Source organism: Arcicella rosea (assembly GCF_014204325.1).
Classification (GTDB): domain Bacteria; phylum Bacteroidota; class Bacteroidia; order Cytophagales; family Spirosomataceae; genus Arcicella; species Arcicella rosea_A.
In genome coordinates this window covers 57,672-112,753 of the sequence record NZ_JACHKT010000017.1, presented here as the reverse complement: position 1 = coordinate 112,753, position 55,082 = coordinate 57,672, and the positions used below count along the sequence as shown (strand labels likewise).

The window sequence follows — 55,082 nt, the reverse complement described above, 5'->3', positions numbered from 1 at the left end:
CCATTAGTAGCATCATAGAAAAAAGTAGTAGTTTTTGTGTTATTCCCATTCGTGTCATAAGTCTCATTATCAACCTCACTAGGGAAATTATCTTGTCCTGAATAATAATATTCTCTTTTATTTACTCGTCCATTTTTATCACAATATACTTTAGAGTAATTCTGGCTATTTCTAAGAATGGTTACATAAGGCTTTGTGTTGGAGCCAAGGTTAGCCTTGTTTTCTTGATAAGAAAATTTTACATTAAATACAGTGCTATCTGATAATCGTAAGGTTTTAGTATTTAATTCTGCAAGCGTATTTTCATCGCTATAGGTATGAGTATATTCGTTTACAGTAGATTCGTTGATGTTGGTGTAGGTTTTAAGTAAACAATCAGGAGTACCATTTGTACTTAGAATATCCTGCAAAGATTTGTATTGTAAGGTTCGAAAGTATTTTGTGATTTTATCGGTTAGTAGCAAGGTGTTAAACGCATCAATGATTGTCTTTAAACCATTTTCGTCTTCAGTAATTTCTAAAATACCGTCTTTTAATGTAACGCTTACTTGTATATACTTTTGAGTGTTTTTGCTAATTGTGAGGGTTTTTCCAGCTACTACATAAGTAAAGTTTTCGCCATCCATTGTCCCCGTGCCACCTTCTCTAAAAATCCAAGTACTTGTTCTTGTGATATGATGAGTAGCGCCATTTGTACTAATTGATAAATCATCGGTTAAATCTATCGTTTTTCCACCAACAATTGCCGTGCCAGTAGCACTTTGGAATCTCCATGTTCCAGCGATATTCTGAGTAGGAGTAATTTCTTCAACAAGCTTTGTGGTACATGAGATGGAAATAAGTAAAACAATACATAAAGCGATTTGTACAGATTTAGTAAACATATAGATATTGATTTTAATTTTGGAATCTTTTTGGGGGAAGTAAGGACTTCTAAGCCTAAATAGATTGGAATACAGGATGTGTATTTTCCACCTATAAAAATTCTTATTTAGGTTTGTGAATAACTTAATGAGAATCTCCACGAAGGCAGGATTGGTTACTATTATCGTTGGATTTATTTTGAGATGGGAGGGAGTATTTCTTTGTAGAGATTTTAGGAGAATAAAAAAAGCCTTTCCGCATATTGCGAAAAGGCTTTTGGAAGTGGTCTCGTAGGGATTCGAACCCCAAACCTTCTCATCCGTAGTGAGATGCTCTATCCAATTGAGCTACGAAACCATATCGTTTTAATCTTTTTCCCGTTGTTTGGGACTGCAAAGGTAGTAGGTTATTTTTCTAATCCAAAACAAAAAAGTAGAAAAATTTAAACTTTTTTGTAAGTTTCTGATTTTTAATAATTTAAAAAGTGAAAAATATTTGTCTGCCTAAATATTAATAAAAATCAAATAAAAAAATACCTCACTTACTTTGGTAAGTGAGGTAAAAGCTGAAATCCGACGACCGAAATCCGACATCAATTAATATATTTTCGCTTTCTGCTCTTTTACTTTCGCATCAGTGATGTAATCATCGAAGGTCATTAATTTATCTAAATAACCTTTTGGTCCAAGTTCAAGGATGCGGTTGGCTACTGTTTGCGTAAGTTGGTGATCATGGCAAGTAAATAAAATTGTTCCTGTGAAATCAACCATTCCGTTGTTCAAAGCTGTAATCGATTCTAAGTCTAAGTGGTTGGTAGGTTCGTCAAAAATAGCAACGTTAGAACCTGAAAGCATCATTCTTGAAAACATACAACGTTGTTTTTCACCTCCAGAAATTACTGTACATTTTTTCAAGGCTTCGTCGCCAGAGAATAACATTCTACCCAAGAAACCACGAATAAATGATTCATCTTTTTCAGCAGAATATTGACGTAACCAATCTACTAAATTTAAAGAACCATCTTCAAAATATTTCGCATTGTCGTTTGGTAAATAAGACTGAGTTGTGGTTACTCCCCATTTATATGTTCCTTCGTCGGCAGTACGTTCGCCCATTAAAACATCAAACAAAGCACTAATCGCCAAAGAATCACGAGAAAGTACTGCAAGCTTATCGCCTTTTGTCAAAGTAAATGATACATCTTTGAATAAATAACCGCCTTCTGGGTTTTTCACTGATAAACCTTCTACAGAAAGTAATTGGTCACCTGCTTCACGTTCTGGTTTGAAGTTAATGAATGGATAACGTCTTGAAGAAGGTTTAATGTCGTCCACTTGTAATTTATCCAACATTTTCTGACGAGAAGTAGCTTGTTTTGATTTGGCTACGTTGGCAGAGAAACGACGAATAAATTCTTCTAATTCTTTACGTTTTTCGTCAGTTTTCTTGTTTTGGTCAGCACGCTGGCGAGCCGCTAATTGTGATGATTCATACCAGAAAGTATAAGTACCACCATATAATTGAATTTTACCGAAGTCTAAATCGGCGATATGCGTACAAATATTATCTAAGAAGTGACGGTCGTGAGAAACAACAATTACTGTATTTTTGAAGTTTGTCAAGAAGTTTTCTAACCAAAGAATAGACTCAATATCTAAGTTGTTGGTAGGTTCATCTAGTAACAAAATATCTGGCGAACCAAACAAAGCTTGTGCTAAAAGTACTTTTACTTTTTCTGAACCAGAGACATCTTTTAATAAAGTATAATGCAAATCTTCTTTGATGCCCAAACCACTTAGCAATTGTCCTGCTTCCGATTCTGCTTCCCAACCGTTCATTTCGGCAAATTCCGCTTCAAGGTCAGCGGCACGGTTTCCGTCTTCCTCTGTAAAATCTTCTTTTAAATAAATTGCATCTTTTTCAACCATGATGTCGTAAAGACGTTTATTTCCCATGATAACCGCTTGCAAAACAGGTACTTCTTCAAATTCGAAGTGATTCTGTTTTAAGAATGACATACGTTCACCTGGATTCATAGAAATTGAACCCGTTTGAGAGTCAATTTCACCAGATAGAATCTTTAAAAAAGTAGATTTTCCTGCTCCGTTTGCCCCGATGAGACCATAGCAGTTACCTTCTACAAATTTGATATTTACTTCTTCAAAAAGTACCCGTTTACCAAAACGGAGAGAAACATTTGATACGTTTAGCATTATTGTTATGTAAATTATTGCTGGATAAAGACATGAACAATCGAAAATTATTCTGTCATCTTATTTTTGTTGATTGACAAGCTTTTAATGAATTTTCCTGATTAAAATTTGAAGAATCAACGGTTTTGTATAAAAAATACATACAAAATTACGACAATGCACTGAATTGACACGATAAAAAGCTGAGATTAAGAAATTATTCTTTGAGGTTTTAGGATTGAGAAGGAGAGCAATATGAGAGGAGATTGATTTCGGAATTTATAAATCCTTCACCAAAGCAGATAAAGCCTTAACTGTTGGCGTTGCTTTACTTGCTTTATGACACATCGCTTGGGCTATGGCTACTTCTAAAAATGGCGAGCCATCGGCATTGACTAAAGCTTTGCAAACCACTCCTTGTACTCTGGAAGCATTATAAAAAGAAGGTATAAAAGCGATGCCAACGCCCAAACTTACCAAACCACCTAACAACTTAATCGACGTACTTCTTGTACAATAAACGACTCTCGACTAAAACCTGCTTTATTTCTACCACACGAGTACGAATCATCATGCGATAAATGCCCAAAGTGTTTTCTTTTTGCTGTTTGCCTACTCTTCGGTCGGTTGGCATTTACAGAACGAGAGAAAAATGATTAGGCTTAAAAAAACAGAAATAATTTTCATTAATTGATGAGGTTTTGAAATATCAAGAAGCCAACTAAATCTAAAATTACAAAATAATACGGCTTTGTTACTTTCCCTTTTTTCATGTCTTTCATTTGTTAATACTGCTATCCAAACTCTCCAAAACTTCAGTGTCTTGAATTTCTTTGACACTTATGAAATCGAATTAGGCAAGTAATTCTTTTAAAAATGCCGCTTCACTGTCTTTTACTCGAACGTGTAAATCCATAATATTATCTTTAAGTGATTAATGTATTAGTTTTTGCAATAGAGTGAATCTAGGAAACAGACTGATTTTGGAAATAAATGAACAAGTTTTCTATATTTTTCAAAGAATTATTGTTTTCCAAATGGATAAAATTCTGGCTGTTCTGGCTTTTGAACTTGATATTTCTAAGTTTGAAGAGATTTCTTCTTCTATGTAGGGACGCTTTAAAAGTGTTGAAAGCGACTTTTGAAGAAATAGTTTTACATCATTTTCTAAGTTTATGATTTCTTCTTTGATTTTTAAACGATTGTCAAAAATGTATATAATGTCTTCAAAATCACTGTTTAAGCGATAATCATTTCCATGTCTATTTGAATTGAGTGCTTCAAATTTGGAGGCAAGAAATAACTCAAGAGGAAAGATTTGAATATTTAGTCCATCGTCTAAATTGTAAGTTAAACTGTTTTGTAACCCCTCTTTGTACCAAATATTTGTGAATCCTAATATATTCTCATCGTCAGGCATAATATCAACAACAATATCGTGATAGATATAACGACAAATAACCCCAGAAAATACATCGTTTTTAAACCCCATTTTCCGTAGTTTTTCTTCTAAAATTGCATAAGAACCTTTGTTATGAAGTTCTACTACAACATCAACATCATTGGTAGGTCGTACTTCTGCTCTGGCAGGGTCGTCACAATAAAGTTCAACAACAGCTCCACCAACGAAAACGATTTTATTACTCAAACTGCTAAAAGCCTCTGCCAGTACTTTTATTCTAATAATATTGTTATGGTTATTTTTCATGTCTGTAAAATTCTTTTTTCTAACTCCTGAGAAGCTATATTGGTAATTCTGGCATTTCCGGTTCTAATAGCATCTACTAAAGATAGCAACTCATATAATTTTTTGTTTTGTCCTACAATGTCTGGAACTGTATGATATAGGGGGATAATAGCTTGTCCTCTTGCTTCTCCCTCTGAACTTTCCCACACGAATAATTCATCAGAAATGATACCTTTTGACAAAGGCATGGCAGAGTGAGCTGTAGGTACACCTCTTACCAATGCTCCTGGATGTGTTGGGAAAACGAACTTCAGCCCATTTAATAGAAATGCCAAGAAGGCTCTTTGATTCACTTTCTTTGTTTTTATGTCGGTAATAAGTCCTGCGTACTCAGACCTTCTTAACGATTCAGAAACCTCTGCTTCGCTCATTTTTAAACTGTATGCAATATTTTTATTTTGAATCGAAACGTTAGGCTGTTCAACAGAAGAAACTTCTTCATTATCAGATAGTTCCATTGATATTAAGTCCAAGATAATGACTATATCTTGTGGACGCATTCCATTATGTTTTTTCATACGAATTCATTTTATGTTTTCAAAACAAAGATACAATAATTCACGATTTGCAAATCGCAAATCGTGAATTATTTAATAAACAAAAAAGCTGTTCTAAATTTTCATTCGGAACAGCTTTTCTGGGTTACTTAGTTTTATAATGTACTTCTGACAAGGCTCGCAGTACTCCTGCACTTTTTTCTGCCGTGATGTCTCTTTGTGGATTGGCTAACATTTCGTAACCTACCATAAATTTCTTGACAGTCGCCGAGCGTAACAATGGCGGATAAAACACAAAATGCCAATGCCATTCGTCATGTGCTTCGCCATCGGTTGGTGCTTGGTGAACGCCAGCAGAGTAGGGGAAAGAGGTTTCAAAAAGATTGTCATAACGAACGGTCAATCTTTTATAAGCATTCGCAAAGGCGTCTTTTTCAGCATCGGTCATGTCCGAAATTCTTGCCATTTTTCGCTTAGGAACAATCATCGTTTCAAATGGCCAAACCGCCCAATAAGGTACTAAGGCTACAAAATGCTCATTTTCAAACAATACTCTTTCTTGCTTGAATAATTCTTTTTCGATATAGTCAGCCAATAAAGAGCGTTGATTTTTTTGCCAATACTTCAATTGAGCTATTTGTTTTTTCATCGGTTCGTCTGGGATTGACGACGATGCCCAAATTTGTCCATGTGGATGCGGATTCGAGCAACCCATTACAAAACCTTTGTTCTCGAAAATCTGAACGTAATTGATGAAGTCTTTTCCGCCAAGCGTCAAATACTCATCAACCCAAGCGTCCACCACTTTTCTGATTGCCGCTTCTTCCATTTCTGGAACGGTCAAATCGTGGCGAGGCGAAAAACAGATTACTCTTCCCAAACCTCTTTCTGTTTCCGCTTTGAAAAGTTCGTCTTCTTCAAAACTATGTGGAGGAGTATCTTCCAACAAGGCTGCAAAATCGTTATTAAAAATGTAAACGTCTTGGTAGTCAGGATTTACTTCTCCGTTCATCCGAGTATTGGTCGGACATAAATAACAAGTTTCGTCATAAGCTGGACGGTCATCGCCAGCTACTTTTTCTACTTGTCCTTGCCACGGACGTTTGGCACGATGTGGCGAAACTAATACCCAGCTGTCTGTCAGTGGGTTATATCTTCTGTGAGGATGTTCTTCAAAAATTGGATTCATTGTTTTTGGGATTTCGGATGTCGGATTTCAGCTTTCGGTTATCTAAAGTAAATTTTTATTATTTTACTCCGTTCTAATTTCTGAAATTGAGTTTTGAATATTTTGACTTGATGAAATTAAAAAGAACTCATTCACTAACTCACTCAATCACAACTAAATAAGCTCCGTTCCGTTTGTTAAGGCTACTTCGTAAGTCACTAATTCTTTATGATATTTTGCTTGATAGGCTTTTTTGATTCTGTTTAGAAAATCTTCTGCTTTGCTTTTTTCAACGATATTGATTGAACAACCACCGAAACCACCGCCCATCATTCTTGAGCCAACCACTGCGTCATCGTTACGAGTTTCATCCACTAAAAAGTCTAATTCTTCGCAAGAAACGGCATAATTATGTTGAAGTCCGTCGTGCGTTTCGTACATTTTTTGACCGAAGGTTTCCAAATCATTTTGTTCAAGTGCCTCGCAAGCTACAATTACTCTGTCGATTTCCCCCACTACATACACACAACGCTTGTAAACATTTGCTGAAAGGCTTGTTTTGGCTTCTTCCACCATCGTCAACGTTAAATCTCTAAAACTTTTTACGTTTGGATAGATTCCTGATAAGATGCTCAAACCTTCTTCACATTCTAATCTACGAGTATTGTATTCAGAATCTCCCAAAGAGTGTTTTACGCCCGAATTACAAAGAATTACGGTATGATTTGGCAATGATAATGGAAAATGCTGATACGCCAAACTTCTACAATCCAAACGAATTACAGCATCTTTTTTGCCAAACATTGAGGCAAACTGATCCATAATACCGCAGTTTACGCCAACGAAATTATTTTCAGCAGCTTTACCGATTTTTACCATTTGCATGGTTTCCAAACCTAAATCATAAAGTTGATTTAAGGCAAAAGCTAAACCTGTTTCTACAGCAGCAGATGAAGATACACCAGCACCCAAAGGAATGTCGCCACCAAAAACTAAATCAAAACCTTTAATTTTTTGTCCAGCTTTTTGAAGTTCATCCACCACTCCGATTAAGTAATTTGCCCAACTTTTATCTGATTTTTGAATGCTTGAAATACTAAAAGTATCGCTACTGTTTAAATCAAAAGCATAGACATTACAGATTTCGTCCTCACGTGGTGAAATGGCAAAATAAATTGCTTTGTTAATAGCCGCTGGCAACACAAAACCATCGTTGTAATCAGTATGTTCGCCGATAAGATTGATACGTCCTGGAGCACGAACGACTAAAGAAGCTTCTTTTGAAAATTGTTCTTGAAATTTGGCAATGATATTTTCTGGATACATTTATGAGCGTAAGATTAAATTAGAATTCAAAGGACGATATTTTTTAGAAATATTCATTTAGTGAATCTTGTCTTGATGATGAATTTTAACAGAAAATTACCAAAAAATAGGCTTGAAACATGATTACAAACATTTGCGCAAATTTTGCACAAACTCCCAAAATCTCCTTAATTTTACACATTCAACCTTTAAGATGATGCAGAAAAGTCAAGTAACGATAAAAGATATTGCTCAGGAATTAGGAATCGCCATTTCTACGGTGTCGAGGGCTTTGCAAAATCATCCTCGAATTGGTCTTAAAACCAAAGAACAGGTTTTTGAAGTAGCCAAACGCTTGAATTATGTGCCAAATCCCGCAGCGATTTTATTAAGAAAAAACAAAACTTATACTGTTGGTGTGGTTTTCCCACATCTACAAGAAGAGTTTTTTTCTCAGGCAATTACGGGCATTGAAGACGTAATTAGTGCTAAAGGTTATAATGTAGTCATCAGTCAGTCGAGAGATAAATTAGAGCGAGAAAATAGAGCGATTAAGTCTTTTATCAGTAGCCGTGTTGATGGCGTAATTGCCTCTATTTCTGCCGAAACTACACAATATTACTCTTTTAAAGAACTAGAAAACTATGGAATTCCGCTGGTGTTTTTTGATAGAGTTCCCAAAGATGTAGCTGTCAATAAAGTAAGAGGTAATATTGTAGAAGCTGCTTTTGAGGCGACTTCTTTTCTGGCAAAAAAAGGAATTACAAAAATCGCTATTTTGAATGGACCTTCTAATTTAGAGATTTCTAACGAACGTTTAGAAGGTTATTGGAAAGCCCTAAAGTCCTTGAATTTGCCCATTATTCAGCAATATATTAAATCGACAGATTTAACGAAGGAAGATACTTTTAAGAAAATGGAGGAGTTGATGGCTTTGTCTGAAAGACCACAAGCGGTACTCTGTTTTAATGATTATGTGGCATTATTTGCGATGCAAAGTTGTAGGCAAAAAGGAATTGTTCCCAATACAGATATTCATTTTGTAAGCTTTGCTAATTTGCCAATTACTGCTTATTTGGATAATCCGCCAATGGCTTCGGTAGAACAATTTGCCTACAAAATGGGCGAACAAGCCGCCCTTTTATTGTTGAAAATCATTGATGCAAAGCAATATAAAACGCTAATTCCTGAAGAAATTATTATTGATACGGAACTGGTAATACATTAGATTTAGGATATGTAATGTCGGCTTTCGGATTTCAGCTTTCGGATGTCTGTTTTTTTTTATAGTCTTTCAATTTTTGTAAGATTTTAAAATAAAATCCGATGTCCGACATCCGAAAGCTGAGAGCTGAAACCCGACAGCCACAAAATATCACCATTTCCGAAGTACAAATTGCGTTGGTTTTTGTCTCGACAGCATCAGCAAAATACTTGCATAAGTAAGTGCTTCTAATAATTTGGTAGCTCTGTAAGCAGAAATATTCACCAGTTTGGCATACTCCTTTGCGGTAATTTTGGTATTCTTTTTTAGATAAGTAATTAAATATTTTACATTTGGTTGCTCCAACATTTGTTTGTCGATGTCCTTTTCTGCTTTAATCATCACTTGCGACATTTCCTTCGTTACAGGTGTCGTTTCATCGTTAGCTCTTACATAAACGCTACGATTTTGTTGTTCATCCAATGTTTCATGAGGTTTACTTTCTGCTTCTTTGATGTTGATTATCAGAATGTTGTGCTTGCCTTCGACTTTTACGGATGAGTAAATAATATCAATAGGAGGGACGACTAACTCGTTAGCAGCATGAATAATTTTGGTCATTTCCTCTATTTCAGAACAACCTTTTATAGATTTATCGTCGTTTACTCCAACAATTAATTGTCCACCAGAAGTGTTGGCGAAGGCTGCCAATGTACGTGCAATTTTATAAGGACTATCAATTCTACTTTTATATTCTAGTGTGGTAGATTCTTTTTGTTTAAGGATTTCAAAGAGTTGTTTTTCTGTCATTCGGATTTTATGGAGTGATTATTTTTGGGTTAAAAACTCCTAGTTTTCTATTGTTAGTTGATTAAGAATCGCTACTTCTAAGTAAATAATAAACAATTTCGGTAATTTTGGAATATTCTTCATACGTTATCAACAATATTTTGAAAACTCAAAATTCCGAAATTCCACTTAAAGCTTATCTATATTTACTTTTGGGCGTTTTTTGCATCGCTTGGTCAGCAATTTTTGTAAAAATGGCAGATGCTCCAGCCCTTACTTCTGGTTTTTATCGTTACTTTTTTTGTTTTGTAGTTTTATTGCCTATTTGGGTTTTTAAAGGCATCAAAGTTCCTGATGGCAAAACATTATTACTGATTGTTTTCGCAGGATTTTTATTTGTGGCTGATATGAGCCTCTGGAATTTGTCTATTCTTCGTACTTCTGCTTCGGTTTCTACTTTATTAGCCAATAATGCTTCAGTTTTTGTGGGTTTAGGAACATTGATTTTCTTCAAACAAAAATTGCCTAAAATCTATTGGATTGGGCTTTCTGTGGCGATGGTTGGTGTTTTTTTAGTTGCAGGAAAAGATATTTTACAAAATTCAGGAGTAGGTTTTGGACATTTAATGGCGATAAGTGCTGCTGTTTTTTATGCTGGCTATATGCTGATAACGCAACGAATCAGAGGAAAAGTAGATACCGTCAATTTTATGGCTTGGTCTTTATTGGCTTGTTTGTTTTTCTCGATACTTACCTGTTGGCAGCAAGATTTAGAGATGATTCACTTCAATCAAAAAACTTGGATTGCCTTTATCGGTTCGGGTGTGATTTGCCATTTGGCTGGTTGGCTTTGTATCAATTATGCTTTGGGTTTTATTCCTGCTGCTATTGTTTCGCCCACATTATTAATTCAACCAGTACTTACTGCTATAATTTCTTTTTTTCTATTGAACGAAATACTAAGAACCGAACAGCTCATTGGCGGAATGATAGTGCTGTTCGGTATTTACTTAGTTAATAAAAGAAGTTGACTTTGTAATCTTTGAATCAATAAATGAATCATTCTTTTGGTTAGTTCTTCTTCGTTTTGTAAGAAAAGTTGATACTCTTCAAGGGTAAAATGTCCAGCAATAATTCCTTCTAAATAATGCTTAAATTTCATGTCTTTTCTGATAGATTGGTCGATGTATAATGACTTATCTTTTTCAGAAAGCTTAAAAAATAATCCCTTTCGCTGATGACAATATTGAATAAAAACCTGCATCAATAAATCATTTTGTAATTTCAGAATTGGTCTTAATACTTCATTTTGAAATTGCTCTACTTCGCTTTCAGCTTGTATTTCAAGATTGATGGTCGGTCTAATTTTTCGTAAATTTTCTTCTCTGTTCATATTGCCGAAACCATTAAATACTAAAATTGTTTCAAATACGAAAGTTTGGCAATTAAATGTAATTCATGCTGACGAGCCAATTGGTTCGTTCTGATTCTGGTTAAACCATCGTTTGATAATTGCGTTTGAAAATCATTAAAACCACGCTGATTAAACACCAAGTACAAAAAAGATAAAGGTTGATATTCCCAAGAAAAACGCACATTCCAAACATCAAAATCACTGATAGAATTATGCTGATAAAAGCCAATTAACTGCACTCTTGGATTCAGGGCGAAACGTCCTGAAATGGTGTATAATTGATTATTGCCAGCGGTTTTATCAACGCCTAAATTGCTATAACTATTATTGGTAAAACGTGCTTCCATCGAAATATGCGGAATAGGAGCAAACCTAAACGTACTTGAGAAAGTAGTTAAAGAACCATTATAATATTTCCCGAAATCAACGTTCATCGAAAGTGAAATTTTCTTTGAAGCATCCGTTTCAGCAACTATCATGTAGCGGTCGTATTTAAATTTTCCTCCTTGAATTGGCACATTAAAAAACGATAAAGTATCGCTTCCATCGGTATAATCAATCAATTGATAGAAGTGATTTGTCAGTACTCCAAAACCACCTCCATTTTGTAAGGTAAACCAAATTGGGTTGGTATTCCATTGTTGTTCAATGAGTTTGCCCGTAGTTGTGGAGTAATAATTCAAATAATAACCGCCTGGTTCAAAAGCTCTTACAAATTTTGGAAGCCATTTTCCACGGTTCAGCCAATAGAAGCCAGCTGAATTTTCAATTACGTCGGGGCGAGAAACAAAGCCCATTTCTGGATTAAAAGCTTTGTTATTGACATTTTGTGTCAGCCAGTACATCCAATCAATTCCTCTGTGCGATAACTGATAATGTGCCGCCAAACCCGTTGAATTTTCATTGGTAGATTTAGAAGTCATTGCCATCGTGTTGATACTTGTACTTTCATTAATACGGAAAAATCCATCTGCCGAAGCGGTGATATTGGCATGGTCACTATCGTTTTTCAAAGTAGCAATTCCACCAATTCGGTTTTGTTTTCCAATATTTTGAGAGTAACGACCAACTAAGAAATCCGTAGCACTATTAATTTCATTGCCTTTTTGACGGACATACATAAAACCAGTATTGCTTTTGGTAGAACGGTTTACAATTCTTGCTCCTAAAACAATTGGCACAGGATTTCCTTCGGCATCTAAGCCAATTCTTCTACTAAAAAAAGGTTGAATACGCTGCTGACCACCAAAATACTCTTCGATGGGACTCAATCCAGCAGCAAAAAGAGAGGCATTTTCCAAGAAAAACTGACGACGTTCAGGAAAGAAAACCGATAATCTTGAAAGATTATTTACTTGTCGGTCGGCATCAGCTTGGGCAAAGTCTGTATTGTAAGTTAAATCAAGAACAGTATTTGGTGTAATTGCCCATTTTATTTCTCCGCCCATTTTTACTTTAGAACCATTTTTTTGGTCGTAAAACTCAGAGCCATCGTATTTGTCTTCGGAAATTAACAAATAAGGCTGAAACCTAATATTTGCTTTTGGTGGTGGTGGCGAAATGTTGGATAATTTTCCAGCATATTGCATTCTGGCAGGCGTAAATGAACGTGGCAAAGCCGACCAAATCGTTTGTTCGTTGGTCATTCTTCTCATTCTGAAGAAATTGATTCCCCAAGTATTAAAATCAGAACTTCTTTGGTATCTCAGTGTTTGCCAAGGAATTGAAAACTCAGCTATCCAAGCAGTGTCAGTTCTGGAAGTACGCACACGCCAAAGTCCGTCCCAATCTTCATCAAAAACTTGGTCGTCGAAAGCCAGTAAATCTCTTTGTGAACCATAAGGATTAGTCATGAAAATCATGGCATTTCGTTCGTCGTTAAAACCATCTATCGAAATACCTATTTGGTCGCTTCTACCATATTCAAAATCTCGTTGAAGATTAGTAACACGCAATGCTTTTTTGCCCAAAGGTTCATGTAAAATGGCTGCTACATACAAATAATCTTTATTGTATAGTAATTTGAACACAGATTTTTGTGAAGCCATTTGTTTTTGAAAAGGCTCAACTTGCACGAAATCAGTGATAACTTTTGCTGTGTTCCATGCAGACTCATCTAATTTTCCATCAATTTTAATAGAATGGTCAATACGGACTGCCTGTGTTTGTTTTTTGATAGAATCTGGCAAGAAGATTTCTTGTCCTTGAATTAGGTGACTAAAACAAAAAAATAAACCCAGAACGTAAAAATATCGCATAATTAATAGTGTTAATAAAGAGGTTTTTTTTACTGAAAAGTGGTTTGAGGTCACAAAAATTAGGGACACAGCAAAGCTACGTCCCTAGACCCCTTAACCAAATTAATTATTATTTTCTTATTTTAAAAAGATCTTTTGAGAAGATTATTAAAAAAAAGCTCCGTAATAAACACAATTTTTTACGTTTACTTCGGAGCTTTTGAACTTTACTCTATAAAATTTTATGTTGATGAATTGTAATTCAAAAGATTACAGTTCGCAAATAAAGTATAAATAGTATATGGATTTAGATAAATTCGCCAAAAAACAATATACTTTCGACCAATAACGTAAATGCAGCAAAATTGTTTAGAGCCAATTTGTTTTACTGTTTATCGAAAAGAATATCTTTTTACTAATTTTTTGTATAAATTTGATATACTATCTTCTCAATAAAAAGCTATAAATCGTGCAATCAACTGCTTCATTTCCACATAGAACCGCATTTTTTACTGATCTCCCGGCTCAAGGAGTACTTAGTCAGCGATGGGCATATCATTCTCTTTTTTGGCTTGTGTTAAGTTTGTACAATATTTTGTACTTTGGTTTTTTGCTCAATAACTACACACAAGCAATATTTGAATATTCGGTAAAACTCCCATTTTACCTTATTTTGGTTTATGGAAATATTTATTATTTGATTCCCCGTTTTTTACTCACGGGCAAATACTTCCAATATTTTGTATTTTTAGTTTTATCGACTTTGCTTTCGGTGGCTATTATTCAAACACTTATCAACCATTTAATTCTAATCAGTTATTGTCCAGTAGGTTATCATCCTAATGTTTTATTCGACCCCAAACCTACAGCCAAAAGAATGTTTGATACTTTTTCGGTTTTAGGAGTAACCAGCGGGTTGAAACTTACGAAAGACTGGATTGATAATCAAGAAAAAATCAAAGAATTAGAAGGACAAAGTGTAAAAAACGAATTGGAGTTTTTGAAGTCTCAGATTCAGCCACATTTCTTTTTTAATACGTTGAATAATTTATATTCGTTGACCATCAAAAAATCGGATTTAGCACCAGAAGTAGTAGTAAAGCTTTCAGGATTAATGAGTTATATGTTGTATGAGTCAGACAGCCATGAAACGACTTTAAAAAAAGAAATAGAACACATTCAAAATTACTTAGATTTAGAGAGTTTGAGATTCGGTAAACGTTTAAATTTAGATTTTGAAATTGAAGGAAGTATCGAACAACGCAAACTTGCACCACTTCTTTTGTTACCATTTATTGAAAATGCGTTCAAACACGGAACTTCGCACGAAACAGGTATTTTAGATTTGAAAATTACATTAAAAATCTTAAAAGGAAAATTACTTTTTGTGGTTGTAAATCCTAGGTTCGATAACAGTTCAAATCGTAAAAAACACAAAGGTTTAGGGCTTAAAAATGTTCAGCGAAGATTGGCTTTACTTTATGGGAATAATTACGAATTGAATATAGAACCTACTGAAAAGCAATACGTTATTTCATTATTTATTCCTTTAAAATAGGCACATGAAATTGAAAACCCTTATAGTAGATGATGAGCCGTTGGCATTGGATGTATTAGAAACTTTTATTGAAAGAATCGATAGCCTTGAATTAGTAGGGCGTTGTGAAAACGGTATTCAAGCTTTTAATTATTTAAAAAAAGGAGACATAGATTTACTTTTTCTAGATATTGAAATGCCTACTTTAGATGGAATGGAGTTGTTGAAAAGCCTCCACAATCCTCCAAAAGTAATCATTACAACAGCCTATCGTGATTATGCCGTTGAAAGTTTTGAGTTGAGCGTAGTTGATTACTTATTAAAACCTATACCTTTTCAACGTTTTGTTAAAGCTGTAAACAAGGTTGTATCGAAAGAAAACGATGTAAATCAACCAATAACCATCAGTTCTTCTGTTCAATTAAATACAAACGAACGTCCAGAAGCAATGTTTATCAAAGTAGATAAACGTATCGTAAAAATAAATTTTTCAGATATTTTGTTCATCGAAAGTTTAAAAGATTACATCCGAATTCATACTTTGACGGGTACTTTTGTTACTTATCAAACCATGAATGGCATTGGTGATATTTTGCCAGCTGAACAATTTGCAAGAATTCATAAATCATTTATTGTTTCAATTGCCAAAGTAACTTCTATTGAAGCGGGAGATTTAATTGTTTCTGGGAAAAGCTTACCAGTAGGCAGAAGTTTCAGAGATGGAATTTTAGAAAAGATTTATAAAACAGGAGTATTAGCGGTAAAATAAATTTTGCTATTTATAAACATGAGTCATCCCGAATTTTAAAATCATAAAAAAGCGGTCGAAATTAGTTTTTCGACCGCTTTTTTATGATTGATGGACAACGAATTCCTACTGTTTGAGCGAAGCGAGTTTAGGAATTCTTGATTTTTTTGTTACTTTTTGCATCAAGGCAAAAAGTAAGGACGAGAATAAATACAAAAAACATTGAAATCTTTTAAAACTTGCTTTTTTGTGAGAAAATTCGTGATGACTCATATTATGAAAGTTTGAATCTTTTTACTCAAGATTATGCTCATTATGAATAACTTCCAAACGTCTTCCCTTAATAATTTTGCGGAATTTAGTTTGCGTCATTCTATGTTCTCTTTCAAAGCCTGCATGATAAAATGCTCTGATGATAAGAATTAAAACCAATAAAGTAATATCCCAAGAATATTGAACGGCATAAAACAAGCCCATTGCAAGTAACAAACCTATAAAAATATAATAATAGCCATACCAATAACTACCGTTACGTTCTTGCATAAACCACATCAACGGAAGGTGTAGTGGAAAAGCCCATAATAAATTTCTGTTGTAATTGGTTACGCCATGATCTGTTCCAAACCATAAGAAAAGCAATAACCAACCGATTAGACCAGCGATTGAAAAGAGTACTTTATCAAAAGAATATCCTTTTTGCCGCCTTTTCCAATGAAAATAGGTTTTATAACCTGTAAAGAGGAGTACGAGTAATAGCCAAAACCTCGGAGTAAATATAAAAAGAGGCTCTTCGTCGATGGGCGTAGTTGAATAAAGTTGATTTTCTGAACGAACTAAAAAGCGTAAAACGTGATGCGTCATTCTTTTAGCAGCACGCATACTTTTTTGCAAATTCTCAGGTAAATAACAAGCTTTGAATTGTAAAATTCTTTCATCAGCAGGAGCTCCTAAGGCAATGTTCATTCCCAAAGCTGACCAATAATGATGTTTTCTGATTAAACATTTGTTCATCCATTGCCGATAAGTACTATCATTCATTTCTACAATATTCTGTAAATGAACACTATCAGTACAAGCCAACATCATTGCATCTCTTACTCTTGTAGCACAATTATCGTAAAAGAATTTATACATGTAAACTCTTTTACTAGGGTCGTTATAAGTATTTTCAAGATGATTATAAACAATTTGCTTTTGACTAGCCGAAATATCAAGTACTTGCTCAGTCATATTGCGATGCTGTTGTTGATAATACTCTTGATAAGCCCTTAAAGGCGCATAAGACATTTTGTAAGGAAGTTGACCTTTAACAAATTTCCAATAGAAATTTTCCGTTTCAAAGTCATAAACACCAAAATTGTAAGCTTTATCTATTTGATTTTCAGGGTCATAAATCCATAAAAGAGTATGTCCGAAAGCATCGTTGAGCTCATTGCCTGGTTCAACAGTAATTAAACTTACTTTACTGTTTGCGGAAAGGTTTTGAGCTTCTGTCCTGATGTTTGTAGAAATCAGGAAGGCGAAAATCAGAATTAAATGTTTCAATGAAGAGAGGTATTTCATAGATTAGTTTGGATTTGGGATGAATTAACCCCCTAAAATAATAAAATTTTATGCTTTACCAGCAACAATAATCACAATTTCACCTTTAATTGTGTTTGGATTGCTTTGGTAGTGCAAAAGTATTTCAGATAATGTACCTCTGATATTTTCTTCAAAAATTTTCGTTAATTCACGAGAAACGCAAGCTTGGCGGTCTATTCCTAAAAATTCCGCTAATTGTTCAAGTGTTTTTAAAAGTCGATGGGGAGATTCATACAAGATAATTGTTCGTTCTTCTTCTACTAAACTTTTAAGTCTAGTTTGTCTGCCTTTTTTATGAGGAAGGAAACCTTCGAAGATAAAACGGTCGGCAGGTAAGCCAGAATTCACCAAAGCAGGAACAAAAGCTGTAGCACCAGGCAAGCATTCTACTTCAATGCCTTGTTTTAAACATTCACGCACTAATAAAAATCCAGGGTCAGAAATAGCAGGCGTACCCGCATCTGACACCAATGCCAATACTTTTCCTTCTTTCAATAATTTAATAATGCCATTTGTTCCATGATGCTCATTGTGTGCATGATGTGCATACAATGGTTTCGATATGTTTAAATGTTTTAGCAATATCCCAGAATTTCGAGTATCCTCAGCTAAAACAGCATCAACAGATTGTAAAACCTTTACAGCTCTGTAAGTAATATCATCCAAATTTCCGATGGGCGTGGGAACAAGGTATAATTTCATAATAATTGGGGAATTTAAGCCTGTGGAAATGAAATACAGACTGATTAAAGAATCAACAAATCTATCGCTTTAGCTAATTTGTAATCTTTTTCAGTAATGATATTTCCAGCATCATGCGTATTGAGTTCTATGTTTACTTTATTATAAACATTTGTCCAGAAAGGGTGATGATTTTGTTTTTCAGCCAAGAAAGCCACACGAGTCATAAAGGCAAAAGCCTCTGAAAAATCTTTGAAAAGAAATTCTCTTTTCAATTTATTGTCTTCTTCTATCCACATAGTTTTAATGTTTAACGTTAAGAAAACTCCATAAAACAAAAAAGGTTAGCTTAAGATAGAGATAAAATAAGAAAAGCCTGTCTTGTAGACAGGCTTTTGATGACTATGAGTATTGAACTAACCCTGTAGAGAGTGAGGCTCTACATAATTAACTAAATAATCCTACCTTAAGCCTAGTAATGAACAGGTTACATATTAATGTAACATCCTGCCTCCAGTAATGCCACCAAAAATTGAAAAAAAATAAAGCGGTTAGCTATGCTATTGCTTTTTCAACCTTTGGCAATAAAGAAATAATCTTTGCGGCACTATGTTCGTCTGGAGCAGGATTATGCTTTTTTAAACTACTCATAACTAAAGCATTGTTTGTTTGAAGTAGTTGACTTATTTGCTCATCTTTTCTCCTTAGTTGCTCTGATTGCTCTGACATTTGTTTTTCAATTCTCTCAAGAATTTGAATTAAATAATGATTTTCTTCACTTTCTTCCTTTTTGCCATCAATTTTTGATAGAATATTTTCCGATGTAGTTTCTAAGGCTTTAGCCCATTTTTCAATGTCTTCCTTATCCATCGTTTTTCGATTGAAACTTTGATAGACAGCTTGTCTTGAAATACCTAAAGTACTAGAGATGATGGAAATTGATAAATTTTTTTCAGCTATTAAATCCTTGATTATTAAGCCTATAGGATATTTTGACATATTAAGTATAAATATTTTAAACTAAATTAGTTGACAATGTAAAGTAAATTAGTTTACTTTGAATTATAATTTAATTAAGATTCATTTAAGATTCGTTTAAAATTCATGTAAATATAGTTTAATGACAATATAAATTTCATTTACCCCTATATTTTTTTTAAAGAATTTTACTTGTCATAAAAAAAGTATAACCATCATAAAAAAAATTATATATGAGTTATATAGACGTTAAAGAAAAAATTAAAAAACTTTCTCCTTCTGATAGGAGAAGAGTTGAAAAGGCTTTTAAGGCACTACTACCTGAGTCTGCTGAAACGAGATTCGTTAATGTAATCCGTAACTCAGAATACAACTTTGATTCAAAGGAGGAAGCAGTATTGGAGCAACTATTTGTGGAAGTTAATGGAAAATGGAAGCTCAACGGAACTTATGAGTTTTTCCAATTAATCGGTGAAGAACTCCCGATGAGTGTGTAAGATGAAAGCAGAGCTAATCCCAATTTCTAAAAATACGCAACTAATTGTAGGTAAAAGTTACCCTGTAAGATGTGCCAGAATGAAAGATGGTGCTATAATTCCAATAATAGGCAAAAAGCACGCTGACCCTGAGCTGGGTGTTGTAGGTGAGCATTATCATATTGATGGTAGATTCTTTTTGCCTAAAGCTGTGACCGAAAAATATCAGATTGATGAAGATGGTAGAACGAATGTCATTCTATGTGCTAATGAAGAAGACATTGATTGGAATTGCATCGTTGAGCTGGTAGTTAAACAAAAGAAATGTGTTAGGCTAACTACTGGTGTGAATCCTCCTAGTCGAGATTCAACAAGTATTTGGGGGTCACTTAAAGGGTTTGAAATACTACAAGTGGTATGACAAATTTTTAGGTCGAGAAGTCAAAGACAATATTTGCCCACATTTGGGTACAAAAATGGTTGAGCAAGATGGGGTTTTAGTTTGCCCTTTACACAATCTGAAAGCGTGCCAAACGTCTAAAATTATCATCAAATGAAATACCTCTTTGGATTGGTCTCTATAGTTTGCTTTTTGATAGCACTTTTCAAGCTATCCATAGCCTTTTTTCTTTTTGGATTTGCATTAATGATATACTCAACCATCAAATTTAACTCACAACGATGAATCTTACTTTCATTGCAACTACTACGTTGCCAATCCACGGTTTTCAACAAGGTCAAAAAATTAAAGTTTTGCCAATAGAAGGGAGATTTATCCCTATCGAAGATAAAGATGCGAAAAACCAACGTGTTTTTCCTAGGAATTCATTACAATTTATTGTCCGAAGTTAAATAGGTGTAGAGGTAATAAATAAATCCCCTAAGTTTTGCTTAGGGGAATTTATTAAACCTTAACCTTTTGAAATATAATTAATTAGATGTGGTTTTGATTTGAATTGCTCCCGATTTTCGGGAGCTAATTATTAAAACCAAAGATTTTTTAGTATCAGAATATTTATATAAAATCCCCTGATTTTCAGGGGTATTTTTTAAAATTAAACGAGGTGGTGTCTAAGTAGGTGCAAAGTGCTTAGTCTGGGAACATGAAATGGCGGTTTCATTTAGTGGAGTTCGATTCTCCCCACCACTGCAAATGAAGTAGAGTAAATAAGTAAATGTGTGGAAAGGGGAGGTGTGAGAAGCCTCCCTCTTTTAAACTTAATTTTAAAATGGCTAAATACATCAAAAAACCTGTAGTAGTAGAGGCAATTACCTTTGAAGAATTTGTACAATTTGGCAAAGACAATGGCGGTAATATTGTAAATGGTATGCCTTGGCATTTTACCTATAAAGGACTTGCAGTAACTCATTCCAATGATGAATGTTATTTGATACCGATTGTAGGAGTTGGTTTTTATGAGTTTACACCTTCAGATGTTCTAATTACTGATAGATTTGGTAGTACTAATCCTATGAAAAAAGACTTCTTTGAGTCATTGTACCAAGAAGTAGTAGATACCATAAATTAAGTCGGTATAGAATTCAAATCATAATTTAGCAAAATGTTATCACAACCTAACATTGTTCCTATTGTACAATTGCCCATCTCTTCCCAGAAAGGGAAGGCAGGTAATAACAAAAGTGTTAAAACTGGAAATTCTTTTTCGCTCAGCCCAATGCACGAGCGTTATAGGGTTTTTAAGGAAACGTATAATAACTCACGTGAGGACTTGAAAAGCAAAATTAGGCTTACTCGTGACAATGTTGCGAACAGGATTTTGTACGCATTTTACAATAAATTCTACACGTTAGAGCTTAAAAGATGGGGTGATAAAAACCCCGAATTATTGCCCAATTTATACTTAAACAATCTGGATTTGATTGAGCGAGTGGGTGTAGAAGCGAAGTCAACAGCATGGCGAGCGATGTCCTTTTTATGTAAGGTTGACCTTGGTGAAGGTCGTGGTGTGTTGATGCGTAAAATTTTTCATGGTTTTTATCAAGATTATACTATTTTGATAAATCCTTGGATTTTAACGGGTCAAATTATCGAAAATTGGGGAACGGAAACCGAAAAAAAATGGCAAAAACCTCAAAATTTGGAAAACCAAAACCAATCGCCCCTTTTGCCTCTGGTTGCAAATTGCAATCCACCTTTTATTAAAGGAACAATGCTAAAGCATAATACTACTACTAGTCCTTGTGGAAAAGCGGATAACTTTACAGTTATTCAGGAACAAGAAACAGGAACAAATGAAGAGAGTCAACCTGCTAACATTAATCCTTACCTAAAACGTTATTTGGAGGGGCAACAAGCCCAAAATAATACCCAAACGGCGGGCGGGGTCGAAAATGACATATCTCCCCGTAGCGAGCAAATAAAGGGCAAATATTTCGGTAAGCCTTCAAGCACTGAAAAAGTACAATCATCAGAAAACACCGCTCAAAATGTGGATAACGCTGTTGAAAAGCCTAAAAATGGTGAAATTAGAGCCAAATCATTGGAATTAACGGTTGAATTGTACCGATACGCTATGCCGATTTTGTATCCAAAACACCGAGAATCTTGTAAAACTCAACAAAAATTGATTCTCAACACGATATGGTTGAATTGGTTTCAGCCTTATGTTCAAAATCCAAACTGCACTACGCTTTTCTTGGATAAATTGTTTGAGGACTTGAAGGAATTAGTTGTAATGACACGTGAAGAGCTTGATAATAAGCCAGATAGCTATATTCACGCTAATCCAGCAGTGTTTTTCGATAGAACTTTTGCTCATGGTTTGTTCAGAGCCTATGACAGATTCAGGAAAAACAAGCTGAATAAAGACCGCAAGGTTTTGAGAGCTGCTGAAAAGTCTGTAAAGACAGGAAAAGTACCACGGAACATCAAAAACATACATTCAATGATTGATTTAATTGCCTACTGGAAGGCAAACATTGAACGTTGCACAGTTAACAAACAAATGATTTTGAAGGCTTTCAATTTGTTTTTGACCAATCCTAAAAACCTTTCTAAGAACGGTTTAAAATTATAACCAACTTGAGTACCTCTACCAAAGAACGACAACCACACCCCGAAAAGTCGCTGTTTAGGGTTTGGATAATTTTACAGTCTGGCGAAACAAAAACGCATTATAGTTTCATCAACCGATTGAACCCCAAAAAGGCAAAAGAGTACATCAAAACAATACATGAAAGAATGGAAGTTGGATATGCTTGGTTGATTGATAATCAGAGTGATGAACTGCTAGAAGTTTTTGACTCAGACCATTGGCGACAGCCTGACGATTATGAACATTACCTCTTCAAAAAAAACAAAAACACTTAAATGGCAGTCCGCAATAAAATAGACAAAGAAGCAGTATTTAACCTATTTTCAAAGGGAAAAACCGCAGCGGATGTAGCGAAAGAATTGGGCTATCCATCATCGACAATGCGAGTGTATCGCTCAAAATGGGAAGGTGATGTTTTAGAACGTGCAAAGAATATTTCTTCTATCAAAACAGAGGAAATAACATTAGCGGAAGATGAGCGAATTAGTGACGATAATTTTGCGGTAAAATCTGACAAAGAAGAAGTTACAAGCAAAATTAGTGACGTTTTAGTAACGAAAGATGAGCGAAAAAGCGATAAGTCTTGGTTGATACTAATCAATATCGGGTTAATGAAAATCTATAGTATTAGTAGCGTTTTTAGCGTATTGATACAAATGCACGACATTCATTTTGTCGCTTTTTGTGTCGCTATTGTCGTAGTATTTGCTCCGCTAATCATGCTGATACAAAACGTTAATAACTCCTTACGGATTTACGCTATTTTAATAATGCTGATAGTGTTTGCCATCCAAGTTTTGTTTTCAGCTATCAATTTTAACATGAAGGTTTCTAACGAATTCATTGCTTCAGTGTCGCAAGTTACAAGCCTTCAAAAATCGAATTTTGTACTAACGATGGCATTCCTGATGCCAATTTTAGAACTCCTTTTTGAAATCGTTTACCTCAAAATAAAGTATCCAAATGATGATAATTACCATTCCTAAAAGACCAGGACACCAACAAAGAGAAGCCACTAAAGAGTCAAAAAAACAAGACCTACAAGATTACTTTCACAGCTTGAATATTGTAGATATTGAATGTGATGTATTAGGAAACAGATTACTTAATACAGATGAAAATTGTAAGCTTAAAAGTAATATTAGAATCAACCAAACCAAAACCAAATTGAGCTATGAGTAACAATTCTACAGATGATTTTTTCATCACAATTTTGGCTAAAATTATCGCATTTTTTTTGGTAATAATTTCAGGGCCAATATTGGCAATAATCTACATTACGAAAAAGCGAACAAAAATTAAAGAAACGCTCTTTCAGCAATGTATCAAAGAACTAACAAAAAGGCGTATTCCCTTTGTAGTTTATTTTTCGGAGTCTGGTGGTTGGATAGGACATTTACCCGAACAAGCTACTAATTTCTACATTTCATTTCGCTCTGATAATGAGGTACTTCTTTTTTTTGGAGAGCCAGAAGATGAGATGATTATAACAACCATGGATGAGCTTTTGAAACTTAAACCCTTTATAGAAAATGATAAATGACTTATCCACATGGCACATCTTTTGCAATCTATTTTATATTTTGTTTATACTGTTTTTAATAGATTTTTTAGGAATTAGGCAGCTATTTTCCTTTAATAAAAAAACACTAATCAGCCAATGTGTAAATGAATTAGTGAAACGAAACATTCAATTTACATACGATTCTAAAGGGTTGATGAATATCTATTGTGTGATTCATAACGAAGAATTCTACGATGGTTCAATACCGTTTCGCTTCTTTTTTATTGATGAAAATCAGGTTAAAATAAATTACAAGGTTGATTCTTCAAACCATATAATTAGTAAGACCATAACCGATTTTAAAGAGCTTTTAGAATTTAAACCCTTTACCATTTAATCAACATTTTCCCAAAAAATGAAAGTACTAGAAATTACATCAGAGTTGATTTTACAAAATACACTTCGCTGTCAAGCTGGATTGAGCGATACTTTGCCTGAATGGGCATTGCATAAGATTTCATATTTTCTTCATCAAAAATGGTTGTTAGAACATCCAGAATTCACATTTACTTGTAAAAAAACTAATGAAACAGTTAACGTCAATCATCCTGATTTTGATTTTGTAATTAGCTCATCAGGGAGTACCGTCAAGTACTTTTTATGTGTTAAAGATGAATCTAGTAAAAGTTTTATACACTTAGATTTATCCCTTGATTGTACGCCAGAAACTCTTTTTGCCATCCTTTGTTAAGTTTAACTTTATGAAAAAAGACATCTCAATGGTAGAGCTTTTCGCTGGTACTGGTGGCTTCTCAATAGGCTTTCAGAATGCAGGATATAACATTAAAGAACATTACTTTTCAGAAAAAAACAAACACGCAATCGCAAATTTTAAATACAACTTTCATGGAGCAAAATTTCTTGGGCCAGTTGCCAATGTTTCCGCAAGACAATTCTACAAACCCGACGTACTCACTTTTGGAAGCCCTTGCCAAAATTTCTCATTACTTGGAAATAGAGCTGGGCTTGCAGGAACAGAAAGTATTCTTATCATGGAAGCAATTAGAATTATTTCTGAAACCCAACCAAGCGTATTTATCTGGGAAAACGTTAAGGGAGCATTCTCCAGCAATGCTCGCAGAGATTTTTGGGCAATCCTGCAAGCGTTTGCCAACCTACGGGGTTATAGATTTGAATGGCAATTGCTTAATTCAAAGTGGATTCTACCCCAAAATAGGGAACGTATCTTCCTTATTGGACATCTTGATGGAAGAAGTTTCCCAGGAGTATTCCCTTTCACCGAATCAGATTTTAGGACTGCTGAAAGGGCAACAAACTCCCCAATTATTCGAACTATTACAGCCGGTGCCAACTCAGGAGGACATCACTCTTCAATGACCCTTATTAAAGATGTTTCCAATAAAAATAATTTCGGTAAAAACTCGAATAAACAACAAGATAGAGTTTTTGACCCAAACGGAATAATAGGAACATTGGCAGGAAGCAGATTGGAAGATAAAGCCAAAATTATCACTTCGGGTCGGGGTTATATTGAGTCAGATTTGAAGGATTATCTAGGTACTATCACTTCAAGTTCATTTGAGCAAAACACGCACTTATACTTTCAAAATACCATCAGAAGGCTTACCGAAATAGAATGCGAGCGTTGCCAAGGACTTCCAGACGATTGGACTCGGTATGGTACTTACACGAAAAGTGGCAAAGAAATGACAAAGGAAATTGCCAAAACCAACCGCTATAAAATGATTGGTAATGCGGTCACTGCGAAAATGGTACAATTGATTGCGGAACGAATAAATATCATAAAGTGATGAAAGACAAATATTTTCTATTAACAGCCATCTGGATATTACTCTTTTTCAGCTCCGCAATCAGTATGAGTTTTTTGGCTGATTACCTACAAGCTTCAGGTTTTTTTGGTGATGAAAAAGTCGGTATGACAATGCAATGGGATAATCCGAGTAACAAATATATCTTAAAACAAGCTCAAGACGGGAGTTTTGACAAGTATTTCAACTGGGGCTACAGGCATTACTTATTCTTATGGATGAATTTTTTTCTATCTGGATTAAGCATTATCAAAATTATACTTTCAATTAATTCATACATCGAAAAATCAAATGAAAAATATAAGCGGTAAAGAAACAGCACTTCAGATAAGCTCCATTCAACTTTTAGGACAGCTTTGTAAAGAGGATTATGAAAAAGCGATGGCTATTTATCAAACCAAAATTGATTTTTTAGATGAATGCCTGAAAGTTTGCGAGTTGAATGATTATCAAACAATTTTTGAAGAAAAAGAGAAGTATTTAACACTGCATTTTATGCTGAAAAACTGCTAAAAATAATGAGCGAATTATTAGAACAATTTGAAAAATTAATCAAAGAAAAGACAGTAGTCTTTAATCACGATGTTGAGGATGGCTTCTTTATTAAAGTTTGCAATCGTGGAGAAAACTTTCTCCAAATAGCGGAAATCGAACCAGAATATCATAAAACGATTGAATCTGCTATTGTCGCAGCGGTTGGTTATCTCAAGAAACAAGAAGAAGATTTTGAAAAAGTTATAAAGGGAATTCAAGACCGAAACAAACGTTAACCTCAAAATATCATGATAAAGTTGTTTAGCCAAGTCATAAAAGTTACAGCATTGGGCTTTTTAACTTATATGTTCTTTATAATCATCTACGAACACTTAGAAATGAAAAGTCCTTATAAAAATACAATAAGGAAAGATATAATAATCCACAAATATGGCAGCCTTCAATATTCTTTAGAGAGTAGAGACACCATCAACCGAATTATCATGCAGAATAGTTACTCAGGTAAATTTCATGAAATCATTCTACCGAAAGGCACAATCGTAAAAAGTTTAAAGATTAATTAAAGTGTTTTCAAACAAATAAACAATTCAAACAATGCAAAAATCAGAAGTTATCATCGGTCAATTAGTAACTTATTTCGCAGTCATAAAAGAAGACGGCACAAAGTTAAATCCATGTACCACTCGTATTCTGTCGGAAGTGACCGAATTGCCATCGGGTGAAGAGGTGTGCCAAATTGAAGGCAAACGAGGTTTAGTATCAATCAAACATCTTGAAATTGTACCACTAACTGAAAATTAATCGTCATGGTTGTACAAGAATCTGTGGAGTTTGATTCAATAATTACTGTTCAAATTCTTGAAAAGGAAAAAAGAGATTGGGATATAGTCGACTTAGAATTAGCATTTGAAGGTAAAGTGCAAATAACACCTAAGAAAATGCGAGAGCTGGGCAAATGGCTAATCAATCAAGGTAAAAGAATCGGGAAAGAATACAATGTGAACGGTAAGAAAAAACGGAGCAAAGATGCACAACTATAAAATTGGGGATAAAGTATTATCCCCAAAATTTCCAAACCAAAGCTTTATAGTACACGGAATTAGGGCTGAAGAGATTGAAATACAACATTCAGACGGTAAAACAGAATGGTTAGCCTTAACAGCAATAGAATGCCATACTCAATCAAATAATCTTGAGATTGGTAAGGAATATTATCTTAATAAGCAATGGTCTCAACCAGAGCTTGTTACAATAATTGAATTCGTGGGAAATTACTACTGCAAAGTTTTACACAAGTCAGGGTTAAAGTGCCAAGTGATAAAATATAGACTATCATAAAATGAATAATCATGAATCATATAATCTGTTTCTCAGGTGGTCATAGTTCTGGTTTAGTAGCGATAGAAGTAGTAAGACGCTTTGGTAAAGAGAACGTTATTTTACTGAATCACAATCTTAATCCAATCACAGAGTTGCCAGACATTAAGCGGTTTAAAAGTCAGCTATCGGAATATCTAGGTATAGAAATTACTTACGCCAACATTGATAACATCCAAAACGATTACGAATTACCTGACCAGTTTGACGTATCAATAAAGTCTAAGAGTTTTATCAATGCAAATCGGAATATGTTATGTACCTCAAGACTAAAAACAAAGCCTTTTGAAGACTGGATAGATAATAACACTTATGAAAACCACAATCTGTTTTTTGATAGGTATTTAAAGTCAGAAACCGTGATTTACTATGGTTTTGATGCCACCGAAGATGAGCGAGTAATGCGACGGTATGAGAAGATTAAAAGCATGGGACTAAAGTCTGATTATCCGCTAAAGTTCTGGAAAAATCGTACAATATTCTCAACCTCGGAATTAGGCATTAAACCTCCCATAGTTTATGATTTTTTCAAACACGCTAATTGTATTGGATGTTTGAAGGCTGGTTTACAGCATTGGTATGTTGTATTTTGTTTGTATCCAAAGATTTTTGAAAAGGCTAAGTCGACTGAAAAAATAATAGGATTCTCAATCAAAATGGTAAGTACAAAAGGTATTAAAAAGCCAATTTTTTTAGAGCAGCTTGAACCAATTTTCAAGAAGATGCGAAGTGACCATATACCAGCCACTGAGCATTATCCACATTTCAAGAAAGTCTTTGCAAAGTATAAAATAGTAGAAAATTATGAACCCATTCCGTGCGACTGCGGAAGCTATTAATTCAAACTCAATGGAAATACTATTGTCAGCCCTAGAACGGCAAATAAAGATGGAAAAATTTCGGGTCGATAAAAGAGAAATGATGAAGCAAAATCCCATTTGCTTTAATGAGCCATTACAAGATTCACATCCCCAATATTTAGAAGAACTCAAAAAGGGTTATGCCATCTAAGCATATTTTAATAACCCAATTGAAGCAAGGACAGAATTTGATTTAGCTGAAAAATTTAAACCATTATTTAATCAATTACTTACTCAGCTAAGGTTTCATACTATTTCTGGTAAAGATGAAGCCGAGACAGTGAAGCACATGGTAAATATTGTTGAGCAATTTTTTCATGATGAATTTATTCCAGAATTAGAAACAAAAACGTAAAACAAATGAAGTCCCCATGCCAACCTACTGGAGCAAAAAAAACACTAAAAATACTAGAAAAATGGAAAATGTAAATCAAAATTCAGAAGGCATTAAAACAATTACAGCATCGAAGGCTAGGGAATTGTCAGAACAGAATCAAGAAAAAAACTTAGAGCTTCTTTTCACAAGTATTAATTATGCTATTAAGGAAGGGCGTTATTCTATGCCTTCTCGTTTAGGTTTGAATATTAATCAGTTGAATGAATTACTGAGTTTGGGCTATGGAATTAAGAAACATAATGACCCAATGACTTTCGATGAAGTAATTGTCATTTCTTGGTAGCCTAAAAAGGCACAAAGATTGTAATAAAAGGAAGCTTCAAAACTATCAGAATAATGGAAAATCATGGGAAAATTAATATCACAAATAAAATGGAAGATTTCCATAGAAAAAGCAAGAATTAAAGAGAGGCAGTTCATACTTGATAATAAAGATGAACTATTATCCCCTCAAAAAATTCCCCCAATAAATCCTGAGTATTTGGAAGAATTGGAGAACACTTTACCAATGCTTGAATATCTGAATTCACCATTAAATGATTGGCGTTTTCCAAGCCGTGAGCGAAAAAAACCTGCTCCTCCTATATGCCTAGAACCTCTTTTGATTAGAATGAGGTTACACGCAAATGATTTTGTAAGACATCCAGAAAGATTTGATGAAACAATTAGAATGATACTTTTTGAAGCACAAAGGTTTTTTCATGAAAAATTCAAACCTGATTTAGAGGATAGTCATTTGATTCAGAAAGATTTTACCCCAGACACCAAGCAAATCAATATCTCTGTTGAAGGAAATATTGAAGAATTGAATGTTGATACTTGTGATAAAGTAACTGTGTCTGGAAACGTTAAACATATCTTTACAACTAGCGGAGATGTAGATGTAAATGGTAATGTAGCATTGGGTATTCAAACGGTTTCGGGTGATGTTGATTGTGGGGACGTTTCTGGCTCAATTTCAACTGTATCGGGTAGCGTTAAGCATAGACGACCTAATTGATTCAAAACATTTAATTTTCACAAAATGAAGGAAAATAGCTTTACCTATGCAACAATAAAAGCAATAGTAATAATTTATGCTTTTCTGTTTAACAAGCAATTGGACTCTTATCAATTCCAACTTGATATTAAGAAACGGTGGATAAATCTGAAAAAGAGTACATTTTGTGTGCCTCAGTTTGGTTTGATGATGGTGTTGTTACTTATCATCATCAACCCAAAAATATCAAATCTGGATTTGTGGTATCAGGACGAAGGCATCATAATTGTTTTTACACTGTGTCTGTTTTCACCGAAGACCCCAAAAGTAAAGCCTCAAAAAGCATAACACAAGGTTTTCTTACCAATACCGACAGATTTGTAGATAGAAAGGAAGCCGCCAAAATTGCTTTTGAGGCTGGGCAAGTTCCTGAACTTTATGAGCAATTGATAAGCGAGCATCTTTATTGATGAGCAAGTATTTTAATCAAAAATTTGGGGTACTATTAATATTAGTAGTACCCCAAATTTATAATCAATATTGTTTTAAAAATGGATAATATATATAAACATCCCATTACCTATCTTAACCCATTGATTCATTTAAACGCCATTATAAAGGAAATAATTGATGAAATAGAAAATGAAAAATTTTACCTTATTTTTTTCAATGAATGGGGCCATTTCCCAAATACTTTTGATAATGAGCAGATACCAAACACAGAATTTATATAAAAATGATAACTATAATCAAGAAAATACTTTGGCTTCCTATCAAACTATTTGGAGCAATACTTCTTTCAAGTATGATAATTGATGTTTTGAAACAATACTATCAAGTAAACAACTTTAAGTATTTTAAAAAAGGTGAAGTTGTAAGGTTGAATTGTTTAAGATTTGCTACTGATAATACAGGAATCATAATTGAATTTGAAGAATCTTTGATGAAAATTAGTAATGTAATTATCGAAAACAATCTACAATATGTTCAATTTCAAGATACTGACAGCGATAAATTCAGCAGTACAATTTGTAGGAAATTATATTGGTATGAGCGGTTTCCTGTATGGAAAATCAAACTCAAAATTTTGTATCGTTCATTGTTTTCTGAGGATAAGAATTGTCGGATAAAATATCATGACGATGATAGAGTATCAAGGTTGCTTTCAAGAACGGAAGCAAAAAGTTTACAACAGATTTACGGCGGAAAAGTATTTATTGACTTTACAAATTTTAAAATCAGCGATTTATAAAACATAACCATTGATAAAATGACAAAGCTCACAGAAAAAGAAATAGAATTTAAGAATTTACTCATTGAATTTCTCTATGACAATGCTTTTAAAAATCAAATAGACGTTTCCGATGAAGAAGCAATTGAGTTTATTGAAAAACTTAGTGAAAAAGGTATCACAATTGATGAAAATCGAAAAAAAGAAAGCTTACCAACATCGGAATGGGAATTGCTACATGAGAATTTTATTAAGAATTATTGGGAAGGTGTAATGCTAAAAGAACAAGAAAAATATCAAGAAGAAGAATTTCTTAGAATAAGAGTAAATGACGAAATGAGAGCTTTCCCTTTGAATCCATTTCCTCATCCAGCATTACTACAAAGCCTTATGGAAGCTATATCACCTTATTTTCCTGAATCTGATAACGATATTTTATTGCGAACGCCTTATGCGGTGCATGGGTATCAGTCAAGCAATGATGATAAATCTTAATTCAGTTATAAAGTAAAAAGCCAAATCGTTTTCCTGAAATCAAGAAAACGATTTGGCTCTTTATAGTACCTTGAGAAAAAATACTACAATGTAGCTATTACTAGCTTTCCTTTTGAAGTTTTGCGATTAGCCTTTCTTGACTTAATGAAGTCACTAAACGCTTTTTCATCCGTTTTTTTAGTGTTACCATCGCTGCAACTACTATTAATTAAAAAGTCTTCTGTTTCGAGTTTTTTAAAATTTGGTTTCATCGGGAAAATATCGTTTAACAAGCTTGAGAGAATTAGGAGTATCAATAAACATTCTTAGTCCACTTCCAAACCTTTCAGAACGCTACTTTAGCACTTAGAGTAATTATTATTCTAAATCAGATTTAAGCCCAGTTCTTTTAAAAATTCATTGTGTTTTGCGGTATTCATTTCTATGCTTTTGTTTATCTCCATTAGTTTGGTATTTACGTCATCTAAGTTAATTTGCACTTCGTCTATTGATGTACTTACATAACGAGAGATATTCAGATTGTAACCATTATTTTCGATTTCATCCATTGATACCCTTCGTGCATATCTTTCAATATGTTCGGGTCTGAACTGGTAGGTATCTATAATTTTTTGAATATCGTTTGGTTCTCCATTTTCACCTTCTCTTAGCGTATTTTGTCTTTTCCCTTTCTCAAAATTTTCACTCGCATTGATAAATAATACATCATCATGCTTTTTACATTTCTTCAAAACCAAAATACAAACTGGAATCCCTGTAGAATAAAATAAGTTTGAAGGTAAGCCAATTACAGTGTCTATATTATTATCTTTTAGCAACTTGGTTCTGATTCGTTCTTCAGCTCCACCACGGAACAATACTCCGTGTGGTAGGATGATAGCCATTGTACCCTCTTTTCCCAAGAAGTGAAAGCCGTGTAATAAGAAAGCAAAGTCTGCTGCTGATTTGGGTGCTAAACCATAGCTTTTGAAACGAAAATCATCCGCTAAGGTATCATTGGGTTCCCATCTTAAACTAAACGGTGGATTAGCTACAATGGCATCAAATTCAACTTTTTTACTTGGATTCATTTCATTGAGTATATCCCAGTTATTCTCAAGTGTATCTCCATGAAATATTTCAAACTCGGTATCTTTCATACCGTGTAAAAGCATATTCATTCGGGCAAGGTTGTAGGTAGTAATGTTCTTTTCTTGACCATATATTTTGCCAACACTTCCACCGCTGTCTTTGATTCGCTTTCTTACATTTAGTAACAATGAACCCGAACCACACGCCATATCTAATACCTTATTTAGTTTTTTCTTCTTTCCTGTCTTTGGCTCTTGACTATCTAAGGTTACAATTTCTGATAAAATGGTAGAAATTTGCTGTGGCGTATAAAACTCACCTGCCTTTTTACCTGAGCCAGCGGCAAACTGACCAATCAAATATTCATAGGCATCACCTAGTGCATCTGAATCCCTAGAAAAATCTGTAATACCTTCAGCAATTTTCTGAATAATAGTACAAAGTTTTTTATTCCGCTCTATGGCTGTTTTACCGAGCTTTTCAGAATTCAAATTGATTTCAGAAAATAAGCCTTGAAATGAACCTTCAAATGACTCATTTTCGATATAATTGAAACCAGCTTCTAGGGTTAATAATAATTCATCATGTTGGGTTCGTGCTAATTCTGTAATGTTGCTCCAAAGGTGTTCCGGCTGAATTACATAATGCACCTTTCTACGCATCTGTTTTTCAAATTCAGGTATATCTTCTCCATTTTCTGTGTACCAAATCTGTAAAGGTGAATTAACCTTTAGTTGCGACATTACATCTATAGGCGTATTATCTGGATAATCCGAACCCAGTTCCTTTTTGGCAGCTTCTTCGTAGTTGTAAGATAAGTACCTAAGGAAGAGGAATGAAAGCATATAATCTCGAAAATCATCCGCATTCATGGCCCCACGTAAATTGTCTGCTATATCCCAAAGGGTTTTCCCTAATTGTTGTTGGTCTTTTTGTGTCATTCTTCTGTTACTTCTGTCGAGTTTTGTGTATTAAATATTTGAGGAAAGTAAAAATCATACTTTGCTAAAAATCCCGCTAATATTCTTTTAAAAAGGTCTTTGTTATCATCGCCCATCTCTACGGGGTCGAAGATGGAATATTTCCCATGACTAAACAATTGCAATGCTCTTTCAAAAAGTACTTCATCTTCCAAGCCATCAATACATTTGTCAATTTTATCGTAACCAAAGAAGGTAGCCGTTTTTTCTAAAATACTCCTTAATGAGTTAAAATGATAAGTGTAAATTCTATTTGTTTCTACAACTTTCTTTAATTCGCTTAATGTTGCTATATGATGAAAGAAAGGAGTATCATTGGTGTCCTGCAAAGAATAACCTTCAGCACCTTTACTATGTAAAAAATAACGTTTGTTTTTTACCTTTCTACCAAACTCATTGTAAAGTACATTAAAAAATAAGCTATGATGAGTTGAGATGACCGTTTTAATCTCGATGCCTTCAGTAGTTAGGAGTTTGCATAAATCGCAGGCTACGGCAATGGCATTATTTTCGTCGAGTGATGAAATAGGGTCGTCAATATAAATATACTTTACCCAACTGTATGCTGGGTCTTTGTCGATTACCAACTGGCAAATAGCCAGAAAAAAACACCAAATAAACAGCGTTTCTTCTCCTCTGGATATTTTAATATTTTGAACTGTTTGCTCGTTTCCATCAACAATTATACTTCTTGAAAAAGCCACAGTCGATGCCTCATAATCAATATAAAATTGTAAATCGACATAATTACTGAAAAACGATTCAATTTTGACATCCAAATCTAATTCGTGTAAACCATCAAAAAAAACTGAATTTGAATTCAGTCTAAAAATTCGGTTCGTGTCATTTTCTAAATCATTATTCCAAGAAAACAAATCTTCTGTAAAGGCATTAAAATACAAAGTATCTCTACTTGTTACGTTGCCTTCTTCATCAAACTCTTTACCTATTTGCTTAAACTCCATAGATAGTCTGGTTTTTCCTGTTCTGTTATGAGCAAAAAATAACACCAAATCTTTCATGGGTCTATGGTCGCCTGTCAAATCTTTTCTGAAATGCTGGGCAATCTCTGTCAGGTTTGTAAAATTGGTTATCGTGCTCATACATTAATCATTAATTTTCGGAAACAACCCTTGCATCAATCCTTGTTTATGCAACTTCAATTGTGCTATTTTTTCTACTTGCGCAGTGATTAATTCATCCAATGAAGAAAGACAGGAGGCAATTTTTTGTTGTTCTTCAATTTTTTTTGGAACTATTAATTCTATTTCTCTTAAAGTATCCAATCCAATTCTTTTTCTTGTTGAACCTGTCGCTTTTTTTTCAATAACTTCTCTTATCCGTTTTGAATTTATTAATGAATAAATGAAGTACTTTGAATATTCTTTCTCATCAACAACTAATCTTATTCCGTCAGAAGCCATAACACATCTTTTCAGACTATTTGGAATAATACAAGCTCTTCCAACAGGATCTCCCATTTTAGATAGAATTACATCTCCTGCATAGATATTACAACTTAAAAGTTCGTCTGCTTTTTCAGGAGAAGTATATATTTTGTTATCATCATTAAACTCACCATCTCCAATATTTTGAAGTTGAATTATTCTAATTCCAACTGTAGTGTAATCACTGGCTTTAAGGTTTGAGCCAAATGGGCCACCTGTAAAGCTCCATTTAGCGTTCTTATCTGCTGTATCAATTAAACTCTTCTCCACCCACTCCCCATCATTCTTAAATTCAGGAAACCGATACTTAGGCACTGTCTCACCATCTTGCGGAAAAAGGTTTTGCATTAAGCCTTTTTTGTGTTCATTGAGTAATTCTAACTTTTGGCTGTTGGTGGCTATCACTTCATCTAAAGATGAAAGACAGGATGCTATTTTTTGTTGTTCTTGTAATGTGGTATGAAACAATTTTGAATTATAAACAATATCACTACTTATGTTTTGAACAATACCACCGGCTGAAAGTCTTTTATATTGATTTTGCATAAAATCCGAATTCAGCAATTGTAATAGAAACGATTTATTGAAGTGTCTCTCATATTTACGAAGTACAAACCAGCCATCATAAATACAGCCTTCTAATGCCAATTTATATGTTTTTCCAAAACTCATAGAATTTGCTAAAATCAATTCCCCTTTTTCAACTTTTCTTGATTTTTCAGCACCTTCTCTTGTAATTTTCTCCTCAACTTGATAAATTACTGAGTTTACAGCATTTTTAGTATCTCCAATTTTTATCCAATTAACTCCAGATTCATCTTTTGTCAAGAATTCCTGAATCGGTCTTGGTGAACTTCCTCTATCAAGTTTAATAAAACTTGAAAACTCTTTTAAATCCCATCCTTCATCTTTATTAAACTCAGGAAAACACAATTTAGGTATTAATATATCTTTACTCATTTTCTAATTCTGTGGCGTTTATTTCGTTCAGTACTACGGCTTGCAATGCATTTTTCGGTAGTAGTAATTGGCATTCTGCTCCAACCTTTGGTTACGGCCTAATTGGCGTAATATGCAATGACTTCAAGCGACTGAATCTTGTTGATTAACAGCAAATTGTGTCTATTTACCTGTTTTGCAATCAGGGTTCGGGCAGTCTTGATTTGACTGATTGCCTGATGTAAAATCTCGGTATAATCAGAATCGTTAAAAACAGTTTGAGGTTTGTTGGTCATGTCTAAAATTCTATTCATAAGCAGATAAACCGCCAATTTCTGAGTCTTGAGCCAATTTTTTTAATTGTGGTACTAAATCTGCCATTAGTTCCAATTCTTTTACTCTTCGTGCTTTCCAGTTCAACGCTAAAGGTGCTAAAAGGTCGGTGAGTTTTTCTCCATCAAAAATCATTCGGCTTATAATTTTTTCAACAAAGCTTTTCAGTTCAGCCGTTTGCAAACCATGTTTCTGTGCAATCGTCGCCAGTTCTTTGTTACATTTTTCATCTTTAAAATTTTCGTAGCCTTTTCGAAGCGATTCTACATCCTTTCCACTGTTCCAATCTAAACTATTGATGTATTCTGTTAAATTTTCTTGTTCGTCCATCAAGTTGGCATTAGCACTCAGCAAGCTAATTACCTGAGCTTTGGTCATTCTCTGCCTAGAAGGTTTTCTTTGTGTATTATCTGCAATCAAATTCATGATGTAGTCATAATCAATAACGGCAGAGGCAAACAATACAAATTCAAAGTCTAATTGTTGAATTTCTGGAGGTGTATTATCACTAACTTTCTGTTGTATTTCTCTTAATTGTTTAGCCGTTTCAATGTACGAACTTCTGAACTCCTGCAAAGTTTCAGTAGGAAGGATAGCCTCAATTTTTGACTTTTGTTCGTCGGCTAAATCTGTGTATTGGTCAAGCTGAGTTTTAAGTCTTTGAACCTCCTTGAAGTTTTTTACAAAAGTAATTCTAGCAGCATCTCCTTTTAGGTTATAAACCTCATGTGGTTCAGTTTCCAGATTATGTTCTTCCATAAATACATTCAAAGCTTCTACTGCTTTTTCGTACTTATCAATCATGGTAGGAGCAGTTTCAACTAACCAAATTTGATTAGCTTTACCATCGTCCTCTCCCGAGAAAAGCGTAATAGCATCATTAACGGCATCTTGCTGAGAACGAAAATCTAAAATATTACCGTAGGGTTTAGTATCGTTTAAAACACGATTAGTTCTTGAAAATGCTTGAATTAAGCCGTGGTATTTCAAATTCTTGTCAACATACAAAGTATTCAAGTATTTACTATCAAACCCAGTGAGCAACATATCAACCACTATTGTAATATCAAGTTTTTCTTTGTGCGAAAGCTCTTTATTAGTCCATTTCTGGTCTTTAATACGCTTTTGCACATCCTGGTAATACAAATCAAATTCGTTGATACTGTGGTTAGTTTTAAATTGTTGATTATAGTCCTCAATAATTTCTGTTAACGCTTTTTTCTTCTCTTCTGGGTTTTGTTTGTTATCCTCACGTTCTTGTACTAAATCATCCTGTAATTGCTTAATGTCAGCAGAATTTTTCTGACTTTGTTGGCTTTCTTGTTTTGCCATCAACTGAGCAGGTGGCGAGAACACACAAGCGATATTTAAAGGGATATAATTAGGATTCTCAGAATGTTTCTTTTTTTGAATTTCCTTAAACAATTGGTAGTAGTCAATAGCATTATTGATACTAGCTGTTGCTAAGACGGCATTAAACTTTCTTGAATTGGTAGCAGCATCGTGTTTGTCTAAAATTGCTTCAACGATTGCCTTTTGAGTTAAGGATTCGCCTGACTTTAGTTTATTTTCTCCTTTTCCCTTGAAATAGTCAACATGAAATTTTAAAACATTTTTATCCTCAATAGCATGGGTGATAGTGTAGGCGTGTAATTGCTTTTCGAATATATCTTTCGTTTCCTTGTATTTAGCTTCTTCACCATTTCGTTGGATGTAAGTTGCATTGCTTTCAAAAATAGGAGTACCAGTAAAGCCAAATAATTGAGCATTTGGAAAAAACTCTTTAATTGCTTTATGGTTGTCGCCAAATTGTGAACGATGGCACTCGTCAAAGATAAAAACGATACGCTTTTTTCTTAAAGGTTCTAATCGCTCTTTGTAATTTTTACTTTGTGAGCCATCTAAAGCTAAACCCAATTTTTGAATGGTGGTAACAATCACTTTATCTGCATAATCACTAGATAGTAACCGTCTTACCAACGACTCAGTATTAGTGTTTTCTTCAACACTTCCTTCTTGAAATTTATTGAACTCTTCACGAGTTTGTCTGTCGAGGTCTTTTCGGTCAACAACAAACAAGCATTTATCAATTTCAGGATTGTCTTTCAGGAGGGTTGAAGCCTTAAATGATGTCAACGTTTTGCCACTACCAGTTGTATGCCAAATATACCCATTGCCTCTATTTTGTTGAATACAGTTAATAATCGCTTTGACAGCATAAATTTGGTATGGTCGCATAACAAGCAACTTTTGTTCACTTTCTACCAAAACCATGTACTTACTTATCATACTGCCCAGTGTACACTTGGTTAGGAATCTTTCAGTAAACAAATCAAGATGTGTAATTTTCTTGTTGTTTTCGTCTGACAATTGATAAATGGGCAAAAACTGTTCGTCTGCATTAAAGGCAAAATGCTGATTCTTGTTATTTGCAAAATAATAAGTGTTGGTTCTGTTGCTCACGATAAACAACTGCATATAACAAAGCAGAGAATTACCGTAACCGTTGCCCGGTTCGTTTTTGTAATCTACAATTTGTTGCATAGCCACACGTGGTGAAATCCCTGAATTTTTCAGCTCGATTTGCACCACAGGTAAACCATTAATCAATAAAATAATGTCATATCGCTGATGACTATTTTCCGAATTAATCCGTAATTGACTGATAACTTCAAAGTCATTTTTACACCATTCTTTGTTATTGACCAAAGTGTAGTGCAAAGGCGTTCCGTCTTCACGTTGAAAGTATTGTCTTTCACGTAAAAGTTTAGAAGCTCTGAAAACATCAGGTTCAATGATTTCTTCTCTAAGTCTTAAAAATTCGTTCTCTGACAATCGAACACGATTAAGGGCTTCAAACTTAGTTTTGAAATTTTGTTCAAGGCTTTTTCTATCGATAATGTCATATCGATAAAAATATTTTAGCCCTTTTAGTTGTTCGATTAGATTTTCCTCTATTTGGTTCTCTCTACTCATTATTTCTATTTCAGTAAATCTTTGGCATTAACGTTTAAAATATTGGCTATTCGATATAAATCCTCAATGCTTGGTTGTCTTACATTTCGGGAATACTCGTTAATTGTGTTGTAACTTTTGTCCAACTTCAAGGCAAGCCAAGTTTGCGAAATACCTTTTTCTTTCAAAACTTCTTTAATACGGTTCATTTGAGCCTGAGGAATATTTAATTGGTCAAAGATAGCAAATATACACTGTCATATAATGAAAAAAATCACAATAATATCGTGAACATGAAGGTTGTATTATTCCAGTCATTCAGAATGAGCATATTAATGTAAAAAACAGAGAATGGGTAAACTTGGATAATAAGCTTAGGGATAATTTTTTTGTTACTACAGAATTATGTCTTTTTATATCAAAGTTATATATGGTTTGGCTTTGGAAATGCTCAAAGCTATATAAGAATACTCATCACAATAGACTAGAAGAGGTTTAGCCAACGCTCTTTAAACAGAGTTATTAACATTATAAACCAATTAAAAAATTCAATACAAATACTACACTAAAACTTATTTCTTTTGAAAATTTGAAACCCAAAAAATACCGCTCATAACTATAATGCGAACTTCATATAACTATGGTGAAAATTATTGATGTTGAATGATGAAAGACATAAATTTATGACAAACAAACTATACAAATATTCCTTACAATCTTAACTAACACAAAAAACTAAAATCATGGAAAAAATTTTCAACAAACAACTCAAAAAATCAAACACAGTATTTTCAAATATTGTAAAGGCATTTTTATTAATTCTATTAATAATTGCTTGTAGTAAAAAGGCTGAGGAGTTAACTCCTTCATCGCCTAATCCCACATCGCCTACTCCTCCATTTACAACTCCTCCGAAGGAATATCCTGATTTTAATAAATTGGGTTACTCAACTAATATTGGAACTGGGAAATACGCAGATGTAGCTTCTTTGGGATCACCTGTTATCAATCTGAAAGCTTTTTATGATTCCGAACAGAATAGAATTGAAATTACAAATCTTTCGACTCAAGAGAATATCATATTAGCAGGAGAAAATGCTTTAAGCTTGTCCAAAAGCATATCAGGAAAATTAAAGGTTTCAAAAGGACTTGGTTTGTTTAAAGCATCTATTTCATATTTTGATTCAACTTCTTTTAATTCTGATTATATATATTCATCTTATAATTTGCAGATTAGACAAAAGAGGATTTATACAAGTGCTTCAACTGAATTACTGAGAAAATACTTAACCAATGAATTCATATTAGATTCCAAGACCCAATCACCAGCCGATTTGGTAAAGCATTATGGAACACATGTAATCAAAGACTTAATTATTGGAGGTAAATTTGAAGCTGTCTATAAGGCAAAAACATCAAGCGTTGATAGAAGAGGGGCTGCGAGTGCTGGTGTTTCAGCAGCCATAAAAAAACTATTTGACCTCAATGTCTCAGGTGGGTACAACTCATCCTATGCTGAAACTAACTCAAATCAACAACTTTATTATTATGCTGTAGGTGGACTGAGTAATATATCTTTGAGCGGTTCTGTGGAATTAGGGTCAACAATAAACAGGTATTTAAACACAAATGAATGGCAAAAGTCTGTAACCCCTGAAAATTCTGTAATGATTGACTTTGGAAGTTCTGAAAGTTTAATACCACTAGATGAATTGATACCAGATGCTACTAAGGCAGATGAAGTAAAACAATACATTGAACAGTATCTGATTGATAACCAATTAAAAATGGTTGATGCACCACCAGCTGTTTTTCAATATTTTGATGAAACAAGAGCTAATTGGGCTTACAGCTTAAGAGACGAGCCGTCAATTTATGGAAGACTACTACGCCAAGGTGCTGTTTTTAGAGCTTTTGGGACTCAAAGAGATGGTGCTGTTGGAATTAAGGAGTATGAAAGTAGCTCAAATGGTGATTTAATATACACAGCAGAAACAAATCCAACATTGGCAAAAGAATATAAAAATAATGGAATTAAGTTCTATGCTTATAATAAACCAATGCCTGGCACCAAACCTGTATATCAGTTTTTATATTACAGTAAGAAAGGTAATAAGGTTTATGTTGGACATTACTATTCACTAAGTAACACTTATCCAGGCTCACAAAATTGGCACTACGACGGTGTGGCTTTTTATGCTTATGAATTATAAAAACTTATTCCTATAAAACCAGTACAAATCTTATAAAAAAGTAAAGCCACTTATCTAGCAATAAGTGGCTTTTTGTTAATGCGTTACAGTTCTAATATGACAATTTTTGTATTAGTTAGTTGTTCTTGGGTAGCAGTTAGTTGTTAAGAAATTTTAGATTAAAAATTTGTTCTAAAACCTGAATCTCTTCTTCAAAGAATGTCTTCTTTGACCAAAAAAAATCAGGAAGTTTTCCTTTGACTCCTGAACTTTCAAGATGGCTATTAAACGTTTTTCTGTTTGAATAACCCATGTAAAATCTTATTTGTTTTTTTGAAATTATACGTCCCATAGTAAGATTAATGCTTATCGTTACCATATCGTTTCGGTTTCGTATCCAAAGCGTTTCAAGTATTTTAAGCGGAATTTATTTTATACAACTTTGAGAAATAAAAAGGGACGTAGGGGTATGTAATTAGTTTTATTGTTTTTGGGGAAAATCAATAGCTTAAAATTACATATTTCCTACGCTTTTTCAATATAAATAGAAGGAAATGTTCGGATTTGATTTAGAAAATTTCAAAAAAAAGCTTGATGTAGTAGAATCTACACTAGCTGAAAGTACATTTGAATTTGAAGTAGATGATATTTTAGTCATCGTTTCACACAATAAGGTCATCTATCTTAATTGGAAGGTAGAGCCAACACCCGATGAGTTGATGGCAGCTATCAATGAAGCTTTTGAATTGTTAGTAATTCAGACCAAAGAGAAGCGTGAAACATCTGTGAAAGAACTTTTGTCAAATGTACCACACCCAGTAAAGTCTATCCTTGAAAGACAGTATTCAACCCTTTTAAACTAATTCAAAATGGGACAGATAGGCACAAGAGTAACTGACGAATTTGAGAAGGAATTTGTATTAGAAGCCGCTTCAAAAGGAAAAAACAAATCAGATTACTTGAAAGAAATTATAGATGCCAGACATACTATTGATTACTTGAAAAATAATGATGGGTTGTTGATTATACTTACAAAAGACACGCTAGCACGCTTTCAATATTTTGCAAGTTTGCAAAGCTTAGAAGTTGATATTTGGGTAAGGAATTTGCTAACCAAAATGCACTTTGACAACGACGGAAATCCGTGTACAGAGACTTCTATTTTTCAAAAACCCGAAAATGATATTCAAAGTGCTGGTTTACAAGTGTCTGCAAATGTAAACACAGGTGTAAACGAGCCTGTTAACAGCCGTAAACAGCAAATTTTACAAAATTTGTCTGAATTTGTTTACAGTGAATTTTGGGATGTATCCAACAGGTTTTATCAGAACTCAAGGCAAGGATTAATTTCACTTGAGTTTTTGCAAACCATTTTTGATGCTTTGTCTTTAAATACAAAACAAGAAACTAACCTTACCATTGATACACTCAAAATTCTACTAATAAACCTCCAAAATGTCATCAAGTATTTTTATGAATCAAATCAAAAAATAAGTACAGAATTACAATTGCATAAACTAAATTATATGCTATACGAAGACATTGATTTAGAAGAAGTACAAAAGGTTGAATCATTCTTTGAGTTCATAAATACTTTCAAATGAAACAACTTGCAATCGTGGAACACCTCCCCGACGGTTCTACAAGAATAAGTAAAATCCTTGGTGATGGTGATGAAGAATTCTGGCAAAAACAATTTGAAGTAGCACGAGAGGCAATCGAATTTCAAGACAGAATTTCAGACCTAGAAAAGTTCAATACTTTGCATTTGAACTTACTACTCAGTCATTGTATCAAAGCTGGCGTAATCAATAAGCAAAGCATTAATCTTGAACCGCTATTGATGAAGGTCGTAGAAAAGGAAGTGGCAAAAACTGCTTGGAGGTTATCCCGTCGAAAGAAACTAATGCGACAATTCGAGATACAATATCAGGAGCTGTCAGGGACTTTTCAAAAATCAGTTTTTTCACGATTGAAAAGTGAAAGTTTCAAGTGGTTACGAACTTATGTTTTCAAGAGACTTCCCATTCCTTTTCAAAATTTTTACAATACATTAAAACAATTAACCAAATAGGTATATGTCATTTTTGGATAAATTAAAAAGAGCAACAGAGACTGTAAAAGGCACAGGTAACGCTTTAAAAACTGCCGCTAATGCCTTTGAAGGATTATCGCAAAACCCACATCCATATCAAGGCATGATGGGCAATCCTACAACCTCAAGAGGTAGTGCAGGTCAACTCAGAAACTATCAATATCAAGAACCAGAAAGTCGGTATGAAGAACAGGAACAAGAAGAAGTTCACTACCATCAGCCACAGGTGGTAGAACGTGAGGTTTCAGAAGCTTTAATGTTATCATTTAGAAAGCGAGCGACCGTCAAAACTGATATGATTATTCTACAATTGCAAAGAAAGTACCTATATCAAAAGGTATTGGCTAAAGTAGTCATTCAAAATAAAGGTGACGATGAAACTGCAAGAATTCATCAGGATATTGATGAAGATGAATTTGCAGAATTATCAAAGGATGTTCAGAAAATTTTAAGAAATCAAAGGCATTTACGGGCCATTGAAAACTTTAAAATTGAAGATTATTTCAAAGAATCCTGCATAGAATATTTTGTGATGGAATTTGAAGAAGATTACCGTAATGGGATTGCTCCAGATTTTAAGGATATTAATCCTATTCAGCTAATGATGATGAAAATGCAGGAGCCTTTCACGCAGCTTGTTGCTGATTATGTAGTCGATTACGCACTCGAATTAAAACCTAAAATCATAGAAGGGGCAACAGCACTAAAAACCAAATACATAGATGGTGCTATCAAAAAAGTTACAAAAAACCAAGAATCTCCAGACCCCAAAATGGTTTTAATGGATATTGTTAATACACAAGCTCAAAGCAACCAAATTAATGTGCAAAATGAGACGGAGCAAGTTGATGATAAGGATATTAACGATAAGTGGGCTGAAAGTGAATTAAAACGAAATGAGGAAGTAGCCGAAAATACAAATCCTAGAATCGTCTTTCCACAATTTACAAAAGGGCAAGATTTTGATTTTGATAATGAACAGCCTGAAAATGAATTAGAATAAAGATGGATAAGCCAGAATTACAAAGTTTTAATTGGCTGATAATCGGTAGCCAGAGGACAGGAAAAACTGTTTCTGCTCTGTTCGCAGCAGCTACGTTACAAAGAGTAGCTTTTAAGCACGGAAAAACGAAAAGGGTTATCATATTCAATCCACAGGAATACAATCCTATGTTTTCGACAAAATCAAAGCTTCAAGAAGCTGTTTCTTTGATTCAACCGGGTTGGAAAATGCCAGGATTATTTCATAAAATTCCTTGTAGTAAAATTCTTCAAGTTGCTAATGCAAAATCTAATCTGTTTGACTGGATTGTAGTAACAGATGGGGAGTTGCAAGATTTTGTTAATCAAGCACACAACTTGCTAGATTTCATCATCATCTTTGACGATTTAAACAATGTAATCAAGGGTAACCTTACATCAAGAAAATTTCAACATTTATTTACGATTTTGGCAGGTAATAGAATTAAGTGCAACGAAGTTTTTTTTACCTACCATACTTTTCACCAAGTACCTCCAAGTCTCTGGACATACTTTCAGAGAGCTATCGTAAAAGAAACCGATGACGATAAAGACGGTATCGGTTTCAAAAAGATTCAAAAAGGAAGAGACGTTCTTACAAAGGCACAAATGCAAGTCAGAGCGATGAACCAAGTGGCTAATCATCCAAACAGATTAAGGCTTTCAGAGCTAATTGTATGGCTAAATGAAGCCTACATTTTTGAACCTAAAAACGGTGAATTAATCACCAAAATCGGTAACGTATATCATAGGGCGGTCGGAGATGATGTTGAACCTTTAGTACCTTAAACCATGTATCCAGAGCTTTGTATTATCATCAGTGTAGGGATTTTCCTAATAGTATTTTTTGTAATTATTGCCATCAGAAAACTTTTAAAATGAACAAAGTCGATAAAAAACCAACTACGAATAAGGTTCATTTAAAAACCTTGGCAATAGAACATGAAATTCACTGTGATACTTATATTGCAATCATGGAGCAATTTGATAATTTTTTGTGGATTACTTATAGGTTCAAAATTGAAAATCTAAAGGGAAAAGCTCTAATGCCTTGGCAAGTACACCTTTTAAGAAAGCTTAATCCAACCGATTATGAAATAAACTCAATGGTAGAGTTGAAGGAATTCGACGATTGGCATCAATGGATGTCAAATGTGATGATTATTTGTGCAGATAGACGAGTAGAGTCTAAAAATATGATGATTTTATGCTCACATAAACCAGATGAGTCTAAAATGGTTGAATAGAGCTTGATTCAAACGAATGTAGTCTATACCTCAAGATGCCCTAAAAATACAATATATAGATTTGTTCAAATAAAATTCAAATCGCAATTAAACAAATCTTACAATAATGGCAAAAAAGTTTCAATTCATTAAGGCTAATGTAGGTGAAGTACTCTCAATCAACGGAGGGACTTTGACAAAAACCCTTAAAATCCACGCTTTTAAAGAGGTGGATACAGAAAATTATGTTTACGGTTGGGAAGGAGATGTTGCTGGAAACTTCCATTTCTTCAACAAAACTAGCTTTAACCTTACCCCGAAAAAGTCAATCAATGGTTTAATGTCTTTTACGGCAACCATCACAGACAGCGTTTACACTGCTGAAAAATTGACTGCAACAGCTTACGCTAACAATGCTGCAACAGGTGAATTTCAGTGGGATACCATCAAGGCAGAAGACATTACAGATGTTCCTACTGACATTGATTTGAAATCAGGCAAGTCAAAAACTGAAACAGATAGTGGTTCTGGTAGTGGTACAGCGAATGATAACCCTAAAACTGCTTCTGCGGCCCTTGCTTCTTTACCAACTTGGTCTTGGTTCTTAATCGTTCCTGCAATTGGTGTACTTGGTTGGATGGCTGTTAAAGCACTAGTAGGCAAAGGGAAAAAGAAAAAGGTCGTATCAAAGTAATCTGAACATTTTAAATCTAAGAAAGGAGTATAGCAATCGTAACGACTGCGATGACTCCTTTTTTTATTTCTGTTGAATGGAAAATACACAAAACACAGCAACAACAACCGAAGAAACTAACAAAGAGAAAATCCAAAACAAGGCATACTCTTTCTTAGATTTTTTCATCGGAGCATTACTCTTAGGGCTTTTTTTAGGTGTAGTGGTTGTTTTTGCTAACGGAACTATAAATCTACTAAGTAGATGGTTTCCTAGTCTTAGAAAAAAGCAGAAGGAGGATAAATCATGATGAATGTTGCTGATTATATTAGTTCGTTGACTTCCGCTGAAGCACGTTCTGGTCAAGGTGCTAAGGTAAAAGCCAATAAAAGAACTATTGGTAAATCGTTTATTTTTGGTACTGGTACACCTAAAACCCTTTCTTTGGGTTTGGGTACTGTAATTGGAGTACTTGACCAAGTTTCTACAATAACCGAAAAATCTGGCACTACGAGTGTAATCCGTAGATATGGTAAGGTATTATTAGATGAACCATATTACGACGATTCAAATAAGTATGTGTCGTACCTTTGGTTTAGAATTGAAGACTTAGATTTCCTAGTATCTGCCAATACACAAGCAAAACCAGTTGTTAATACCAAAGAACTGAAAACTATCTATGCGATAACAACAGGAGGTTCTAGGCTTAGAAGCACCCCAAGTGCTTTAAATCTGACTAATCTTGTTAGAGTTGTTCCTTATGGTGATATTGTTGGTTATACTAATTACGAAAGTAAGCAGTATCTAACAGTCACTTTCTATAAAGTATTCTCATCAACGGGTAAGGAGCTTGGCTGGATTGGTAAAAATAACATTTCTGAAACTAAGCCACAGTCTAAAGGATTGCCAAAAGAAACAGCTTCAGGGATTACAGATGCAGAAGACCCACAGGCTAAATCTGAAAGCTCTTCATCACTTTCTTTTACTTCCATTTTGCTGTATGTGATGGCTATTATAGCTGTAATTTTTATTGGAATTGGGGGTTATAGAAAATTTGGCAAGAAAGGAGACAAAGAGAAATGAAAAAGGCTTTTGAAGTAATCTGGAAAGGCATCAAGAAGATTGTAGCATTCCCAGTATTCTGGTATGTTGTCATCGCTTTTCTTGCATACATCGCTTGGAAAAGGCTCACAAAACCTCCTGAAGAGTTATTTTTGGAGAAACCGCTACCAAATTCAGGAACTGGTATTCCTGTTGGTTGGAAACCCGACCCTTTGGCCCTGAAATTTCATGATTATTTTGTGTCATGGTTTGCAGACTCCACAGAGCTACACATGCTTTATAATGAAGCAAATAGTTTAACGGACGACCAATTCGTAGCTCTTGTAAATACCTATAACGCCAAATACGGAAAAGTTGATGGTAAAAACTTATATACAAGAGTAAAGGGTTGGTTTGGGATTTGGTTTGGTACAGGTACAGACCAACAAGATAAGTTTATTCAAAAAATGATTTTGTACAAGTTAGACTACTAATGGCAAACGTACTAGAGAAGTTATTGGAAGTGCTTGACAACAAAACGTTAGAAGGCTTCATCTCAGGCAAAACAGCCCCCAAAATTGACCTCAATACCAATGTTTCTGTTGAGCCAGAAACCGTAAAAACAATGGGATGGTACATCTTTTTAGCTTTTTCGGGTTCGTTCATCATTTTAGCATTTTTGATGTATTGGGCAATGCGTTGGGCTATTATTTCAGCCCTAAGAAATAGATAATTATTCGGGGAGTCATTTTTGATTCCCCATAAATAAACTAACATGGAAAAGAAAAGTAAAGCTCTTGAAGATGCAGAGCAGAATTTGCTATTAGCACAAAAAGAACTAGATGTTCAACGACAAAAAGATGGCGTATCCTCTTTGAATGATTTTAGAAATGAGAATAAAAACAAAAATTCATTTGTGTTTATTCTGATAACCATTGTGACTTCATTTTTATACTGCTGGTTGAATGACGAGATTCTTACTTTGTATCCAGATGCGGGTGTTCATGCCATCGTAACGCTACACAAAGCCGCAGCGGTGTTGGTATTTATTTTATTAACCGAAGTTCTTTTGATTTTTCTCGAAAAGTTTAAAGATAACTACATGAGTAGGTATGGTGATAGTAACAAATTCCTGACACTCGATAAAATTAATGATTTCTATAATGCTGAACCCCAAACAAGATTATGGTTAAGATACGCTTACTTTGCATTGCGTTTTTACTCTGCAATATCTTTAGCTTCGGGCAATCTAATTTAGATTCAACCCGAAAAATTAGAGCCATTCAAAAAAAGGTAATTCTGGCACAATTGAATGTGCGGGAGGAAACTGGTCATAATGATGGTTATCAAATTGACCTTTATCGTGCTTCAGTAGCTAAATGGCTTAACGCTATGAAGCCTAAACCTGCATGGTGTGCCTGTTTTTATTATTTTTTGTTCTATTCAATTGATGTCAAGTTAACCATTCGTTCAGCCAGAGCCAGAGAATATTTTAGCGATAAGCTTGGCAGTTATAACCCAAATCTTAGAATTGAACGACCTCCAGAATTCGGTTGGCCCGTTGGTTATAAATTTGGGAAGAATGCAGAAATAAGACACATTGGTTCTGTGTATGAATGGAATCCAGACCCTAAAATAACGATGTGCAGAATATTGGAAGGCAATACAAGTAGTGCAGGTGTAACAGGCGTAGATAGAGACGGTGATGGCGTTTACATTAAGTGGCGACCCAAATCAGCTATTTACAGGTGTACGCCATTAAATCGGTTAAAAATAAATGGGAAATAATATCAGTGAATTTATTCCAATCTTCTTAGGCGTAATTGGTTCAGGTTTTGTGGGTCTAATTGTATATGTTTTTACATCTCAATCAAATATTACTTCAAAACGAATTGATACTCGGTCTAAGGAAAATGAAGAAAATTCACAAGCAATTTCAAGTGTAAAGATAGCCTTAAAAGGGATGGAGGAAAGAATTGTAACACTTGAAGCCGGGCAAGCTAAAAACGAAAGACTCATTAATGAGAAATTCGATAGGTTAGAGCAGAAAATTGATAAATTATTTGAGATGCTGTTTCATTCAAAATTAAATTCAAAATCAATAAAAGAAGATGGATGAAAATAAAGTTACTCCAAAAATGGAGTATTGGGGATGGGTACTTTCATTAATTGCTACTGTGATCACAATTGTTTGGATTGCTTACAACGCTACAAAAGAATACAAGCGACGGCACAAAATCAAGCTACAAAAATGTTAGTATATCTTGGAAACATTGAAAAGGACATTCAAAATTAGTTTGAAGCGGTTGTTAGGCAAATTTGTAAAGATTGCAAGATAGCGAATCCAAATTGGTTGATGATAGTCATGTATGCGGAGTCAAATTTGAGACTGGTAAGTAATTCAATTGGGGCTTATGGTTACATTCAAATTACCCCTTCAACGGCTTTAGGTTTGGGTATCACAATTGCAGAATTGCGAAAGCTTTCTTGGCAAGGATATATGAAATATGCAAAAGCGTATATTCAAGAGCGTATCAAGGATGCAAAGGGAGTTGCTCCATCATCGGCTTATGAATTATATGAATTGATTCATTATCCAGTCTCATACCGAAAGCCTGATAGTTATGTGTTGTATTCTGAAGGTTCAAATGCCTATTCGGGCAACAAAGCCTTAGATTATAACAAAGATGGAAAGGTAATTAATGCTGAAGTAAAGCAATTTATTGACAGTAAATGCCCTGTTTTTTACGATAAATCAATGCTTTTAAAGCCAGAAGAATCTACCAATTATTACTATCAAAATTATCAAATAGGTAATATAATCGTTTCTGTTTCAATCGTCGTATTGCTGTTAGTTGGGATGCAAATTTTTAAGAAGAGAAATTTTAAAATCAAAAATAAAGAACATGGAAATTTTCGGATTGGGTAAAAAGAAAACCCATAAGTTTAAATTTAAAAAAGGTGATAAAGTAATTTACATCGGTACTTTGAAAAAGTACAAAGGTAAAGTCATGACAGTTGTTTCTGCTGAACACGACAAGGAAAGAGGTAATATTTATCAGCTAAAACACGGTAAAGTGATGCACGACTTTTCTGAAAAAGTTCTAATTCTTGAGCGTGGTTTGGGTGAAGGTTTGGGTGAAGGCTTAGGCGAATTGGATGGCTTAGGTAAAACACCTAAATACACCATTCAGCAAGTTGACCAAATTGCCAAAAAAATACAACACAATTCAGGTGTGAAGAAAACCGTAACTGTAAAACATTACAATATCTCACGGAAAGAAGCCAAAGAAATTGCCTTTGAAAAAGTGAAGTCAATTTCGCCAAAAGTAATTCTGAAATCAATCAACTAATTTTTATTATTTAATCATAAAATGCTGTATTGATGAAGTACAGCATTTTAATTTTATTATGAAAACAGGAAAATTCGTTCTTATCGTCATAGCCTTTGTCGTGATTTTATTCGGTGGATATTACTTTCTTAATTACAATCCACAAAAAGTGTCCGCTAAACTTGATTTAAGCAACTATGAGCCAGATTCTAGTTATCAAGCTGGTTTTGAGGCTCGTAACTTAGGTTTTGCAAAAAGTAATTTTCAATATGAAATTGCTGGACAGCTCTTCAATTCTCTGACCGAAACAGTACCTGCCAATGCCACCAAACAGTCATTCTATCCGATGACAAAATTATCAAGTACTGGTAGCGTAGTAAAATGGTCACTTAAAAACAGAGAAGAAAATAAAGTAAGAATTAAGGCTGTTTGGGATGCCTACGGTAAAATCATTCAAGAAGCATCTGAGGTACATCGGATTCCTTCACACATCATATTAGGTATTATCGCAGTAGAGCATGATGATTCTGTTAGTGTTAAGGATTCCGCTTTCGCTTCCTCTGGTATTTATCTGGGATTAGCTCAAATTTCTCTGTCGACTGCAAAAGATTCGGTACTTAGATACCCAACAATCGGTTGGATTACTAAGGCACAGTTAAAGCCCTTTAGTGACAAAGGATTGATTAAAAACAATACAATCATTTTAACTAAATCTGATTTGCTCAAACCAGATATAAACATTCATGCTTGTGCAGCAACCCTGAGCGGTTTAGCGTTCAAATATGGCTTCATAAATACTTATCGCTGGATTTTTGCTTACAATCGTGGTGAAGGAAGAATGCTTAATGATGGCACGCAAGACTTAAAGATGGATGAGTTAGTTAAGTATTATCGTAAAGTACCAAGACACCTTGTAGGAGCAAATTACATTACTAACATATTAGGGCCAAACGGTTCAGTGGATATTATTTTCAACGACCTAAACATACAATCCTAGATATGCACATTTTGTTTGAGCATTACAAAAACATTGATAATTACTTCAAGCAACGGATGATGTTGCTTGGAGTAAAAGGAGAATGGGTACATTGTGAAATCGTTTTTGATGAGTTGGACAATTTGAGAGCGTCATCGTGGGGAAGCATAGGAACTGATTTTCAACCGTGGCAAAATATCAAGAAGCCAAATCTTTTTGAGATTTATATGCTCCCTTCAGATAATTGGCGAGAAGTGTATCAATTTATGAAAAATCATGAAGGTTCACCTTATGACAAATTGGGAGTAATAGGCATGGTTTACGGAATAGCACTACAACATAAGAACAGTAAGTTCTGTTCTGAAATCTGTTATGAAGCAATTAAAAATCATGTATCTATATCAATTCCACTTGTACGTCCGTCCTCGGTAAGTCCTATGCAATTACGAAGATGCATTATTAATTCAGGCGTTAAGCGTGTGCCATCATTGGCACTAAACAAATAATCAAATGGCATCAATTATTGGAAAATACCTGTACGTAAATGATAGCATTGAGTACGTAGAATATTTTGACGCACCAACAATTTCTTCAAGAAGTTATGGTGCTTCTTACGGTGCTTTACTCGGAAAAGTAAGCAAAGAAAATATAGCTGGATTAGGTGAAACAAACAGATTTACAGAATTTGAAAAGGATGGTGAAAAGTTCTATGTAATATTCAATACAAGGGAATTTAATCTAGCAGACTCTATTGTAAACGATAGTACACCAGTTTCAGGAAATACCTCTTCAGATAAAAATATCTTTGAAAAAGGAATTGACTTAGCTAAGAGTTTATTTGACTTTTTGGGTAAAACAAAGAAAACACCTGCCATTGATGATAATATCATGAATGAACCACATGACACTGATTCTGACAAAAATGAAACAGCGGTTGCGAATCCCTTTTTGAACTGGTTAAAAGTCAACTGGCCTTGGTTTATGCCAATGGTGGTATTAGTTCCTGTACTTATTTTCCTTTTAGTCAGAGGTGCAAATCGGAAACGACTTGCACGAAAGCAAATTAACCAAAGTCCCCAAACACCAATTTTATAGCAATGGCTTATACCAAAAGAAAAGTAGCACTGATTGATATTTCTGGTAAGGTTGGTTTTACTAGACTTACTGAGATTGCTTCAGCTATACAAATTCAAATGCAAAGGGATGTTGCTCCACATTGGGGTATTGAAGCGGATGTAGTTGCATTTAGGTATGAATCAGAAGTGCCAAGTGATTTTTGGATTACTTCCGTAGTTGACTCTATCTCTGAACGTACTGGTATCAATGGCTATCACTCTTTTACGGGTTCTGGTAACAATAGAAGAGCTTATTGTAAGGTTATTTACAGAAATTGGACAGACTTTGATTTTACGCAGAGTCGTTTTGAAAAGGTAGTTAGTGAGGAAACCATCGAAATGTGTATTAATCCATTTCTTGAAAATAGGCTGGTTGGCAAAGACCCTGAGTTTGCAGACAGAACAGCCACTTTTTTAGTAGAATTAGGTGACCCGGGTAACAGATTGGATATTGGCTATTACATTAATGATGTATTTGTTACAGACTTTATTTATCCTTCTTATTATAATGCCATCCATGTAGAAGGCACAAAGTACGACCACCTTGGTTTGATTACAAAACCTTATTCAATCGTAGATGGAGGTTATCAAATTTTTCAGAGAGCTGGGCAATGGTACAACGCCCTGAAAATAAAAGGAAAAATGTATTTTATTAAACAAGGTGAAGATATTCCACAGGAAGCAAGCGAGGATATAACTAGTACCTTTTTGATGTGGTTTTTCGGGGTTTTCATTCTTGTCTTTTTCCTTATCATTTTGTTGAGGAATATTTTTAAATCAAAATATTAAAATGGCAGCAATTACTAAAGATACGGAATGTTTTGTTGGCATTCCTGGAGAGCAATTTGCTTATGAAACCACAAATTTCCCTGGCAATAAGCAAATTTTACAAACCTTCTATGGAGATACAGATGGTGCAGCAGTGCCACCAAAAGATTTAGTACTTCTTATAGGCGATAAATTGGGAATAGCTCTAGGTCAAGTTATTATTGATGGAGGTGTTGAATACCAGTTAATGAGTTTTAATGTTACGGTTAGGCAGTCAGGAGGTATATTTGGTTGGGGTGCAGGGAACTATCGAGAAGAAAGAAGACCAGTATATGTGAAATCTGAAATTATTACCTTAGACGCTGTTTGGGCAGGAGAGGAACGATACAAAAGAGAAAACAAAGACAAAATAGCCGCTGAAGCAGCTGCTAAAAAAAAGCAAGATGTAATAGATAAACTTGCCGATGGAGCTGACCCCCAAACTGGCAATACAGCAACGGGAGGTAATAGTAATTTCAATTTAACTTCAATTTTGTTAATTGTCTTTGGGTTTATATCAGTAATTATTGGAGGAGTTTTATGGTGGAAAGGCAGACAAGACAAAAAAAATAAACAATAAGGAAATGGGTCTATTTAATTCGGCAAAATCAACAACATCGCTCCCTATTGGTTCGGCAACACCATCTACTACCACTACTACACCCACAAAGACTACAGAAACTAATAGTTCCTCATCAACAGGAGGTAGTTTTTTAGACGTAATTGGGGGTATTTTTGGAGCATCTGGTTCTGGTACAGGTTCTAATAAAACTAATACGGGGTCAGGCGACCCCGCATCAAGTATCGTTTCATCACTTACTAATGTTGCATCAGCTTGGATTAATGGGGATGCAAATAAGCAAGTAGCAAAGCTTAATGTAGAGGCTGAAAAGCTGATGGCTCAGGCAGAAGCTAGTAAGGCTGACCAAGCCCTTTATGATGCCCTGAAAGCACAGGCAGAAACAAAAACCAATGAGGCTACTCAATTAGCCAATCGAGCAAAATCAAACAATATAACCAATTGGTTGCTAGTAGCCTCTGTGCTTGCTTTAGCCTTTGGGATTATTTACTTAGTCTTTAAAGCTGTTTTTGGATGGACATCATCTAAAAAACAAAATCCAATTACTTAATTCAAAATGGTTGCATTCGAGCCAATATCAATTGTTGTTGAAGTATTCTCTCAAATTGGGATTTTCTTCGCTGACAAAGATGCC

General features: G+C 34.4%; 72 protein-coding genes and 1 tRNA gene (2 of these 73 cut by a window edge). 51 read left to right on the top strand and 22 right to left on the bottom strand.

Translation table 11 applies throughout. The features are described 5' to 3' along the window. The 9 genes from HNP25_RS12590 to HNP25_RS12550 all read right to left on the bottom strand — a co-directional run. A protein-coding gene (locus tag HNP25_RS12590) for a hypothetical protein (protein ID WP_184134617.1) crosses the window boundary here: on the bottom strand, positions 1–884 show its 5' portion. 364 nt of this gene lie to the left of the window's left edge; only the first 884 of its 1,248 coding nucleotides appear in the window; its start codon is at positions 882–884; its stop codon lies off the left edge, out of view. 263 nt (positions 885–1,147) lie between these two features. Further along, positions 1,148–1,221 (bottom strand) — tRNA-Arg (locus HNP25_RS12585). A 239-nt stretch (positions 1,222–1,460) separates the two neighbouring features. After that, positions 1,461–3,077 (bottom strand): ABC-F family ATP-binding cassette domain-containing protein, encoded by a 1,617-nt coding sequence (locus HNP25_RS12580; protein WP_184134616.1) that lies wholly within the window; start codon positions 3,075–3,077, stop codon positions 1,461–1,463. Between the two features lie 258 nt (positions 3,078–3,335). After that, complete coding sequence (locus HNP25_RS12575; protein WP_184134614.1) at positions 3,336–3,548, bottom strand: type 2 periplasmic-binding domain-containing protein; 213 nt, start codon at positions 3,546–3,548, stop codon at positions 3,336–3,338. Position 3,549: 1 nt separating this feature from the next. Then, entirely contained in the window at positions 3,550–3,690 is a 141-nt protein-coding gene (locus HNP25_RS12570; protein WP_184134612.1) for a hypothetical protein, read from the bottom strand. A gap of 381 nt (positions 3,691–4,071) precedes the next feature. After that, a complete protein-coding gene (locus tag HNP25_RS12565) occupies positions 4,072–4,764 on the bottom strand; it encodes a hypothetical protein (protein WP_184134611.1) in 693 nt (230 codons plus the stop codon). Then, a complete protein-coding gene (locus HNP25_RS12560; RefSeq protein ID WP_221432459.1) occupies positions 4,761–5,303 on the bottom strand; it encodes a hypothetical protein in 543 nt (180 codons plus the stop codon). The genes HNP25_RS12565 and HNP25_RS12560 overlap by 4 nt, the downstream gene beginning before the upstream one ends. Before the next feature lie 142 nt (positions 5,304–5,445). Continuing rightward, positions 5,446–6,489, bottom strand: a complete 1,044-nt coding sequence (locus HNP25_RS12555) for a UDP-glucose--hexose-1-phosphate uridylyltransferase (RefSeq protein ID WP_184134608.1) — start codon at positions 6,487–6,489, stop codon at positions 5,446–5,448. A 153-nt stretch (positions 6,490–6,642) separates the two neighbouring features. Beyond that, on the bottom strand, positions 6,643–7,794 hold the full coding sequence (locus tag HNP25_RS12550) for a galactokinase (RefSeq protein WP_184134606.1): 1,152 nt from the start codon (positions 7,792–7,794) through the stop codon (positions 6,643–6,645). Positions 7,795–7,987: 193 nt separating this feature from the next. Between HNP25_RS12550 and HNP25_RS12545 the strand changes: the two genes are divergently transcribed. Beyond that, positions 7,988–9,001, top strand: a complete 1,014-nt coding sequence (locus HNP25_RS12545) for a LacI family DNA-binding transcriptional regulator (RefSeq protein WP_229202852.1) — start codon at positions 7,988–7,990, stop codon at positions 8,999–9,001. A gap of 147 nt (positions 9,002–9,148) precedes the next feature. Here the strand turns inward: HNP25_RS12545 and HNP25_RS12540 are convergent, their stop codons facing one another. Beyond that, entirely contained in the window at positions 9,149–9,787 is a 639-nt protein-coding gene (locus HNP25_RS12540; RefSeq protein WP_184134604.1) for an AlbA family DNA-binding domain-containing protein, read from the bottom strand. 140 nt (positions 9,788–9,927) lie between these two features. Between HNP25_RS12540 and HNP25_RS12535 the strand changes: the two genes are divergently transcribed. Then, positions 9,928–10,797: a DMT family transporter gene (locus HNP25_RS12535; RefSeq protein WP_184134603.1), complete on the top strand. Its 870-nt coding sequence runs from the start codon at positions 9,928–9,930 to the stop codon at positions 10,795–10,797. On the opposite strand, the gene HNP25_RS12530 is transcribed toward HNP25_RS12535, so the two are convergent. Continuing rightward, positions 10,773–11,159: a glyoxalase gene (locus HNP25_RS12530; protein WP_184134601.1), complete on the bottom strand. Its 387-nt coding sequence runs from the start codon at positions 11,157–11,159 to the stop codon at positions 10,773–10,775. The genes HNP25_RS12535 and HNP25_RS12530 overlap by 25 nt on opposite strands. A 20-nt stretch (positions 11,160–11,179) precedes the next feature. After that, complete coding sequence (locus HNP25_RS12525; RefSeq protein ID WP_184134599.1) at positions 11,180–13,438, bottom strand: DUF5916 domain-containing protein; 2,259 nt, start codon at positions 13,436–13,438, stop codon at positions 11,180–11,182. 448 nt (positions 13,439–13,886) lie between these two features. On the opposite strand from HNP25_RS12525, the gene HNP25_RS21995 reads away from it, so the two are divergent. Further along, entirely contained in the window at positions 13,887–14,975 is a 1,089-nt protein-coding gene (locus HNP25_RS21995) for a sensor histidine kinase (RefSeq protein ID WP_184134598.1), read from the top strand. A gap of 4 nt (positions 14,976–14,979) precedes the next feature. Further along, positions 14,980–15,723 carry a LytR/AlgR family response regulator transcription factor gene (locus HNP25_RS12515; protein WP_184134596.1) on the top strand — a complete coding sequence of 248 codons (744 nt, stop codon included), beginning with the start codon at positions 14,980–14,982 and terminating at the stop codon, positions 15,721–15,723. Positions 15,724–15,996: 273 nt separating this feature from the next. Here HNP25_RS12515 and HNP25_RS12510 read toward each other — a convergent pair whose 3' ends face one another. The 4 genes from HNP25_RS12510 to HNP25_RS12495 form a co-directional block, all read right to left on the bottom strand. Continuing rightward, complete coding sequence (locus HNP25_RS12510; protein ID WP_184134594.1) at positions 15,997–17,265, bottom strand: lipoprotein N-acyltransferase Lnb domain-containing protein; 1,269 nt, start codon at positions 17,263–17,265, stop codon at positions 15,997–15,999. A gap of 48 nt (positions 17,266–17,313) precedes the next feature. Continuing rightward, entirely contained in the window at positions 17,314–17,988 is a 675-nt protein-coding gene (rsmI, locus tag HNP25_RS12505; protein WP_184134592.1) for a 16S rRNA (cytidine(1402)-2'-O)-methyltransferase, read from the bottom strand. A 44-nt stretch (positions 17,989–18,032) separates the two neighbouring features. Next, positions 18,033–18,266: a 4a-hydroxytetrahydrobiopterin dehydratase gene (locus tag HNP25_RS12500; RefSeq protein ID WP_184134591.1), complete on the bottom strand. Its 234-nt coding sequence runs from the start codon at positions 18,264–18,266 to the stop codon at positions 18,033–18,035. A 256-nt stretch (positions 18,267–18,522) separates the two neighbouring features. Beyond that, positions 18,523–18,966 carry a hypothetical protein gene (locus HNP25_RS12495; RefSeq protein WP_184134589.1) on the bottom strand — a complete coding sequence of 148 codons (444 nt, stop codon included), beginning with the start codon at positions 18,964–18,966 and terminating at the stop codon, positions 18,523–18,525. A 212-nt stretch (positions 18,967–19,178) separates the two neighbouring features. On the opposite strand from HNP25_RS12495, the gene HNP25_RS12490 reads away from it, so the two are divergent. The 23 genes from HNP25_RS12490 (at position 19,179) to HNP25_RS12380 (ending at position 31,665) form a co-directional block, all read left to right on the top strand. After that, positions 19,179–19,442: a hypothetical protein gene (locus HNP25_RS12490; protein ID WP_184134588.1), complete on the top strand. Its 264-nt coding sequence runs from the start codon at positions 19,179–19,181 to the stop codon at positions 19,440–19,442. 1 nt (position 19,443) lies between these two features. Next, a complete protein-coding gene (locus tag HNP25_RS12485; protein ID WP_184134586.1) occupies positions 19,444–19,842 on the top strand; it encodes a hypothetical protein in 399 nt (132 codons plus the stop codon). Between the two features lie 808 nt (positions 19,843–20,650). Beyond that, complete coding sequence (locus tag HNP25_RS12480; RefSeq protein ID WP_184134585.1) at positions 20,651–20,950, top strand: hypothetical protein; 300 nt, start codon at positions 20,651–20,653, stop codon at positions 20,948–20,950. 33 nt (positions 20,951–20,983) lie between these two features. Continuing rightward, positions 20,984–22,459, top strand: coding sequence for a hypothetical protein (locus HNP25_RS12475; protein ID WP_184134584.1), 1,476 nt, complete (start codon positions 20,984–20,986; stop codon positions 22,457–22,459). A 5-nt stretch (positions 22,460–22,464) separates the two neighbouring features. Further along, complete coding sequence (locus HNP25_RS12470) at positions 22,465–22,752, top strand: hypothetical protein (RefSeq protein ID WP_184134582.1); 288 nt, start codon at positions 22,465–22,467, stop codon at positions 22,750–22,752. Beyond that, complete coding sequence (locus tag HNP25_RS12465; protein ID WP_184134581.1) at positions 22,753–23,463, top strand: hypothetical protein; 711 nt, start codon at positions 22,753–22,755, stop codon at positions 23,461–23,463. It begins immediately after the preceding gene. Then, positions 23,441–23,659, top strand: a complete 219-nt coding sequence (locus tag HNP25_RS12460) for a hypothetical protein (protein ID WP_184134579.1) — start codon at positions 23,441–23,443, stop codon at positions 23,657–23,659. Before HNP25_RS12465 ends, HNP25_RS12460 begins: the two co-directional genes overlap by 23 nt. Beyond that, positions 23,652–24,020, top strand: a complete 369-nt coding sequence (locus tag HNP25_RS12455; RefSeq protein WP_184134577.1) for a hypothetical protein — start codon at positions 23,652–23,654, stop codon at positions 24,018–24,020. The genes HNP25_RS12460 and HNP25_RS12455 overlap by 8 nt, the downstream gene beginning before the upstream one ends. A gap of 376 nt (positions 24,021–24,396) precedes the next feature. Then, complete coding sequence (locus tag HNP25_RS12450) at positions 24,397–24,732, top strand: hypothetical protein (protein WP_184134576.1); 336 nt, start codon at positions 24,397–24,399, stop codon at positions 24,730–24,732. A gap of 10 nt (positions 24,733–24,742) precedes the next feature. Further along, complete coding sequence (locus tag HNP25_RS12445) at positions 24,743–25,813, top strand: DNA cytosine methyltransferase (RefSeq protein ID WP_184134574.1); 1,071 nt, start codon at positions 24,743–24,745, stop codon at positions 25,811–25,813. After that, a complete protein-coding gene (locus tag HNP25_RS12440; RefSeq protein ID WP_184134572.1) occupies positions 25,813–26,142 on the top strand; it encodes a hypothetical protein in 330 nt (109 codons plus the stop codon). The genes HNP25_RS12445 and HNP25_RS12440 overlap by 1 nt, the downstream gene beginning before the upstream one ends. Further along, positions 26,123–26,344, top strand: coding sequence for a hypothetical protein (locus HNP25_RS12435; protein WP_184134571.1), 222 nt, complete (start codon positions 26,123–26,125; stop codon positions 26,342–26,344). Before HNP25_RS12440 ends, HNP25_RS12435 begins: the two co-directional genes overlap by 20 nt. 5 nt (positions 26,345–26,349) lie before the next feature. Continuing rightward, entirely contained in the window at positions 26,350–26,601 is a 252-nt protein-coding gene (locus HNP25_RS12430) for a hypothetical protein (protein ID WP_184134569.1), read from the top strand. A 319-nt stretch (positions 26,602–26,920) separates the two neighbouring features. Continuing rightward, the gene (locus HNP25_RS12425) at positions 26,921–27,127 is read left to right on the top strand and encodes a hypothetical protein (RefSeq protein ID WP_184134567.1); all 207 of its coding nucleotides are present in this window, start codon (positions 26,921–26,923) and stop codon (positions 27,125–27,127) included. A 5-nt stretch (positions 27,128–27,132) separates the two neighbouring features. Then, positions 27,133–27,366, top strand: coding sequence for a hypothetical protein (locus tag HNP25_RS12420; RefSeq protein ID WP_184134565.1), 234 nt, complete (start codon positions 27,133–27,135; stop codon positions 27,364–27,366). After that, entirely contained in the window at positions 27,353–27,664 is a 312-nt protein-coding gene (locus tag HNP25_RS12415) for a hypothetical protein (protein WP_184134563.1), read from the top strand. Before HNP25_RS12420 ends, HNP25_RS12415 begins: the two co-directional genes overlap by 14 nt. 11 nt (positions 27,665–27,675) lie before the next feature. Further along, a complete protein-coding gene (locus tag HNP25_RS12410) occupies positions 27,676–28,542 on the top strand; it encodes an adenine nucleotide alpha hydrolase family protein (RefSeq protein WP_184134561.1) in 867 nt (288 codons plus the stop codon). A 10-nt stretch (positions 28,543–28,552) separates the two neighbouring features. Then, positions 28,553–28,714: a hypothetical protein gene (locus HNP25_RS12405; protein ID WP_184134560.1), complete on the top strand. Its 162-nt coding sequence runs from the start codon at positions 28,553–28,555 to the stop codon at positions 28,712–28,714. Between the two features lie 265 nt (positions 28,715–28,979). Further along, positions 28,980–29,243, top strand: a complete 264-nt coding sequence (locus tag HNP25_RS12400; protein WP_184134558.1) for a hypothetical protein — start codon at positions 28,980–28,982, stop codon at positions 29,241–29,243. A gap of 63 nt (positions 29,244–29,306) precedes the next feature. Further along, the gene (locus HNP25_RS12395; protein ID WP_184134556.1) at positions 29,307–29,960 is read left to right on the top strand and encodes a DUF4097 family beta strand repeat-containing protein; all 654 of its coding nucleotides are present in this window, start codon (positions 29,307–29,309) and stop codon (positions 29,958–29,960) included. 137 nt (positions 29,961–30,097) lie between these two features. Next, entirely contained in the window at positions 30,098–30,409 is a 312-nt protein-coding gene (locus tag HNP25_RS12390) for a Y16D family protein (RefSeq protein WP_184134555.1), read from the top strand. A 266-nt stretch (positions 30,410–30,675) separates the two neighbouring features. Beyond that, positions 30,676–31,191 carry a hypothetical protein gene (locus HNP25_RS12385; RefSeq protein ID WP_184134553.1) on the top strand — a complete coding sequence of 172 codons (516 nt, stop codon included), beginning with the start codon at positions 30,676–30,678 and terminating at the stop codon, positions 31,189–31,191. Positions 31,192–31,209: 18 nt separating this feature from the next. Beyond that, complete coding sequence (locus tag HNP25_RS12380) at positions 31,210–31,665, top strand: hypothetical protein (RefSeq protein WP_184134551.1); 456 nt, start codon at positions 31,210–31,212, stop codon at positions 31,663–31,665. A gap of 83 nt (positions 31,666–31,748) precedes the next feature. Here HNP25_RS12380 and HNP25_RS12375 read toward each other — a convergent pair whose 3' ends face one another. From HNP25_RS12375 to HNP25_RS12350, 6 genes are all read right to left on the bottom strand, one after another. Then, positions 31,749–31,916, bottom strand: coding sequence for a hypothetical protein (locus HNP25_RS12375; RefSeq protein WP_184134549.1), 168 nt, complete (start codon positions 31,914–31,916; stop codon positions 31,749–31,751). Between the two features lie 111 nt (positions 31,917–32,027). Further along, a complete protein-coding gene (locus HNP25_RS12370; protein ID WP_184134547.1) occupies positions 32,028–33,677 on the bottom strand; it encodes a type I restriction-modification system subunit M in 1,650 nt (549 codons plus the stop codon). Then, positions 33,674–34,819 carry an AAA family ATPase gene (locus tag HNP25_RS12365; protein ID WP_184134546.1) on the bottom strand — a complete coding sequence of 382 codons (1,146 nt, stop codon included), beginning with the start codon at positions 34,817–34,819 and terminating at the stop codon, positions 33,674–33,676. Before HNP25_RS12365 ends, HNP25_RS12370 begins: the two co-directional genes overlap by 4 nt. A 3-nt stretch (positions 34,820–34,822) precedes the next feature. Then, entirely contained in the window at positions 34,823–36,124 is a 1,302-nt protein-coding gene (locus tag HNP25_RS12360) for a restriction endonuclease subunit S (RefSeq protein WP_184134544.1), read from the bottom strand. A gap of 285 nt (positions 36,125–36,409) precedes the next feature. Next, positions 36,410–39,412 (bottom strand): type I restriction endonuclease subunit R, encoded by a 3,003-nt coding sequence (locus tag HNP25_RS12355; RefSeq protein ID WP_184134542.1) that lies wholly within the window; start codon positions 39,410–39,412, stop codon positions 36,410–36,412. Between the two features lie 5 nt (positions 39,413–39,417). Next, positions 39,418–39,600, bottom strand: a complete 183-nt coding sequence (locus HNP25_RS12350; protein ID WP_184134541.1) for a helix-turn-helix domain-containing protein — start codon at positions 39,598–39,600, stop codon at positions 39,418–39,420. Positions 39,601–40,134: 534 nt separating this feature from the next. Between HNP25_RS12350 and HNP25_RS12345 the strand changes: the two genes are divergently transcribed. The 24 genes from HNP25_RS12345 to HNP25_RS12230 all read left to right on the top strand — a co-directional run. Next, a complete protein-coding gene (locus HNP25_RS12345) occupies positions 40,135–41,604 on the top strand; it encodes an MAC/perforin domain-containing protein (RefSeq protein WP_184134540.1) in 1,470 nt (489 codons plus the stop codon). 533 nt (positions 41,605–42,137) lie between these two features. Beyond that, a complete protein-coding gene (locus tag HNP25_RS12340; protein ID WP_184134538.1) occupies positions 42,138–42,446 on the top strand; it encodes a hypothetical protein in 309 nt (102 codons plus the stop codon). Positions 42,447–42,452: 6 nt separating this feature from the next. After that, positions 42,453–43,187: a hypothetical protein gene (locus HNP25_RS12335; protein WP_184134537.1), complete on the top strand. Its 735-nt coding sequence runs from the start codon at positions 42,453–42,455 to the stop codon at positions 43,185–43,187. Next, entirely contained in the window at positions 43,184–43,657 is a 474-nt protein-coding gene (locus HNP25_RS12330; protein ID WP_184134535.1) for a hypothetical protein, read from the top strand. The genes HNP25_RS12335 and HNP25_RS12330 overlap by 4 nt, the downstream gene beginning before the upstream one ends. Positions 43,658–43,670: 13 nt before the next feature. Beyond that, positions 43,671–44,681 carry a hypothetical protein gene (locus tag HNP25_RS12325; RefSeq protein ID WP_184134534.1) on the top strand — a complete coding sequence of 337 codons (1,011 nt, stop codon included), beginning with the start codon at positions 43,671–43,673 and terminating at the stop codon, positions 44,679–44,681. A 2-nt stretch (positions 44,682–44,683) separates the two neighbouring features. Continuing rightward, the gene (locus tag HNP25_RS12320; protein ID WP_184134532.1) at positions 44,684–45,487 is read left to right on the top strand and encodes a hypothetical protein; all 804 of its coding nucleotides are present in this window, start codon (positions 44,684–44,686) and stop codon (positions 45,485–45,487) included. A gap of 89 nt (positions 45,488–45,576) precedes the next feature. Next, a complete protein-coding gene (locus tag HNP25_RS12315; protein ID WP_184134530.1) occupies positions 45,577–45,945 on the top strand; it encodes a hypothetical protein in 369 nt (122 codons plus the stop codon). A 106-nt stretch (positions 45,946–46,051) separates the two neighbouring features. Continuing rightward, on the top strand, positions 46,052–46,618 hold the full coding sequence (locus HNP25_RS12310) for a hypothetical protein (protein ID WP_184134529.1): 567 nt from the start codon (positions 46,052–46,054) through the stop codon (positions 46,616–46,618). A gap of 76 nt (positions 46,619–46,694) precedes the next feature. Further along, positions 46,695–46,907, top strand: coding sequence for a hypothetical protein (locus tag HNP25_RS12305; protein WP_184134527.1), 213 nt, complete (start codon positions 46,695–46,697; stop codon positions 46,905–46,907). Continuing rightward, positions 46,904–47,680, top strand: coding sequence for a hypothetical protein (locus HNP25_RS12300; protein ID WP_184134526.1), 777 nt, complete (start codon positions 46,904–46,906; stop codon positions 47,678–47,680). The genes HNP25_RS12305 and HNP25_RS12300 overlap by 4 nt, the downstream gene beginning before the upstream one ends. Further along, positions 47,677–48,132: a hypothetical protein gene (locus HNP25_RS12295; protein ID WP_184134524.1), complete on the top strand. Its 456-nt coding sequence runs from the start codon at positions 47,677–47,679 to the stop codon at positions 48,130–48,132. The genes HNP25_RS12300 and HNP25_RS12295 overlap by 4 nt, the downstream gene beginning before the upstream one ends. Further along, positions 48,132–48,371: a hypothetical protein gene (locus HNP25_RS12290; protein WP_184134523.1), complete on the top strand. Its 240-nt coding sequence runs from the start codon at positions 48,132–48,134 to the stop codon at positions 48,369–48,371. The genes HNP25_RS12295 and HNP25_RS12290 overlap by 1 nt, the downstream gene beginning before the upstream one ends. Before the next feature lie 42 nt (positions 48,372–48,413). Next, entirely contained in the window at positions 48,414–48,896 is a 483-nt protein-coding gene (locus HNP25_RS12285) for a hypothetical protein (protein ID WP_184134521.1), read from the top strand. Then, a complete protein-coding gene (locus HNP25_RS12280) occupies positions 48,824–49,426 on the top strand; it encodes a hypothetical protein (protein WP_184134519.1) in 603 nt (200 codons plus the stop codon). Before HNP25_RS12285 ends, HNP25_RS12280 begins: the two co-directional genes overlap by 73 nt. After that, the gene (locus tag HNP25_RS12275; protein ID WP_184134517.1) at positions 49,416–49,757 is read left to right on the top strand and encodes a hypothetical protein; all 342 of its coding nucleotides are present in this window, start codon (positions 49,416–49,418) and stop codon (positions 49,755–49,757) included. The genes HNP25_RS12280 and HNP25_RS12275 overlap by 11 nt, the downstream gene beginning before the upstream one ends. Positions 49,758–49,994: 237 nt before the next feature. Further along, positions 49,995–50,567, top strand: coding sequence for a hypothetical protein (locus HNP25_RS12270; protein WP_184134516.1), 573 nt, complete (start codon positions 49,995–49,997; stop codon positions 50,565–50,567). Next, a complete protein-coding gene (locus HNP25_RS12265) occupies positions 50,545–50,991 on the top strand; it encodes a hypothetical protein (RefSeq protein WP_184134514.1) in 447 nt (148 codons plus the stop codon). The genes HNP25_RS12270 and HNP25_RS12265 overlap by 23 nt, the downstream gene beginning before the upstream one ends. Positions 50,992–51,049: 58 nt before the next feature. Beyond that, positions 51,050–51,967: a transglycosylase SLT domain-containing protein gene (locus HNP25_RS12260; protein ID WP_184134513.1), complete on the top strand. Its 918-nt coding sequence runs from the start codon at positions 51,050–51,052 to the stop codon at positions 51,965–51,967. A 2-nt stretch (positions 51,968–51,969) separates the two neighbouring features. Next, positions 51,970–52,452, top strand: a complete 483-nt coding sequence (locus HNP25_RS12255; protein WP_184134511.1) for a hypothetical protein — start codon at positions 51,970–51,972, stop codon at positions 52,450–52,452. A 4-nt stretch (positions 52,453–52,456) separates the two neighbouring features. After that, positions 52,457–53,041: a hypothetical protein gene (locus tag HNP25_RS12250; RefSeq protein ID WP_184134510.1), complete on the top strand. Its 585-nt coding sequence runs from the start codon at positions 52,457–52,459 to the stop codon at positions 53,039–53,041. Between the two features lie 2 nt (positions 53,042–53,043). After that, complete coding sequence (locus tag HNP25_RS12245; RefSeq protein ID WP_184134508.1) at positions 53,044–53,850, top strand: hypothetical protein; 807 nt, start codon at positions 53,044–53,046, stop codon at positions 53,848–53,850. A gap of 1 nt (position 53,851) precedes the next feature. Further along, a complete protein-coding gene (locus HNP25_RS12240; protein WP_184134506.1) occupies positions 53,852–54,448 on the top strand; it encodes a hypothetical protein in 597 nt (198 codons plus the stop codon). Positions 54,449–54,452: 4 nt separating this feature from the next. Further along, on the top strand, positions 54,453–54,998 hold the full coding sequence (locus HNP25_RS12235; RefSeq protein ID WP_184134504.1) for a hypothetical protein: 546 nt from the start codon (positions 54,453–54,455) through the stop codon (positions 54,996–54,998). A 6-nt stretch (positions 54,999–55,004) separates the two neighbouring features. Beyond that, positions 55,005–55,082 carry the beginning of a hypothetical protein gene (locus HNP25_RS12230; RefSeq protein ID WP_184134502.1) on the top strand. 261 nt of this gene lie beyond the right edge of the window, so only the first 78 of its 339 coding nucleotides appear in the window; the start codon lies at positions 55,005–55,007; the stop codon falls past the right edge of the window.

Excerpts from the sequence above, each read along its gene's own strand:
- HNP25_RS12345 (WP_184134540.1), top strand. The coding sequence starts at position 40,135 with ATGGAAAAAATTTTCAACAAACAACTCAAAAAATCAAACACAGTATTT.
- HNP25_RS12405 (WP_184134560.1), top strand. The coding sequence starts at position 28,553 with ATGGAAATACTATTGTCAGCCCTAGAACGGCAAATAAAGATGGAAAAA.
- HNP25_RS12245 (WP_184134508.1), top strand. The coding sequence starts at position 53,044 with ATGGCTTATACCAAAAGAAAAGTAGCACTGATTGATATTTCTGGTAAG.
- HNP25_RS12365 (WP_184134546.1), bottom strand. The coding sequence starts at position 34,819 with ATGAGCACGATAACCAATTTTACAAACCTGACAGAGATTGCCCAGCAT.
- HNP25_RS12450 (WP_184134576.1), top strand. The coding sequence starts at position 24,397 with ATGAAAGTACTAGAAATTACATCAGAGTTGATTTTACAAAATACACTT.
- HNP25_RS12495 (WP_184134589.1), bottom strand. The coding sequence starts at position 18,966 with ATGTCAAAATATCCTATAGGCTTAATAATCAAGGATTTAATAGCTGAA.
- HNP25_RS12295 (WP_184134524.1), top strand. The coding sequence starts at position 47,677 with ATGAAAAAGGCTTTTGAAGTAATCTGGAAAGGCATCAAGAAGATTGTA.
- HNP25_RS12335 (WP_184134537.1), top strand. The coding sequence starts at position 42,453 with ATGGGACAGATAGGCACAAGAGTAACTGACGAATTTGAGAAGGAATTT.
- HNP25_RS12280 (WP_184134519.1), top strand. The coding sequence starts at position 48,824 with ATGGTTAAGATACGCTTACTTTGCATTGCGTTTTTACTCTGCAATATC.
- HNP25_RS12270 (WP_184134516.1), top strand. The coding sequence starts at position 49,995 with ATGATAGTCATGTATGCGGAGTCAAATTTGAGACTGGTAAGTAATTCA.
- HNP25_RS12460 (WP_184134579.1), top strand. The coding sequence starts at position 23,441 with ATGATGATAATTACCATTCCTAAAAGACCAGGACACCAACAAAGAGAA.
- HNP25_RS12510 (WP_184134594.1), bottom strand. The coding sequence starts at position 17,265 with ATGAAATACCTCTCTTCATTGAAACATTTAATTCTGATTTTCGCCTTC.
- HNP25_RS12310 (WP_184134529.1), top strand. The coding sequence starts at position 46,052 with ATGGCAAAAAAGTTTCAATTCATTAAGGCTAATGTAGGTGAAGTACTC.
- HNP25_RS12385 (WP_184134553.1), top strand. The coding sequence starts at position 30,676 with ATGATAACTATAATCAAGAAAATACTTTGGCTTCCTATCAAACTATTT.
- HNP25_RS12260 (WP_184134513.1), top strand. The coding sequence starts at position 51,050 with ATGAAAACAGGAAAATTCGTTCTTATCGTCATAGCCTTTGTCGTGATT.
- HNP25_RS12330 (WP_184134535.1), top strand. The coding sequence starts at position 43,184 with ATGAAACAACTTGCAATCGTGGAACACCTCCCCGACGGTTCTACAAGA.
- HNP25_RS12570 (WP_184134612.1), bottom strand. The coding sequence starts at position 3,690 with ATGCCAACCGACCGAAGAGTAGGCAAACAGCAAAAAGAAAACACTTTG.
- HNP25_RS12430 (WP_184134569.1), top strand. The coding sequence starts at position 26,350 with ATGAGCGAATTATTAGAACAATTTGAAAAATTAATCAAAGAAAAGACA.
- HNP25_RS12540 (WP_184134604.1), bottom strand. The coding sequence starts at position 9,787 with ATGACAGAAAAACAACTCTTTGAAATCCTTAAACAAAAAGAATCTACC.
- HNP25_RS12420 (WP_184134565.1), top strand. The coding sequence starts at position 27,133 with ATGGTTGTACAAGAATCTGTGGAGTTTGATTCAATAATTACTGTTCAA.
- HNP25_RS12350 (WP_184134541.1), bottom strand. The coding sequence starts at position 39,600 with ATGAACCGTATTAAAGAAGTTTTGAAAGAAAAAGGTATTTCGCAAACT.
- HNP25_RS12395 (WP_184134556.1), top strand. The coding sequence starts at position 29,307 with ATGGGAAAATTAATATCACAAATAAAATGGAAGATTTCCATAGAAAAA.
- HNP25_RS12550 (WP_184134606.1), bottom strand. The coding sequence starts at position 7,794 with ATGTATCCAGAAAATATCATTGCCAAATTTCAAGAACAATTTTCAAAA.
- HNP25_RS12275 (WP_184134517.1), top strand. The coding sequence starts at position 49,416 with ATGGGAAATAATATCAGTGAATTTATTCCAATCTTCTTAGGCGTAATT.
- HNP25_RS12475 (WP_184134584.1), top strand. The coding sequence starts at position 20,984 with ATGTTATCACAACCTAACATTGTTCCTATTGTACAATTGCCCATCTCT.
- HNP25_RS12485 (WP_184134586.1), top strand. The coding sequence starts at position 19,444 with ATGAAAGCAGAGCTAATCCCAATTTCTAAAAATACGCAACTAATTGTA.
- HNP25_RS12440 (WP_184134572.1), top strand. The coding sequence starts at position 25,813 with ATGAAAGACAAATATTTTCTATTAACAGCCATCTGGATATTACTCTTT.
- HNP25_RS12265 (WP_184134514.1), top strand. The coding sequence starts at position 50,545 with ATGGAAATTTTCGGATTGGGTAAAAAGAAAACCCATAAGTTTAAATTT.
- rsmI (WP_184134592.1), bottom strand. The coding sequence starts at position 17,988 with ATGAAATTATACCTTGTTCCCACGCCCATCGGAAATTTGGATGATATT.
- HNP25_RS12360 (WP_184134544.1), bottom strand. The coding sequence starts at position 36,124 with ATGAGTAAAGATATATTAATACCTAAATTGTGTTTTCCTGAGTTTAAT.
- HNP25_RS12380 (WP_184134551.1), top strand. The coding sequence starts at position 31,210 with ATGACAAAGCTCACAGAAAAAGAAATAGAATTTAAGAATTTACTCATT.
- HNP25_RS12530 (WP_184134601.1), bottom strand. The coding sequence starts at position 11,159 with ATGAACAGAGAAGAAAATTTACGAAAAATTAGACCGACCATCAATCTT.
- HNP25_RS12455 (WP_184134577.1), top strand. The coding sequence starts at position 23,652 with ATGAGTAACAATTCTACAGATGATTTTTTCATCACAATTTTGGCTAAA.
- HNP25_RS12480 (WP_184134585.1), top strand. The coding sequence starts at position 20,651 with ATGGCTAAATACATCAAAAAACCTGTAGTAGTAGAGGCAATTACCTTT.
- HNP25_RS12435 (WP_184134571.1), top strand. The coding sequence starts at position 26,123 with ATGAAAAATATAAGCGGTAAAGAAACAGCACTTCAGATAAGCTCCATT.
- HNP25_RS12340 (WP_184134538.1), top strand. The coding sequence starts at position 42,138 with ATGTTCGGATTTGATTTAGAAAATTTCAAAAAAAAGCTTGATGTAGTA.
- HNP25_RS12525 (WP_184134599.1), bottom strand. The coding sequence starts at position 13,438 with ATGCGATATTTTTACGTTCTGGGTTTATTTTTTTGTTTTAGTCACCTA.
- HNP25_RS12300 (WP_184134526.1), top strand. The coding sequence starts at position 46,904 with ATGATGAATGTTGCTGATTATATTAGTTCGTTGACTTCCGCTGAAGCA.
- HNP25_RS12375 (WP_184134549.1), bottom strand. The coding sequence starts at position 31,916 with ATGAAACCAAATTTTAAAAAACTCGAAACAGAAGACTTTTTAATTAAT.
- HNP25_RS12290 (WP_184134523.1), top strand. The coding sequence starts at position 48,132 with ATGGCAAACGTACTAGAGAAGTTATTGGAAGTGCTTGACAACAAAACG.
- HNP25_RS12410 (WP_184134561.1), top strand. The coding sequence starts at position 27,676 with ATGAATCATATAATCTGTTTCTCAGGTGGTCATAGTTCTGGTTTAGTA.
- HNP25_RS12285 (WP_184134521.1), top strand. The coding sequence starts at position 48,414 with ATGGAAAAGAAAAGTAAAGCTCTTGAAGATGCAGAGCAGAATTTGCTA.
- HNP25_RS12305 (WP_184134527.1), top strand. The coding sequence starts at position 46,695 with ATGGAAAATACACAAAACACAGCAACAACAACCGAAGAAACTAACAAA.
- HNP25_RS12565 (WP_184134611.1), bottom strand. The coding sequence starts at position 4,764 with ATGAAAAATAACCATAACAATATTATTAGAATAAAAGTACTGGCAGAG.
- HNP25_RS12555 (WP_184134608.1), bottom strand. The coding sequence starts at position 6,489 with ATGAATCCAATTTTTGAAGAACATCCTCACAGAAGATATAACCCACTG.
- HNP25_RS12235 (WP_184134504.1), top strand. The coding sequence starts at position 54,453 with ATGGGTCTATTTAATTCGGCAAAATCAACAACATCGCTCCCTATTGGT.
- HNP25_RS12320 (WP_184134532.1), top strand. The coding sequence starts at position 44,684 with ATGGATAAGCCAGAATTACAAAGTTTTAATTGGCTGATAATCGGTAGC.
- HNP25_RS12255 (WP_184134511.1), top strand. The coding sequence starts at position 51,970 with ATGCACATTTTGTTTGAGCATTACAAAAACATTGATAATTACTTCAAG.
- HNP25_RS12315 (WP_184134530.1), top strand. The coding sequence starts at position 45,577 with ATGAACAAAGTCGATAAAAAACCAACTACGAATAAGGTTCATTTAAAA.
- HNP25_RS12580 (WP_184134616.1), bottom strand. The coding sequence starts at position 3,077 with ATGCTAAACGTATCAAATGTTTCTCTCCGTTTTGGTAAACGGGTACTT.
- HNP25_RS12515 (WP_184134596.1), top strand. The coding sequence starts at position 14,980 with ATGAAATTGAAAACCCTTATAGTAGATGATGAGCCGTTGGCATTGGAT.
- HNP25_RS12415 (WP_184134563.1), top strand. The coding sequence starts at position 27,353 with ATGCACAACTATAAAATTGGGGATAAAGTATTATCCCCAAAATTTCCA.
- HNP25_RS12355 (WP_184134542.1), bottom strand. The coding sequence starts at position 39,412 with ATGAGTAGAGAGAACCAAATAGAGGAAAATCTAATCGAACAACTAAAA.
- HNP25_RS12240 (WP_184134506.1), top strand. The coding sequence starts at position 53,852 with ATGGCAGCAATTACTAAAGATACGGAATGTTTTGTTGGCATTCCTGGA.
- HNP25_RS12560 (WP_221432459.1), bottom strand. The coding sequence starts at position 5,303 with ATGCGTCCACAAGATATAGTCATTATCTTGGACTTAATATCAATGGAA.
- HNP25_RS12545 (WP_229202852.1), top strand. The coding sequence starts at position 7,988 with ATGATGCAGAAAAGTCAAGTAACGATAAAAGATATTGCTCAGGAATTA.
- HNP25_RS12425 (WP_184134567.1), top strand. The coding sequence starts at position 26,921 with ATGCAAAAATCAGAAGTTATCATCGGTCAATTAGTAACTTATTTCGCA.
- HNP25_RS12445 (WP_184134574.1), top strand. The coding sequence starts at position 24,743 with ATGAAAAAAGACATCTCAATGGTAGAGCTTTTCGCTGGTACTGGTGGC.
- HNP25_RS12370 (WP_184134547.1), bottom strand. The coding sequence starts at position 33,677 with ATGACACAAAAAGACCAACAACAATTAGGGAAAACCCTTTGGGATATA.
- HNP25_RS12500 (WP_184134591.1), bottom strand. The coding sequence starts at position 18,266 with ATGTGGATAGAAGAAGACAATAAATTGAAAAGAGAATTTCTTTTCAAA.
- HNP25_RS12490 (WP_184134588.1), top strand. The coding sequence starts at position 19,179 with ATGAGTTATATAGACGTTAAAGAAAAAATTAAAAAACTTTCTCCTTCT.
- HNP25_RS12465 (WP_184134581.1), top strand. The coding sequence starts at position 22,753 with ATGGCAGTCCGCAATAAAATAGACAAAGAAGCAGTATTTAACCTATTT.
- HNP25_RS12250 (WP_184134510.1), top strand. The coding sequence starts at position 52,457 with ATGGCATCAATTATTGGAAAATACCTGTACGTAAATGATAGCATTGAG.
- HNP25_RS12400 (WP_184134558.1), top strand. The coding sequence starts at position 28,980 with ATGGAAAATGTAAATCAAAATTCAGAAGGCATTAAAACAATTACAGCA.